This window comes from Endozoicomonas sp. ALC013 (assembly GCF_049310205.1).
Lineage (GTDB): Bacteria > Pseudomonadota > Gammaproteobacteria > Pseudomonadales > Endozoicomonadaceae > Endozoicomonas.
The window spans coordinates 1-47,938 of sequence record NZ_JBLYNS010000019.1; the positions used below are offsets into that span (position 1 = coordinate 1).

The 47,938-nt window shown below is 48.3% G+C and carries 42 protein-coding genes; 17 read left to right on the forward strand and 25 right to left on the reverse strand.

Translation table 11 applies throughout. The features are described from left to right. Positions 1-171: 171 nt before the first annotated feature. The gene (locus ACO6V1_RS05915) at positions 172-1,380 is read right to left on the reverse strand and encodes a transposase (protein WP_422444021.1); all 1,209 of its coding nucleotides are present in this window, start codon (positions 1,378-1,380) and stop codon (positions 172-174) included. 802 nt (positions 1,381-2,182) lie between these two features. On the opposite strand from ACO6V1_RS05915, the gene ACO6V1_RS05920 reads away from it, so the two are divergent. Beyond that, complete coding sequence (locus tag ACO6V1_RS05920; protein WP_422444023.1) at positions 2,183-3,103, forward strand: transposase; 921 nt, start codon at positions 2,183-2,185, stop codon at positions 3,101-3,103. 3 nt (positions 3,104-3,106) lie between these two features. On the opposite strand, the gene ACO6V1_RS05925 is transcribed toward ACO6V1_RS05920, so the two are convergent. Continuing rightward, positions 3,107-3,913, reverse strand: a complete 807-nt coding sequence (locus ACO6V1_RS05925; protein WP_422444025.1) for a DUF3050 domain-containing protein — start codon at positions 3,911-3,913, stop codon at positions 3,107-3,109. Positions 3,914-4,070: 157 nt separating this feature from the next. Here ACO6V1_RS05925 and ubiA point away from each other — a divergent pair, with 157 nt between their 5' ends. The 3 genes from ubiA (at position 4,071) to phoR (ending at position 7,343) form a co-directional block, all read left to right on the forward strand. Beyond that, the gene (gene ubiA, locus ACO6V1_RS05930) at positions 4,071-4,976 is read left to right on the forward strand and encodes a 4-hydroxybenzoate octaprenyltransferase (RefSeq protein ID WP_422444027.1); all 906 of its coding nucleotides are present in this window, start codon (positions 4,071-4,073) and stop codon (positions 4,974-4,976) included. Between the two features lie 233 nt (positions 4,977-5,209). Then, positions 5,210-5,899, forward strand: a complete 690-nt coding sequence (phoB, locus tag ACO6V1_RS05935; RefSeq protein ID WP_101748266.1) for a phosphate regulon transcriptional regulator PhoB — start codon at positions 5,210-5,212, stop codon at positions 5,897-5,899. A gap of 115 nt (positions 5,900-6,014) precedes the next feature. Continuing rightward, entirely contained in the window at positions 6,015-7,343 is a 1,329-nt protein-coding gene (gene phoR, locus ACO6V1_RS05940; RefSeq protein ID WP_422466168.1) for a phosphate regulon sensor histidine kinase PhoR, read from the forward strand. A 113-nt stretch (positions 7,344-7,456) separates the two neighbouring features. Here the strand turns inward: phoR and ACO6V1_RS05945 are convergent, their stop codons facing one another. From ACO6V1_RS05945 to ACO6V1_RS05980, 8 genes are all read right to left on the reverse strand, one after another. Beyond that, positions 7,457-7,897, reverse strand: a complete 441-nt coding sequence (locus tag ACO6V1_RS05945) for an H-NS family nucleoid-associated regulatory protein (RefSeq protein ID WP_209277133.1) — start codon at positions 7,895-7,897, stop codon at positions 7,457-7,459. A gap of 369 nt (positions 7,898-8,266) precedes the next feature. Next, complete coding sequence (locus ACO6V1_RS05950; protein ID WP_422444032.1) at positions 8,267-9,769, reverse strand: SpoVR family protein; 1,503 nt, start codon at positions 9,767-9,769, stop codon at positions 8,267-8,269. Beyond that, positions 9,766-11,043 (reverse strand): YeaH/YhbH family protein, encoded by a 1,278-nt coding sequence (locus ACO6V1_RS05955; protein WP_101748263.1) that lies wholly within the window; start codon positions 11,041-11,043, stop codon positions 9,766-9,768. The genes ACO6V1_RS05950 and ACO6V1_RS05955 overlap by 4 nt, the downstream gene beginning before the upstream one ends. 76 nt (positions 11,044-11,119) lie before the next feature. Further along, positions 11,120-13,042 (reverse strand): PrkA family serine protein kinase, encoded by a 1,923-nt coding sequence (locus tag ACO6V1_RS05960; protein WP_101748262.1) that lies wholly within the window; start codon positions 13,040-13,042, stop codon positions 11,120-11,122. 510 nt (positions 13,043-13,552) lie between these two features. Further along, positions 13,553-14,644, reverse strand: a complete 1,092-nt coding sequence (locus ACO6V1_RS05965) for a dihydrolipoamide acetyltransferase family protein (RefSeq protein ID WP_422466170.1) — start codon at positions 14,642-14,644, stop codon at positions 13,553-13,555. A gap of 247 nt (positions 14,645-14,891) precedes the next feature. Next, positions 14,892-15,875 (reverse strand): alpha-ketoacid dehydrogenase subunit beta, encoded by a 984-nt coding sequence (locus tag ACO6V1_RS05970; RefSeq protein WP_209203214.1) that lies wholly within the window; start codon positions 15,873-15,875, stop codon positions 14,892-14,894. Then, positions 15,868-16,992 carry a pyruvate dehydrogenase (acetyl-transferring) E1 component subunit alpha gene (pdhA, locus tag ACO6V1_RS05975; protein WP_422466172.1) on the reverse strand — a complete coding sequence of 375 codons (1,125 nt, stop codon included), beginning with the start codon at positions 16,990-16,992 and terminating at the stop codon, positions 15,868-15,870. Before pdhA ends, ACO6V1_RS05970 begins: the two co-directional genes overlap by 8 nt. 11 nt (positions 16,993-17,003) lie before the next feature. Next, the gene (locus ACO6V1_RS05980) at positions 17,004-18,050 is read right to left on the reverse strand and encodes a Leu/Phe/Val dehydrogenase (RefSeq protein ID WP_422466174.1); all 1,047 of its coding nucleotides are present in this window, start codon (positions 18,048-18,050) and stop codon (positions 17,004-17,006) included. 411 nt (positions 18,051-18,461) lie between these two features. Between ACO6V1_RS05980 and ACO6V1_RS05985 the strand changes: the two genes are divergently transcribed. Further along, positions 18,462-18,833: a PilZ domain-containing protein gene (locus ACO6V1_RS05985; RefSeq protein WP_163371993.1), complete on the forward strand. Its 372-nt coding sequence runs from the start codon at positions 18,462-18,464 to the stop codon at positions 18,831-18,833. 69 nt (positions 18,834-18,902) lie between these two features. Here the strand turns inward: ACO6V1_RS05985 and lrp are convergent, their stop codons facing one another. After that, positions 18,903-19,391, reverse strand: coding sequence for a leucine-responsive transcriptional regulator Lrp (lrp, locus tag ACO6V1_RS05990; RefSeq protein ID WP_020582577.1), 489 nt, complete (start codon positions 19,389-19,391; stop codon positions 18,903-18,905). A gap of 445 nt (positions 19,392-19,836) precedes the next feature. Here lrp and potA point away from each other — a divergent pair, with 445 nt between their 5' ends. The 3 genes from potA (at position 19,837) to ACO6V1_RS06005 (ending at position 22,994) form a co-directional block, all read left to right on the forward strand. Continuing rightward, positions 19,837-21,006, forward strand: coding sequence for a polyamine ABC transporter ATP-binding protein (potA, locus tag ACO6V1_RS05995; protein ID WP_422444042.1), 1,170 nt, complete (start codon positions 19,837-19,839; stop codon positions 21,004-21,006). A 156-nt stretch (positions 21,007-21,162) separates the two neighbouring features. Then, positions 21,163-22,113 (forward strand): ABC transporter permease subunit, encoded by a 951-nt coding sequence (locus ACO6V1_RS06000; protein ID WP_422444044.1) that lies wholly within the window; start codon positions 21,163-21,165, stop codon positions 22,111-22,113. A gap of 77 nt (positions 22,114-22,190) precedes the next feature. Continuing rightward, the gene (locus ACO6V1_RS06005; protein ID WP_422444730.1) at positions 22,191-22,994 is read left to right on the forward strand and encodes an ABC transporter permease subunit; all 804 of its coding nucleotides are present in this window, start codon (positions 22,191-22,193) and stop codon (positions 22,992-22,994) included. Positions 22,995-23,222: 228 nt separating this feature from the next. On the opposite strand, the gene ACO6V1_RS06010 is transcribed toward ACO6V1_RS06005, so the two are convergent. The 8 genes from ACO6V1_RS06010 to ACO6V1_RS06045 form a co-directional block, all read right to left on the reverse strand. Continuing rightward, a complete protein-coding gene (locus tag ACO6V1_RS06010) occupies positions 23,223-25,550 on the reverse strand; it encodes a macro domain-containing protein (RefSeq protein ID WP_422444046.1) in 2,328 nt (775 codons plus the stop codon). Between the two features lie 186 nt (positions 25,551-25,736). Next, positions 25,737-26,147 (reverse strand): hypothetical protein, encoded by a 411-nt coding sequence (locus ACO6V1_RS06015; RefSeq protein ID WP_422444048.1) that lies wholly within the window; start codon positions 26,145-26,147, stop codon positions 25,737-25,739. Positions 26,148-26,256: 109 nt separating this feature from the next. Then, positions 26,257-27,285, reverse strand: coding sequence for a hypothetical protein (locus tag ACO6V1_RS06020; RefSeq protein ID WP_422466176.1), 1,029 nt, complete (start codon positions 27,283-27,285; stop codon positions 26,257-26,259). 154 nt (positions 27,286-27,439) lie between these two features. Further along, a complete protein-coding gene (locus ACO6V1_RS06025; protein ID WP_422466178.1) occupies positions 27,440-28,306 on the reverse strand; it encodes a hypothetical protein in 867 nt (288 codons plus the stop codon). A gap of 84 nt (positions 28,307-28,390) precedes the next feature. Further along, on the reverse strand, positions 28,391-29,521 hold the full coding sequence (gene alr / locus ACO6V1_RS06030; protein ID WP_422466180.1) for an alanine racemase: 1,131 nt from the start codon (positions 29,519-29,521) through the stop codon (positions 28,391-28,393). Between the two features lie 276 nt (positions 29,522-29,797). Then, a complete protein-coding gene (locus tag ACO6V1_RS06035) occupies positions 29,798-30,802 on the reverse strand; it encodes a TIGR01620 family protein (RefSeq protein WP_422466182.1) in 1,005 nt (334 codons plus the stop codon). Further along, positions 30,799-32,247 (reverse strand): YcjX family protein, encoded by a 1,449-nt coding sequence (locus tag ACO6V1_RS06040; protein ID WP_422466184.1) that lies wholly within the window; start codon positions 32,245-32,247, stop codon positions 30,799-30,801. Before ACO6V1_RS06040 ends, ACO6V1_RS06035 begins: the two co-directional genes overlap by 4 nt. Positions 32,248-32,459: 212 nt before the next feature. Continuing rightward, the gene (locus tag ACO6V1_RS06045; RefSeq protein WP_422466186.1) at positions 32,460-34,604 is read right to left on the reverse strand and encodes a hypothetical protein; all 2,145 of its coding nucleotides are present in this window, start codon (positions 34,602-34,604) and stop codon (positions 32,460-32,462) included. A gap of 299 nt (positions 34,605-34,903) precedes the next feature. On the opposite strand from ACO6V1_RS06045, the gene ACO6V1_RS06050 reads away from it, so the two are divergent. Together ACO6V1_RS06050 and ACO6V1_RS06055 are read left to right on the forward strand one after the other, a co-directional pair. Continuing rightward, entirely contained in the window at positions 34,904-35,338 is a 435-nt protein-coding gene (locus ACO6V1_RS06050) for a hypothetical protein (protein ID WP_422466188.1), read from the forward strand. Positions 35,339-35,580: 242 nt separating this feature from the next. Further along, positions 35,581-35,973 carry a hypothetical protein gene (locus ACO6V1_RS06055; RefSeq protein ID WP_422444062.1) on the forward strand — a complete coding sequence of 131 codons (393 nt, stop codon included), beginning with the start codon at positions 35,581-35,583 and terminating at the stop codon, positions 35,971-35,973. A 41-nt stretch (positions 35,974-36,014) separates the two neighbouring features. On the opposite strand, the gene ACO6V1_RS06060 is transcribed toward ACO6V1_RS06055, so the two are convergent. Both ACO6V1_RS06060 and ACO6V1_RS06065 read right to left on the reverse strand, forming a co-directional pair. Further along, a complete protein-coding gene (locus tag ACO6V1_RS06060) occupies positions 36,015-36,212 on the reverse strand; it encodes an AsnC family protein (RefSeq protein ID WP_422444064.1) in 198 nt (65 codons plus the stop codon). 6 nt (positions 36,213-36,218) lie between these two features. Further along, positions 36,219-36,827 (reverse strand): SIS domain-containing protein, encoded by a 609-nt coding sequence (locus ACO6V1_RS06065; RefSeq protein WP_422466190.1) that lies wholly within the window; start codon positions 36,825-36,827, stop codon positions 36,219-36,221. 72 nt (positions 36,828-36,899) lie between these two features. On the opposite strand from ACO6V1_RS06065, the gene ACO6V1_RS06070 reads away from it, so the two are divergent. After that, complete coding sequence (locus ACO6V1_RS06070; protein WP_422444068.1) at positions 36,900-37,373, forward strand: hypothetical protein; 474 nt, start codon at positions 36,900-36,902, stop codon at positions 37,371-37,373. 273 nt (positions 37,374-37,646) lie between these two features. Next, entirely contained in the window at positions 37,647-38,102 is a 456-nt protein-coding gene (locus ACO6V1_RS06075; protein ID WP_422466191.1) for a hypothetical protein, read from the forward strand. 128 nt (positions 38,103-38,230) lie between these two features. Here ACO6V1_RS06075 and ACO6V1_RS06080 read toward each other — a convergent pair whose 3' ends face one another. Together ACO6V1_RS06080 and ACO6V1_RS06085 are read right to left on the reverse strand one after the other, a co-directional pair. Then, on the reverse strand, positions 38,231-38,545 hold the full coding sequence (locus ACO6V1_RS06080; RefSeq protein WP_422444072.1) for a Rieske (2Fe-2S) protein: 315 nt from the start codon (positions 38,543-38,545) through the stop codon (positions 38,231-38,233). Further along, positions 38,545-38,727 (reverse strand): type II toxin-antitoxin system RelB/DinJ family antitoxin, encoded by a 183-nt coding sequence (locus tag ACO6V1_RS06085; RefSeq protein WP_101748239.1) that lies wholly within the window; start codon positions 38,725-38,727, stop codon positions 38,545-38,547. Before ACO6V1_RS06085 ends, ACO6V1_RS06080 begins: the two co-directional genes overlap by 1 nt. Before the next feature lie 408 nt (positions 38,728-39,135). Here ACO6V1_RS06085 and ACO6V1_RS06090 point away from each other — a divergent pair, with 408 nt between their 5' ends. Together ACO6V1_RS06090 and ispG are read left to right on the forward strand one after the other, a co-directional pair. Next, complete coding sequence (locus ACO6V1_RS06090) at positions 39,136-41,061, forward strand: transglycosylase SLT domain-containing protein (RefSeq protein WP_422466193.1); 1,926 nt, start codon at positions 39,136-39,138, stop codon at positions 41,059-41,061. A gap of 89 nt (positions 41,062-41,150) precedes the next feature. Then, positions 41,151-42,386: a flavodoxin-dependent (E)-4-hydroxy-3-methylbut-2-enyl-diphosphate synthase gene (gene ispG / locus ACO6V1_RS06095; RefSeq protein WP_101748237.1), complete on the forward strand. Its 1,236-nt coding sequence runs from the start codon at positions 41,151-41,153 to the stop codon at positions 42,384-42,386. A gap of 160 nt (positions 42,387-42,546) precedes the next feature. Here ispG and ACO6V1_RS06100 read toward each other — a convergent pair whose 3' ends face one another. Next, positions 42,547-44,934: a penicillin acylase family protein gene (locus ACO6V1_RS06100; RefSeq protein ID WP_422466195.1), complete on the reverse strand. Its 2,388-nt coding sequence runs from the start codon at positions 44,932-44,934 to the stop codon at positions 42,547-42,549. A 279-nt stretch (positions 44,935-45,213) separates the two neighbouring features. Between ACO6V1_RS06100 and ACO6V1_RS06105 the strand changes: the two genes are divergently transcribed. Next, on the forward strand, positions 45,214-45,873 hold the full coding sequence (locus tag ACO6V1_RS06105) for a 7-cyano-7-deazaguanine/7-aminomethyl-7-deazaguanine transporter (protein WP_422444079.1): 660 nt from the start codon (positions 45,214-45,216) through the stop codon (positions 45,871-45,873). A 95-nt stretch (positions 45,874-45,968) separates the two neighbouring features. Further along, the gene (locus ACO6V1_RS06110) at positions 45,969-46,370 is read left to right on the forward strand and encodes a PPC domain-containing DNA-binding protein (RefSeq protein ID WP_422462530.1); all 402 of its coding nucleotides are present in this window, start codon (positions 45,969-45,971) and stop codon (positions 46,368-46,370) included. Here the strand turns inward: ACO6V1_RS06110 and ACO6V1_RS06115 are convergent. After that, positions 46,367-46,906, reverse strand: a complete 540-nt coding sequence (locus ACO6V1_RS06115; RefSeq protein ID WP_422462532.1) for a chorismate mutase — start codon at positions 46,904-46,906, stop codon at positions 46,367-46,369. The two genes, ACO6V1_RS06110 and ACO6V1_RS06115, sit on opposite strands and share 4 nt — an antisense overlap. Positions 46,907-47,254: 348 nt before the next feature. Here ACO6V1_RS06115 and ACO6V1_RS06120 point away from each other — a divergent pair, with 348 nt between their 5' ends. Beyond that, the gene (locus ACO6V1_RS06120) at positions 47,255-47,854 is read left to right on the forward strand and encodes a hypothetical protein (RefSeq protein ID WP_422444084.1); all 600 of its coding nucleotides are present in this window, start codon (positions 47,255-47,257) and stop codon (positions 47,852-47,854) included. Positions 47,855-47,938: the final 84 nt, after the last annotated feature.

Genomic DNA, 47,938 nt, shown 5'->3' on the forward strand with positions numbered 1-47,938 from the left:
CAAAAGCAAAAGCCAAGCAAGTTAAACAGTGGCTCCCGACGAATACACGTCAGAAGGCCGAACCTGAAAACCGGTGTATTCATAATTTCTGAAAACGCAAAGAGACTACAGCTCGTGCTGCTATGGAAAATAACTATCACTACCCTGAAAAGTTCTGGCTATCTTGCCAAATCATGACGTGTCAAAAGCTATCTTTTGTGCTTTAGCACCATGGGCAATCGCTTTAAACAAACTGTCCCAGCTATCAATCATCAACGTGAGAAAGAAACTGGTGATCTTCCTCCATAATCGCTTGCGTGTAGGCTTCTTTGGCTTATTTAAAGCCTGTTGAAATTTTGGACAAGCCAGTTCCTGTATCTGATCAACCAGGAATGCCAGAAAAGTAAGGTAGGCGAAATTAGTAGCCAGATGTTTTTCGCCATGACCGTAATTGTGCTCAAGTTGATAGCCTTGATTTTTCAGGGTATTAAACGTTTCATTTTCAATGCGCCATCTACAACGACCTCCTCGCATTACGGATTCAACGGTATCATCGGTTAATTCAATATCGGTTATCCAGCACCAGACATGCTGAATTCTTTTTTTGTCGATTTCAATGTAATCCAGAACATTAACCCGCTCAGTTTCATCCTGAAGATTGAGTGGTACGTTATTGGCGTAGCGAAATTTATCAGTCGTGTTATTTTCCTCATCAACGATTTTGTGATGATGAACCTGACCCTCATCATAAAGGGTGTTCATGGCCTCAATAAGCGACACATGGTTACCATCCTTGGCCACGATGATAAAGTTCCACCCATACTCCCTGATCATGGCAATGGTAGGGTTGTCCGCATATAGACCATCTAGCAGAATCACCAGTTTCAGACGTGGATGGTCGTGTTTTGTCTGGGCCAGAAAACGTCTTATTGCCGCTTTTTCACAATCATTCTTTGTGGAACCATCTTGTCGACAAATCGCTTCGGGCGCTAATGGAATGACGGTTTTTCTGGATGGGTGGACAATACAGCCCCCCATAATGTTGTGGTAAAAGGATTCATTTTTTTTGCCCTCATTTTTAATGCAGCAGTCATCACAGCGGCAGGTTCCCGAATAAAAGAGACCAGTGCCATCAATAGGAAGCAGATAACAATTTTTCAACTTGGCGAAGTTGAATGCATAAGCCTGCAGAGCGCCATTGCGCTGAACGACAGAAAACAGTTCTTTAAACGGTGTCTTCAACCCAATGGGGTTAACCGGATCAATAACCTCTCTCATTCGAGTATCGGAAGGAACTTTGCCGTCTTTTACATGATAGAGTTTTTCAAGATTATGACAGCAAATATCATCCAGCCGCTCTTCATCAAATCCTAATAGCGAATCGAACTTCTGGTGCATCATAGCAAAGGCAGATTTCAGGAAGTTAGGAAAGGGAATAACGCATTTATTTGGACGATGATCTGGGATGTTTTCGAAGCATTCTGACACCGTTTTTATCAAGTAAGAGGCGCTGAAATGCCTGATATTTTTCTTAATAGCGGTACCCATGATTGACCCGACGACAACGATTGATTATTAGGCAATTTTAGTTGAAGAATTGTGCGGACATGATTTTTTTACCTTGCCTGCAGCCCTTATGGCTGTAGTGCTTCAGAGTTCATCGGGAATTGCTGCAAGTTAAACCTGGTGAACAGACAAAACGAAAAATGATCAGCATCCGGAGTTTATTTCCTGATACGGCATAGTTACCAATAAAAAACCATTTTCTTCAGTGTATTTAAATTAACCTATTGATCAGTTTTTTTTCTGATGGTTCTGGTTGTGTCTAAAAAATCAATAAAACAATTAAGGGAAAATCGTAGCTTCTCAAAAAGTGCTGGGAACCGATAAAAATATACAAAACAATAGTACTGTATCGGTGATTACCAAGGGCTTTAGATACTTGGTAGTTTGGTTACCCAGCAGTTTTTGAGAAGCTACGGAAAATCTTCATTTTTCTATTTTTTGCGGGAATTGCTGGCCTGGTTACGGTTATGATTCTCCGAAATGTCGTGACTATATTCAATGAACCGAGAAACCTATGTACGGGACAAAAAATCTGGAGGCCAGAGCTGGCAAGAGTTTAGATGGGATGAGCTGACTTCCCATGTAAGGTAATCTATGCGGTCTCTAACCTCCGAACAGATTATCGTAGTAGAAGTACATGGAAGAAGTCAGCTCATTAGCCAAGGAACTTAAAGCTCATCTGCCCTGGCATCAAGCCCGGATTATATTTCTTGCACAATTCATTCTCGGCTTGATACGTGGGCGCTCATGCAATCTTTATCGTGTGGCAGAAGAGTTCCAAGGTCAGTCTCAGGCAGAATCAAGCTATCGCCGCATAAAGCGCTTTTTTGCCGGTTACACCTACTGTTATGAGCAGCTGGGTAAACTGATACTTCACTGGCTGAATCTCGACAGATACACACTCTGCATGGAGCGAACCCTGAAATTGATTCCAGCGGATAAGATAGATGAGCTACTTGCTGATCGTGAATTCATTGGCCGTGACTGGTTCAAATGGCTGGACAATCAGGGCATCGTCTGTCGACTGCGAATCAAGGAAAGCACTACTGTACTGGGTAACTGTGGCAAGAATATCAAAGCCGCACAATTATTTTGGAACATAAAGCTTGACCAGACAGTGACCTGGCACAGCAAACGCAAAGTCTCAGGTATTTATCTGTATATTGCTGCAAGGCGCACAATCAAGGGGCTTTTAATTGTCGTGGCAACCCAGAAACCAGACACCATGATTGAGGACTACTTTAAGCGTTGGTCGATAGAAACGCTGTTTGGTTGCCTGAAAAGTCGAGGCTTTGATCTTAAGTCTACCCACATGACGGATCTAGACCGCATGGAAAAGCTAATGGGCATGCTTGCATTGACATTTGCCTGGTGTTTGATTGCTGGTCACTGGCATTATGGTGAAGCGAAAGAACTCCCTCTGAATAAGCATATGCGGCCAGCCAAAGCTCTGTTCAGACTGGGAATAGACATGCTCCGCAGGGTTTTGAAAAACGAAGGTTCAAAAAATGATCAGATTGGATTTCAGACCCTGCTTCAGGTTTTGTCCCGTACATAGGTCTCAGATAAAACCGGGTAGTATAGGCTCTGCTTTGTCAACAGCCCCCTGTCCAGCGGTAACTTTGTCCAATTGCTTCTCAAGACCATCCCAAAATCTTATTCGTGCTGAAATAGCCTCTTTCGCCTTGGCAACGGCCGATGCTTCGGCAGTTTTGTCCCCATTTATAGACTGTTTCAGCAGGTTCTCTGCTGCCGGGCCATGCTCATTCCCATCAAGGTCAATATGTCTCTCAAGGTAGTAGGTCATGGCAGGAACGGACGCCGGGGGGATTTCCCAATGATTCAACAGGGAAGAAAACATCTGCGGAATGGCATCTTCACGGCCGAAAAGAAAATAACTGGCCACTTCCGGTAACGAACCATACTGGGCGATCTTCAGCGTATCCGAAACAAATGCCTGAATGTATTCCGGTACCTCAGCAACCACCAGGGCCTGCTGCCAGGGAACCCCTGTCTTGATGCTATAAATTACCTGTTCGATTTTGCTGGTATCCGCGGATACTTCATTCATGGCAGCGAGATACATTTCCAGATGACTCATGGGCGTGCCATGAAGATCCTTATCCGTCTCTTCATAGAGAATAATTTCATTAATGAAGCGGGCAGACGGGGCATCCGTAACTGGCACCCAGGGTAGCTGCATGGAAGTAAACTCAAGCTGCAATCTTTTCGCCAGCGACATAAAATCCCATACAGCAAATACATGAGCTTCCATAAAGGCCGACAACGTCTCCACACTGTTAATTTTCTGGTAGATGGAGTGATTGAAAAGTTGTTCTTGAAGAGGGCGTAAGTCTTCTGTAAACATGATAGTCTCCCGCTATAAGCAATTTGCTCTGGTAGGCCGACAAGACTACATAGATATTGGACACATGGCAGCCTGTGCTCATTTTTTTATCGGCAAAACATGTGTCGGCTGGAAGGCCCTGACTATATTTCCAAAACACAGAACTCCAAGGGCGCAGATGAAATTTATACAATCGATAACAGGCGCTGATAAATGTGCAGAGCTGCTGGATCAGCACGTACCACGCTGGAAAGACTTTATTCAACTGGCTCGCCTTGATCGCCCCATTGGCATTTATCTACTGCTATGGCCAACACTCTGGGCGCTCTGGCTCGCGGCCGAAGGCATACCCTCTGTTGGTAATCTGGTGGTTTTCATTCTTGGGGTGGTGCTGACCCGCAGCGCTGGCTGTGTTGTTAATGACTATGCTGACCGACATTTTGATGGTCATGTAAAACGAACCCGGCAACGTCCGTTGGTGACCGGAAAGATAACCCCGAAAGAAGCCCTGATATACGCCGCCAGCCTGTTTTTCGTGGCCTTTCTCCTGGTGTTGACCACCAATGCCCTGACCATCTATCTCTCCTTTGCCGCCCTGCTACTCGCCTCAGCCTACCCTTTTGCCAAACGACACACGTATCTGCCGCAAGTGGTATTGGGTGCCGCATTTGGCTGGTCCATCCCCATGGCATTTGCCGCCGAGGCCGACACACTGACCACTCAGACATGGCTGTTGTTTATCGCCAATCTGTTATGGACTGTCGCCTACGATACCCAGTATGCCATGGTGGACCGAGATGATGATCTGCAGATCGGCATTAAGTCCACCGCCATTTTATTTGGCGAAATGGATAATCTGATTATTGCCTGTTTTCAGACGTTTACCCTGATAGCCCTGCTGATGCTGGGTTTACAGCTGGAATTAGCCTGGCCATTCTATGTCAGCCTTGTTGCCGCCGCCGCAGGTTTTACCCACCAGCAATGGTTAACCCGCAACCGTGAAAGGGATCCTTGTTTCAAAGCCTTTCTTTCTAATCATTGGGTTGGTGCCGCCATATTTCTCGGTCTGGTCTGTTCTCTGTGATGACTGACTGAAACACCTGAATTTGAAGGTTGAGCCGAAAGCGCTCAACCTTCACCTCCCCTTTATCACTTCAACGACGGGAAAACAGTAACTCATGGGTTGGACAACCCGCAAAAAGTCCATCAAATTTTCCTCAACGTCATTTTTCTGTAACATTCCCTCGCTGTAATACCTGTCATAAAGATAAACGGTTACCAAAGCAATCTTCTCTCATTCAACCCCGGGGTATTCTCATGTCTGGCAAAACAATTCTAATTGTGGATGATGAAGCACCCATCAGGGAAATGGTCGCTATGGCGCTGGAAATGGCTGGTTATCAGTGCCTGGAAGCAGCTGATGCAAAGCAGGCGCACTCACTGGTGGTGGATAACCGACCCGATTTGATCCTTCTGGACTGGATGCTACCGGATATCTCGGGTATCGAACTGGCCAGACGACTTAAGCGTGACCAGCTGACAGCAGAAATTCCGATCATTATGTTGACCGCCAAAGGGGAAGAAGACCATAAAATCCAGGGGCTGGAAACCGGTGCGGATGATTACATCACCAAGCCTTTCTCCCCCCGCGAGCTCGCTGCCCGACTTAAGGCCGTACTGCGCAGAACTCATGGAATGGACGAACAGTCGGCTATCGTCGTCAAAGGACTGGAACTGGACCCTGTCAGCCACCGGGTCAGTATTGATGGCAACCCGGCCGAAATGGGGCCAACGGAATACCGGCTGCTGCAGTTCTTCCTGACTCATCAGGAGCGAGCCTATTCCCGTGGGCAGTTGCTTGACCAGGTCTGGGGTGGCAATGTGTATGTTGAAGAGAGAACGGTGGATGTCCATATTCGCCGCCTGAGAAAAGCGCTGGGCAGTGGCTATGAGAATTACATTCAAACCGTCAGAGGTACTGGCTACCGTTTTTCCACTAAAGCGTAGAATGCTGGAATTCAATGAAAATGGCTTCAGTGACGTTTTCCTCATCACCACCTGATGACATAAGAATGATGGTCAGGATCAATCACCATAAGCTCAACAAACTGCGGAACTGCCTGTGACCACCTCTGCCCGATCCTGGTTTACTGGTCGAATAGTGTCAATGCTTGCCATCGGGCTGCTGGTCGGCTGGCTGGCGGACCGGATTTTTCTGGGGCTTTTTCTTGCCACATTATTCTACCTTCTCTGGAGCCACCAGCAACTGCACCGATTGCTGATATGGCTTGATAAGGCTGCCCACAAAGAGCTGGATCCCCCGGAAAGCACAGGCGTATGGGGTGAGATCTTTGACGGTATTTATAGAATTCAGCGCAAACACAACCGCTCAAAACAGCGACTTGCCAGCGTGATAGAACGCATACAGGATTCAACGGCAGCATTAAACGACGGAATCGTCATGGCCGACCAGAATGGTTCCCTTGAGTGGTGGAACCGTGCCGCCGGAGAGTTACTGGGCCTGCAAATGCCCGATGACCAGGGACAGCTCCTGACAAACCTGGTCAGAAATCCAAAATTTGCCCGCTATATGAACAATAGCCACGGCAAAGAGCCCATTAAGATCGATTCACCGGTGCATGAGAGCCGACAGCTTCAAATAGCCATTACCGTTTATGGGCAGGGCAATCGACTTCTATTGGTCAGGGATGTCAGCCGGTTGCATCAGCTTGAAATCATGAGAACCGATTTTGTTGCCAATGTTTCCCATGAATTGAGAACACCGCTAACCGTGATTTCCGGTTATCTGGAGACCATGAGTGACGGTATGGCAATGAATCAGGATACACCGCCCATCTTTAATCGTGCTCTTGGTCAAATGCAGGAGCAGGCAACCAGAATGCAGCGACTGATTGAGGATCTTTTGTTACTTTCACGGCTTGAAGCGACGGAACCGGAAAGAATAAGTCAGTCAGTGACGCTTAAGTCTCTGCTTGCCGGTATCGTTAACGACGCCAAAGCATTGAGCGGTGAAAATCAGCACCAGTTACAACTTGAATGCGACGATGATGCCTTATTAACGGGGGATGCCGTGGAGCTGCGCAGTGCCTTTTCTAACCTGGTTTATAACGCTATCCGCTATACCCCGTCTGGAGGAAAGGTGCAGGTGAAGTGGTGGCAGGATCAGGAAGGTGGACACCTGATGGTTCAGGACAATGGTGTTGGCATTGACCCCGTTCATATTCCAAGACTGACTGAGCGTTTTTACCGGGTGGATAAGAGCCGCAGTCATGCGACAGGGGGGACCGGTCTTGGACTGGCGATTGTAAAACATGTGTTATTAAGGCATGAAGGTCGTATCAGTATCAGTAGCCATCCGGGAAAAGGCAGTCGTTTTATATGTCACTTTCCCCTGTCGAGAATCAAGCATGCCAACGTCGTCAACGTATAGCAGGCCGGTTGAACACGATCTTTCCGGTAAATGATGATATTAACGCCGTATTTGCCAAAATAGAAAATAAAAAAGGGTCTGCAAGACCCTTTTTTATTCAGAGCGAATAAAACTTACTCTTCGATCTGTTCCAGAGCGCAGTCCAGACGCTTCTTGCCAGTACGCTCCAGGTACGCCTGGAAATCACGTGGCAGACGGCCAGTAGTGGCACCTTCCCACTTAATGCGCTCACCCGCTTCGTTCTCGTATTCAAAAGTGTACTTTTGAATGTTTCTGCGACGCTTCTGTACTGTCTCTTCCGGTTCCAGATTACCCACACCCAGATCATTCATGGAAACACCACGGTCGGCCATAATCTGCTTGATGGCTTCAATGCTTTCCTGCTTCTTCTTACGCTTCTCTTCGTCTTTGGCACGCGCTTCCTGCTTCTCAGTCAGCACATCGTTCAGACGGGAAATGATGCGCTCCAGATCTTCCGCGTGTACATCTTTAAACAGTGAGCGAATACGGGTTTTGCTGCTGAGGCGATGCAGAACTTCTTCAAAAATATTCATTTACTCTACGACTCCTTGGTCTTGATAGAACTTCCTACTTAGGAATAAAGATGTTCAATTCGATGAACTTTATACAGCAAGATTTTTTTAGATGGAAGTACCATTATATAAATTTTAAAAATAATGTGAATCACTGATAGTAAAAACTGTCAGTTTATTAATCCAAAATCAGGCAGGTTGTTTTTTTGATCAAAAGGAATAAGTTGTATAACTCCGATATGGATCATGTTGAATGGGAACCACAAAGGACACAAAGAGCACGAAGAAGAGCTTTTCTTTTCCTTTGTGCTCTTTGTGTCCTTTGTGGTTCAAAAATTAATGGATAGTTGCTTAATATTTACCGTAAGCGTACCAGCATTCAATCGACGTTTATTTGCGTTTCTTATTCTCACTGCACTGCCAGCTTTGAGTGACTGCGCCATTTTCAAACGACTCAATCTCCACATCAAACTGCCAGATCCGGTGTATATGCTTCAACAGCTCATCGGTCTCTTTTCCCAATGGCCGACCTTCATGCTGGTAATGACGGAGGGTCAGCATGCGGTCACCCCGGATATTGACATTATAAACCTGAATGTTTGGTTCCCGATTGCCGAGGTTATACTGAGCGGCCAGTGACTCACGGATGGCTTTATAGCCTGTTTCATCGTGAATACTGTCCACCTCAAGATAAGTGCGGGACTCATCATCCAGAATTGAAAACAGTCTTAAATCTCGCATCACTTTGGGTGACAGAAACTGCAGGATAAAGCTTTCATCCTTAAAGTTTTTCATGGCAAAGTGCACAGTATCCAGCCAGTCGCTGCCGGCAATATCCGGAAACCACTCCTGGTCTTCATCGGTAGGGTTTTCACAAATACGACGAATATCCATAAACATATTGAAGCCGAGGGTGTATGGATTGATACCACTGTATTGCGGGCTATCAAAAGGCGGCTGATAGATAACACTGGAATGGGAGTGAAGAAACTCCAGCATAAAACCATCGGACACCTTGCCCTCATTGTATAGCTCATGCAGAAGGTGGTAATGCCAGAAACAGGCCCACCCCTCATTCATCACCTGAGTCTGTTTCTGAGGGTAGTAGTATTGGGCAATTTTTCTGGCTATTCGCAACAGCTCCCGCTGCCAGGTTTCCAATAACGGTGCATTCTTTTCCAGGAAGTAGAGCAGGTTTTCTTCCGGGTCTTTAGGAAAGCGCTCTTCCTGTTCCTGCTCATCTTTCTCAACCTTTGGAATGGTGGTCCAAATGTCGTTCAGAGTCCTCTGGATATACTCCGCCCTCTCTTCCTGCCGGGCCTGTTCCTGCTCAGCGGATAAGGGCCGGGGCCGTTTATATCGATTCACCCCCTGATTCATTAATGCATGGCAGGCGTCGAGTATTTCCTCGACCGCCTCAATGCCATACTTCTCTTCACATTGTGCAATATAATGTTTAGCAAATAACAGGTAGTCGATAATGGACTCGGCATCAGTCCAGGTTTGAAACAGATAGTTCCCTTTAAAGAATGAATTATGACCATAGCTGGCATGGGCTAATACCAGTGCCTGCATGGTCATGGTATTTTCTTCCATTAAATAGGCAATGCAGGGATTTGAGTTGATCACAATTTCATAGGCCAGCCCCATTCTGCCCCGTTGGTAGTTTTGCTGGGTATGAAGAAAGTGTTTACCAAAACTCCAGTGGTTATACATTAATGGCATACCCGTTGAGGCATAGGCATCCATCATCTGTTCAGAGCTGATAATCTCAATTTGATTCGGGTAGGTTTCAAGGCGGAAGCGATCAGCAAGACGGGCCAGTTCCCTGTCGTATTCCTGAATTAGCTCAAACGTCCACTCCGGTTCACTGGAAATCAACTGGCTGCTCATGCATTTTCCTTTTTTTCAAACAGTTTACGGAAAACCGGGTAAATATCACTGGGCGATTTAATCTGCTGCATGGCAAAGTGATCTTTAAACTTCTCCGCTACACTCTGGTACTCACGCCATAAATTCTGGTGGGCACGGTCGGTGATTTCCACATAACAGTAATACTGAACCTTCTGCATAATCTGCTCGGTGAGAATCTTGGTGCAGACACTGGAATCTCCTTCCCAGTTATCACCGTCCGATGCCTGGGCAACATAGATATTCCAGTCCACCGGGCTGTAACGCTTGTTGATCACATCACGGGTCATTTCCAGGGCACTGGAAACAATGGTTCCCCCGGTTTCCCTGGAATAGAAAAAGTCATCCTCATCCACTTCTTTAGCGGCTGTATGATGACGGATAAAGACCACTTCAATCTCTTTATAATTACGCTGCAAAAACAGATAGAGCAGAATAAAGAAGCGCTTGGCCATGTCTTTGATGTCCTGAGTCATGGATCCGGACACATCCATCACACAAAACATCACGGCCTTATTACTGGGCGAAGGCACTTTGACCATGTTGTTGTATTTCAGGTCAAAGTCATCAATAAATGGTAGTCTTTTCAGCTTGGCATTGAGCTCTTTTATCCGTTCTCTTAATTCAACAACTCGTTGCTGGTCCGTTTCATCCGGGCTGACTTCCATTTCCCGGAGCTCTTTTTTAAGTGCCCGTATCTCCCGGCGATCACCACCGGATAAGGCAATACGCCGGGCATGGGCTGAACGCAGGGAGCGCACCACATTCAGGCGGTCCGGAGAGCCTGCTGTCGTATACCCGGCCTGTCGAATCTTGAATTCCGTCATATCCTCCAGCTGTTTCCGAACCAGGTTTGGCAGCTCAAGGTTATCAAACATATGCTCCAGGAACTCATCATGATTTATCTGGAAGCTGAATTCATCCATCCCTTCGCCGCTGTTGCCAGCCTTGCCCTTACCGCTTCCGGAGCCACTGCCGCCTGATGGCCGCTTGATACGATCACCACTGACAAACTCCTTGTTGCCCGGATGAACCTGCTTATATCGCCCACCCTGACCGTGGCGGAATACCGGCTCAGAAAGATCTTTTCGGGGAATGGTGACTTCGCTGCCAGAAACCACATCAGTAATGGAGCGTTTATTCACAGCATCAGACACTGCTTTCTTGATGTGCTTCTTATATCTCTCAAGAAACCGCTGGCGATTGACGGTACTTTTGTTTTTTCCATTCAACCGTCGATCGATAATAATACTCATGAACACGCTCCTTGTGTGCCCTTTATGACAAACAGGGCGAGAATCCATTCGCCCTGCCTCTCTACCCGGACGGCAGTTACTGCGACTTGCGCACCCGGATATACCATTCAGCCAGTAACCTGACCTGCTTCTCGGTATACCCTCTCTCTACCATGCGCTTAACAAACTCATTGTGCTTGCGCTGATCTTCCTGGCTGCCTTTGGCATTGAATGAAATCACCGGAAGCAGGTCTTCTGTATTGGAGAACATTTTTTTCTCAATCACGGTGCGCATTTTTTCGTAGCTGAGCCAGCTCGGGTTTTGCCCATTATGATTGGCCCTGGCCCTGAGCACGAAATTAACGACTTCGTTACGGAAATCTTTTGGATTGGCGATACTGGCCGCTTTCTCGATTTTCTCCAGCTCATCATTGATGGCCGAGCGGTCGAGAATATCGCCGGTTTCAGGGTCACGGTACTCCTGATCCTGAATCCAGAAGTCAGCATAGGTGATGTATCGGTCAAAAATGTTCTGTCCATACTCGGAGTAAGACTCAAGATAGGCGGTCTGAATCTCTTTGCCCAGGGACTCAATGTATTTGGGTGCCAGGAACTCTTTCACATAGCGCAGATAACGCTCATGCACCTCTTTCGGATACTGCTGCTGCTCAATCTGCTGTTCCAGTACGTAGAGCATGTGCACGGGGTTAGCGGCAATTTCCGTAGGGTCAAAGTTGAATACCTTGGAAAGAATCTTGAAAGCAAAACGGGTAGACAAACCTTCCATGCCCTCATCAACACCCGCTGAATCCTTGTACTCCTGCAGCGGCTTGGCATTGGGGTCGGTATCTTTCAGGTTTTCACCATCATAGATCCGCATCTTGGAATACACATTGGAATTTTCCGGCTCCTTGATGCGCGACAGGACGGTAAACTTGGCCAGCATTTTCAAGGTATCCGGTGCACAGGGGGATTCCTTGAGTGAGCTATTAGCCAGCAGCTTTTCATATATATGAATCTCTTCCGTCACCCGGGTGCAGTAAGGCACCTTGACGATGTTCACCCGGTCAATAAAGGCTTCATTGGTCTTATTATTCCGGAATGATTGCCACTCGGATTCATTGGAGTGGGCAAGAATAATACCGTTATAAGGAATGGCACCCATGCCTTCGGTACTGTTGTAGTTACCTTCCTGGGTCGCGGTCAGCAGCGGGTGGAGTACCTTGATGGGTGCCTTGAACATTTCCACAAACTCCATCATGCCCTGATTGGCACGGCAGAGTGCGCCAGAGAAGCTGTAGGCATCCGGGTCATCCTGAGAGTATTCTTCCAACTGTCGTATATCCACTTTGCCCACAAGGCTGGATATATCCTGGTTGTTCTCATCGCCGGGTTCGGTCTTGGCAATACCCACTTGATTCAGAATACTGGGATGCAGCTTCACCACTCTGAACTTGGTGATATCACCGCCAAACTCATTTAACCGCTTAACCGCCCAGGGTGACATGATACCGCCCAGGTAACGGTTGGGAATGCCATATTCTTTTTCCAGAATGTCGGCATCTTCATCAGGATTAAACAGATTCAGAGGTGACTCAAAAACCGGTGAACCTTTGATTGCATAGAATGGGACTTTCTCCATCAATGCCTTCAGCTTTTCTGCCAGAGAAGACTTACCACCACCCACTGGCCCTAAAAGGTAAAGTATCTGTTTCTTCTCTTCCAGCCCCTGGGCAGCGTGCATAAAGTAGGAAACGATCTGCTCAATGGCCTCTTCCATACCATAAAATTCACGGAATGCCGGATAACGCTTAATCAGTTTATTGGAAAATATACGACTGAGCCTTGGGTCCCTTGAGGTATCCACCATCTCCGGCTCACCAATGGCCATAAGCATACGCTCAGCCGCATTGGCATAGGCAGAAGAATCCTGCCTGCACAGTGCCAGATACTCTTCGATGGTCAGCTCTTCCTGCTGGGTTGATTGAAATCTCTGCTGATATGTATTGAAGATGTCCATGCCTTCACCCGCCTTTGTCTGCTTGAATTCCTGAACAACGACCAGGAACGTTTGACCGATAGCTCATCTGGAAGCTTATCCTTCTCAATTACGCTATCGGCAGAGTCAGAACTTTGACCACATTTTTTTATAACTTTTATTGAGCCGCTATGAATGCCAGAAAAGCAGTTCATGCTGATCAACAATGCTATAGAAAAAGGTGGCATATAATGCCCGTCCGACAAACCAGAGAACTCGGTGTCATGACCGGCAAAAGCGGGATACGAACATTCAGTCGAAAAAATCCGGCCTACATTGATGCACTTTTCATAACAACTTATAACAACGGACTTCCTTGCAGCATGCTGGCAGAGATATTATTCTTCATCGCTCACAACTTCTGGTGGTCTCGCACTTAGCCTTGGAAAAGCTGCCCGACAAGCGTGGCACTATCAAAACAACCCTGCGTTTTTAACCGCAAAGTGATAGCGCATTTTTTCTTGCCCCAGAATTTATAATGTGGATTTTTGACTACTTCTGCAACTGTTGAATCATTGCATGGAGGAAACGTGTTGCTTCACCACCCGTTGCTGCGCGGTGATCAAACGACAGTGACAAAGGCAGGATACGGTGGCTCTCAGGCTTGCCAGCAACGCTGACGATTTCTTCCCTTAACCGGCCAACACCGATAATACCAACGGTTGGCGGCACAACAACCGGTGTCGCGTATTTTCCGGCAAAGACACCAAAATTACTTAACGTGATGGTTGCACCCTGAAGCTCTGAGTTTGGCAGACTTCTGTCTTTCACCCCTTCCCTGAGCTTATTGATACTCTCTCGTACTTCTGCTTTCTTCATTTTTGCCACATCACGCATCACCGGAACAAATAGTCCCTCGTCACTATCAACCGCCAGACCCAGGTCAACAGCATCATGAAGCTGACGGCTCATGGAAGCGCCATCAAACCAGGCATTAAGCGCAGGCTCCACGGCAATGGCTTTGGCAATCGCCTGAATCAGACGAACAGTGATGTCTTCTTTATCATCCCAATGATCAATATCCACATCATCAAACAGCGTTACCTGGACGACGGAAGCATGAGATTCTGCCATGGTGCGGGCCATATGCTTGCGGACACCTTTCAATGGCTCTGGATTGGCCAGGGGATAGGCCATGGCAGGTTGTGCAGCGGTTCTACGATTTGTGATAGCACCCAGATCCACCTGGAATTGCTCAGCCAGTGATTGAAGTCCACTTTGAACCATGTGCGATGAAGACGACGGTGGCATCTGGCCATCCGCTGGTGAGCCAATAATAAAAGCGTCATCGCTATTGGTGCTGGCATCATCACTGGCCAGTTTGCCGACTACCGTACCGCTATCTTCCCCATCGGTGACAAACTCCACCAGCGGGGCTCCGGTAAGAATAGTGTCACCGGGTTGACCACAAAGACGGGCAATCACTCCGGTGCAGGGTGCAGGCACTTCCACAACGGCTTTGGCTGTTTCGACTGAGACCATCGGCTGATCTTCCCTGATGCTATCCCCTTCTCCCACATGCCATTCGACAATATCGGCTTCAGGAATACCTTCCCCTAAATCGGGTAAATTGAAAAAGCGCATGAATGTACCTTTTTATTATAAAAATACTGACTGCTTCTGGTTTTGCAGTCCTACAGGTTCCTAGTACATCGTTTCAATGAGTTTGACGTTTACAATCTCCGTTCACCCTGAGCGGAGTCGAAGGGTGCTTGGCACGATCTATCAGAGTCCGGAGTTTCCGCCTTTAGGCCCTATGGGTCCTTCGACAGGCTCAGAACGAACGGAGTATGGAGGCACGACAACCCGTCAAACTCATTGAAACTATGTACTAGTGCCTGGCAAGACTCTTGATCGATGCCCTGACAATATCATCGACCTGGGGCAGATAATGGTCTTCCATCCTGTAGTAGGGCATTGTCGTATCAAAACCGGTCACCCGTTCAACGGGGGCCTTCAGATCATCAAACGCCCTTTCCATAAGACCGGCAGCAATCTCGGCCCCCACACCAAAACTCCGACAAGCTTCATGAACAATGACACAGCGTCCGGTCTTTCTGACTGACGTCAGAATAGTCTCCATATCAAGAGGCTTGATGGTAGCCACATCAATCACTTCTGCAAAAATGCCATGCCCCTCCAGAATGTCGGCTGCCTCCATGGTTTCACGAACCGATGCCCCCCAACTGACCAATGTGACATCCTGCCCGACTTTTAACGTGAAACAGGTGTCCAATGGCAGCGGGTCACTGGCAGCATCAATTATCTGCTTACTTGCCCGGTAGATGCGCTTTGGCTCCAGGAAGATAACCGGATCCGGCTCATTAATGGCAGCACGAAGCAATCCATAGGCTCTGACCGGTGACGATGGGATGACCACTCTTAGCCCGGGAATATGGGCAAACAGTGCTTCGGTGCTTTCCGAATGATGCTCCGGGGCATGGATACCTCCACCGAAAGGAGCCCGCAGCACCAGGGGACACGCCAACCGTCCCCGGGTTCGGTTTCTCATGCGGGCTGCGTGGCAGATTAATTGTTCCATTGCCGGAAAGATGAACCCCATAAACTGTATTTCCGCCACCGGTTTCATCCCCTGGGCAGCCATACCCACACTGATACCGGCAATCAGGGTTTCCGCCAGTGGTGTATCCATCACCCGCTTGAGGCCATATTTATCCCGCAGCCCCTGGGTTGCCCGAAAGACACCACCATTGACCCCAATGTCTTCGCCAAGCAACACAACATCCGGATCATTGTCCATAGCATGATCAAGCGCCAGGTTGACGGCCTCAACCATGGTCAGTTTGTTATCCATTGAGACGGCCTCCGGCTGATTTCATGTTTTCCTGCCGCATCTGTTCTCTGGCAAGCGCCTCGTTTTTCTGCTGCTCCAGTTGGGCTGGCATATTCGCGTAGTGATAATCAAACAGGTCTTCAATAGCAGGCAGCGGCGTGTTCAGGTAGGTGGCCACGGCCTGCTCAATGATACGGTCAGCCTCATCTTTTAAAGCCTGTTCTTTATGCTCGTCCCACAACCCCCGATGGTGCAGAAAGTTACGGAGCCGCTTGATGGGCTCTTGTTGCCAGGCCTCCTTGAGCTCTTCACTGGCTCGGTAACGGCTGGCGTCATCGGCCGTGGTGTGATCGCAAAGCCGATAGCTGACCGCTTCTATCACGGTAGCGCCTTTACCCTGGCGTGCACGGTCAATAGCGGCGCTGACCACTTCATGGAGGGCAATAACATCATTACCATCCACCTGGTAAGACGGCAGGCCAGCGGCCAGCCCTTTCTGGGCCAGCGTCGGTGCACCGGACTGAATTTTTCTGGGAACCGAAATCGCCCATTGGTTGTTGTTAATGATATAAACCACGGGCAACTGCCAGGCACCGGCCAGATTCAGGGCTTCGCCAAAATCCCCTTTCGATGTAGCACCATCACCCAGGGCACATAAGGCCACTTGCAACGGGTCACCGGCCTCGTGGCGGATTTTAATGGCGGTGGCGATACCGGCCGCGTGGCCAGCCTGAGTCGCAATGGGAACACAATTCGGCAGATCCTGCCCCCAGGCCGGACTGGCACTCCCACGCTCATCACCACCCCAGTAGAGCATGACATCACTCAGAGCGATGCCTCGTCGCATCAACCCGGGAAGATCCCGGTAATAAGGAATCAGAACATCTTCTTTTTCCAGCAGGGCAGCACACACGGTGCTGATGGCTTCCTGTCCAAGACAGGAAGGGTAAGTGCCCATCTTACCGGTCCGCTGCAATGCCACCGCTTTTTGATCGGCCTGCCGGGCAATCACCATGGATCGGTAGTAATCAATGAGAATGTCGTGATTGCTGACCCAGGCTGGCAGTCGTTTGATGACTTCGCCTTCAGCATCCAGAAACTGCTCCATGGCGAGGGCAGGGTTTGCTGTTAAATCCATTTCTGTTCTCCCTATGCCGTCAACTGTGAAGGGTTATCACCATGCACAATGGCTTCTGCCATCTGGTCAGCAATAACACTGGCGGGTAACCCGGCCTGATTCTGTCGGCTGAAAATCTCTAACAGGGTGTCATGAATGCCACGCAGGCGATGGTGCATATCACGCTGACTGCTTTGCAGGTAAGTCATGGCGACAAAAATCAATCCACCGGAATTAATCAGGTAGTCCGGGGCAAAGAGAATGTCGCGGTCGAAGAGGGCAATACCGTCTTCCTCCGTCAGTAGTTGGTTATTGGCTGAGCCGGCAACAGCAGCACACTGTAATTTGCCAATGGTGTCGCTATTGAGGACGCCGCCAAGGCCACAGGGGCTGAACAGATCGCAGGGCACCGAATATATGTCATCCGGTGCGACTACTTTGGCACCGAACTCCCGGACACACTGATCAACACGATCCTGATTGATATCGGCAACAATCAATTGTGCCCCATCGTTAAACAGTCGCTGACAAAGGGCATAGCCAACATTACCCAGCCCTTGCACAGCAACCCTTAAACCTTTCAGATTATCTGGCAGCGAGGGATGGGCTTTCAGGCAGGCAAGCACGCCATAATAAACCCCTTCAGCGGTAAAGGGTGCCGGGCTGCCACCGGATGAAGTACAAGTCACATGAGCTGACTGAGTAGCAATGGTGTCCATATCCGCCACCGTTGTGCCACTGTCCATAGCCGTTGCATAACGACCGCCAAGCTCATTGAGAAAACGCCCGAACGCTTTGAAAAGAGCGGTTCGGTCATAGTCACCTTCCGGTTCCATAATGACCGCTTTGCCACCCCCGAGATCCAGGCCAGCCAGTGCTGATTTGTAGCTCATACCACGGGCAAGGCGAATGGCATCCGTGATGGCTTCGTCAGAGGAAGAATAAGGAATGATTCGACACCCACCGAGGGCTGGCCCTCTGCGGGTACTGTGAATAGCGATGACGGATTTGAGGCCGGACTCTTCATCAAATTTGCAATGAAGATCGTTGATTCGTGCCTCGGCAATCTGTCTGAACATGACGGGATCCCTCCGTATGTTGCAGAGCAGCAGGCTCTGGTTTAGTGCCCTGTCTATCGGCATCCCGGGGTTAGGGCAAGCTGACAGACGTGGCTATTTATTGTTGTTTTACAGGGTAGAACTTTCATCACATTCAGCGGTTTAAGCTCTATCAACAACCAGGCTTTCTGATAACGCCTTATTCGATTACAGAGGAAGTTAAGCCCTATTGTCAACAGTCAATAAGTTTTAGGAAACGTCATGCTCTGCCGCCATTGGCCGCTATTTAAATCAACTAATTGACTGAAAATCTCACCATCCATAAAGCACGTTTTCATAAAAACCTGTTTTGGCAAAACAGGTAAAAGATGCATTTTGAAAACAAAAGGTGATAACTTAGTTCTTCCTTCCCTCTAATCCATGGAGGCCAAAATGTCGCAAATACAACAAGAAAAGCGTCGATTTCCCAGAAAAACACTGGAAAAAACCGCAGAAGTACTGGATAACGACACCGGTCTGTCTATCGGCATTCTTGAAGATGTCTCAAAAGGAGGATTCAGCATCCTGACCGATCGGGGTGTCAGGCCATCAGAAACCCGGAATGTCACATTGATCCTGCCCGGGCCGCAGGAAGGTGCTTATCGAGTGTCCATGAGTGCCGAGTGCGTCTGGTGTCAAACCGTCAGTGAACAGGCTGATTTCGCCGCAGGTTTTGTTTTACGCAGTATCGAGGACCAGGACGAAGTCGCATTGAACTATTACATAAGGGATTATCAGGTAGCGGGCGAGCTTCAGGAAGGTTAAATACCTTTCTGAAGCCGATAAGAGCAGAAGCAAACACTCACAAACAACCTTTAACAAGCCAGGTAACGGTTAATCTGCAATTGGCAGGCTGAGCGTTTCCTTGAGTTCTTCCATCACGATATAGCTCTTGGACTCCCTGACCCCTGGCAACTTCAGAAGAATATCCCCTAACAACTCGCGGTAAGAGGCCATCTCTGAAATCCTGGCTTTGACCAGATAGTCGAAGTGACCAGAGACCAGATGGCACTCCAGCACGTTTGGCAGCTTGATGACCGCTTTGCGGAAGTCATCAAAGATATCAGCGGATTTGGTATAGAGGCTGATTTCCACAAACACAAGAAGCCCTGCCTGAAGATACTTCGGGTTCAGGCGTGCAGAATAGCCCTGAATAATACCTTCCCTTTCCAGGCGCTTGACCCGTTCCATACACGGCGTCGTACTCAGCCCGACCTTATCCGCCAGCTCTACATACGATATACGCCCTTGCTCCTGCAGGGTACGGAGAATATTACGATCGATACGATCCAACTGGCGAACAACTTCTTTTCGGCTTCTCATGATTTCAGTCGTTTATTGACAATGCGTGTTCAGGCACCAAGAAAAGTGGAACACAATAGCATAAGGGATTAGTGAGCTTTGTATTCATCTTTTTTAGGACAGATCCTGATTAAGACAACCGTTATTCTAATATCTAATGGGTAAATCACCTCCCCTCCTAGCAGAGGGAGGTTAGGGTACCAATGATGAATCTGCAAGTGAGGATTACTAATATCCTCCATCAGGGTTTATCGCAAAATCATTTTCAATCCCTGCATTTTTATGGACAATGCGCGGGCTTTTCACTTCCTTGAGGGTTTGAAGGCTCTTTTCATAAGCAAAGAACCCATGGTCACCACAAGCGAACCTGAGTTTCTAACGATAAACTTGTGTCAACAGAGCCTATTAAAGCACACTCACCGGGTTCTACCCTGTTCTTTATACTCCGGGCTGGAGAAAATTTTAGATGAGTACAGCATCTGCCTCCCCGAAACATTCCCCAACGCCGTCGACGCTTTCGACAGCTGCGACAAAAAGTCGCTCAGGCAATGAGATCCTGGTCAAAATCGACCAGGTCACCAAAAAGTTCGATGACGTTATCGCTGTTGATAATGTCAGTCTGAATATTAAAAAGGGTGAGATTTTCGCACTGCTGGGTGGCTCCGGATCTGGAAAATCCACATTACTACGGATGCTGGCGGGCTTTGAAACACCGTCTGAGGGCAAAATTTACCTGGATGGGCAGAATATTACTCACCTGCCACCGTATCTGCGCCCCATCAATATGATGTTTCAGTCCTATGCCCTGTTCCCTCATATGACGGTGGAGCAAAACGTGGCATTTGGATTAAAGCAGGACCGCCTGCCCAAAGACATCATTGCCCAGCGTGTAGAGGAGATGCTGACACTGGTGCATATGCAAAAGTATGCCCGCCGTAAGCCCCATCAGCTTTCCGGTGGCCAGCGCCAGCGTGTGGCCCTGGCGAGAAGCCTGGCAAAGCGACCAAAATTGCTGTTGCTGGATGAGCCCATGGGTGCGCTGGATAAGAAGCTGCGCAGCCGCATGCAGCTTGAGGTTGTGGATATCATCGAAGAGGTGGGTGTTACCTGCATTATGGTGACCCATGATCAGGAAGAGGCGATGACCATGGCCGAGCGCATTGGCATTATGGATGCCGGCTGGATTGTCCAGGTGGGTACCCCTATCGATATCTACGAAAACCCCAACAGCCGCATGACCGCCGAATTCATTGGCTCCGTCAATATGTTTGAAGGAGAAATCACCGAAGAAGAAGCGGGTTACGTCATCATTCAATCGCAACAGGTGCAACAGCCGATCTACATTGGCCACGGTATCATGGCACCACTGGAAGACCGCAAAGTCTGGATTGCCGTGCGTCCTGAAAAAACCATGGTGACCCGGGAGCAGCCGGAAGGGAACTACAACTGGAGCAAGGGTGTGGTGCACGACATTGCCTATCTTGGTGGACATTCGGTTTATCATATCCGGCTTCCGTCGGGCATGACGGTACAGTCCAACATGGCGAATGTGATCCGGACCGCCGACAACCCGACCTGGGGTGATGAAGTCTATATCAGCTGGGATGATGACAGTGGTGTCGTCCTGAATAGCTGATCAATCACCGCTAACCTTATTCAGTATTTTTCGTGTTTAAGAACAGTCTGAAGGCTTTCCATTGGCTAAAAGCCGAAGGCTTTCTATTTCGTAAACTATTCAGGCTTACCGCCGTACATGTAAGCCACTGGTAACGGATATTTTGTGGAATCTGTCATGTCCAACCTGTTAACAAAAGGTGCCTCCGCAGCCGCGTGGGGACCAGAGAGGCTAAACGCCTTAAGGGAGCTGTGGGGACGTCGCCTCGTTCTTGGCGTCCCCTATCTCTGGCTACTGCTATTCTTTCTTGTCCCCTTCCTGATTGTGGTCAAGATCAGCTTTTCATCGGCAGAAATTGCCATTCCGCCCTATTCGGCCATCTTTGAGTACTTTGATGAAGTACTGACACTGAATTTAAATCTGGGCAACTACCTGTTCCTGGCCGAGGACGAGATGTACCTGCAGGCCTATCTGACCTCGATACGGCTGGCTCTGGTCGCTACCTTTTTCTGCCTTCTGCTGGGCTATCCCATGGCCTACGCCATGGCTCAGGCATCGGGAAGAAAGCAAAGTTTCCTGCTCATGCTGGTACTTCTGCCATCATGGACCTCATTCCTGATCCGCATATACGCCTGGATGGGAATACTGAAAAATAACGGGTTATTGAACAACCTGCTGATGTGGTGTGGCCTGATTGACCAGCCCCTGCAGATCCTGAACACTAACATCGCCGTTTATATAGGCATCGTTTATGCCTATCTGCCCTTTATGGTGCTCCCTATTTACGCCAACCTGACCCAGCTGGACAAATCACTGCTGGAGGCGGCCAACGATCTGGGCTGTCGGCCATGGGAAACCTTTTTCAGAGTTACACTGCCACTGTCCATGGGTGGCATTGTCGCGGGCTGTATGCTGGTCTTTATCCCTGCCGTGGGTGAATACGTGATTCCTGAGCTGCTGGGTGGGCCTGAGAGCCTGATGATCGGTAAAGTGCTCTGGCAGGAGTTTTTCAACAACCGTGACTGGCCGCTGGCCAGTGCCCTGGCCATGATCATGCTGTTGATCCTGTGTCTGCCCATCGCCTTCTTCAATCGCCAGCAGGCGAAGCAATTGGAGGCCAGCCTGTAATGACGCTTTCTACAGAAACAGCAACTGAACGCACAAGCACCCTGGGAAGAGTCAAAACACCGGGTTTTTCCACCATCATGCTGATACTTGGGCTGATCTTCCTCTATCTGCCCATGTTTATCCTTGTGTTTTACTCCTTTAACGCTTCACGACTGGTGACCGTCTGGGCCGGCTTCTCAACCAAATGGTATGTGGAGCTGTTTCAGGATGAACAACTGATGGGCGCGGTATGGATCAGCTTGAGAATTGCTTTCTATAACGCGTCCATGGCGGTCATTCTGGGTACGGTGTCGGCTTTTGCCCTTGACCGCTTTGGCAAATTCCGTGGCAGAACCGCCTTCAACAGCATGTTGACGGCACCCCTGGTGATGCCCGATGTGATTACCGGCCTGTCGCTGCTGCTGCTGTTTGTCACCATGGCCGACCTGATCGGCTGGCCCATGGAACGGGGCATGCTGACCATCTGGATCGCCCACGTCACCTTCTCCACCGCTTATGTGGCTGTTGTCGTTGGCGCCAGGTTGCGGGAGGTGGATCGCTCTATTGAAGAGGCGGCGATGGATCTTGGTGCAACACCACTGCGGACGTTCTTTCTGGTCACGATTCCAACCATTGCCCCATCGTTAGCCGCTGGCTGGTTACTGGCGTTCACCCTGTCTCTGGATGATCTGGTGATTGCCAGCTTTGTCTCCGGCCCGGGCTCGACCACTCTGCCAATGGTGGTATTCTCTTCGGTGCGCCTGGGGATCTCACCAAAAATTAACGCCATGGCGACGCTGATTATTCTGGTGGTCTCTCTGGCAGCCCTGTTTGGCTGGTGGTTTATGCGTCGCTCAGAAAGGGAAAGGAGGGCCAGCCTGGAAAGGTTTGGCACCAGTTAGCATGATAATCAGATGCCGGATCTCATCCGGCTTTTTAATTCGTTCCTCGACTTTTACCAGACCCGTATGCTCCGGGATTGTCACGACGTGCATTTCTGCTTGACGTCCTCACTCCAAAAGCCTGCGACCTCAGTCTGGATCAAGCTCGTGCGGCGAGGAGCGTCCGTCCCCTGAATGGCTTATGTCCGAACCCGTTGTCGTTTGTGCAAAAGCATCACCGGGCATCGACTATGCCCCGTCTTTACGGACAAAATAGAGTTTTGGCAGCTCCCCTTGCCTGGCCATCGTTAATACCTGAGGATCTAAATAAACCTGCTTCAGTACAGCTTTGAGTTCACTATCTGTAGCCCCTCCAAGCTCATGCAGTGGGAACACCAGCCTTTCTTCCCGAGCAGCGTTGGTGATTAACGTTACCAGCTGCTGCGAAAACCCACTTATATCCGTTATTTTTGGAAAGAACACCGAATGAATTTTCTCGCAGCCTTTAAAGCCGTCAGTCTCTTTATATCGCCATGCCTGACATTGATAGTATCCCTCGCGCATGAAGGTAGCCTGACCGCCGCCCTTGGTCATGTGCTCGATATACCCCCCTCTATCACCCCCATGAAGCGCCACATCAGTATTCAGCACATTACCAAACCTCCGCACGGCATTTACCAGTGAGAATGGATCACTATCGCCATAGTGTTTCCGGGCAAAGCCAAGTACCCCACCTGGATTACTAAACAGCCTGGCAAAGTTTTTTGGTATGGGCGAATCGGCTGGCGTTGAAACCCGGGATTGAGGCCTTGACCTGGAGGGCACTGCTGATTCAGATCTGGCAGTTCCCGATTGGGCTGTCTGGAAATAAGAGGCAGTTTTCTTAGGGATTGCACCATGTCCTACAGCAAGCATAGTGCCTGAAACACCTGCCGGGTGGATACCGACAGGTGTTATCCCCGAGGGTAAATGTACCGGATTAGCCGCGTTCAGGCTCTTGAAAACTCGAATAAACTCGTCGTGTACTTCCTTATCCTTATTACTTTTATTATCCCAACCCACGAGTATTAACTTGGGTACTTTGGATAACTTCTGTATACGAGGATTCTTATAAGCCGCATAGAGCGCCTGGGCCATATCCTCACCACTGCCACCAAAAATTGCACAGCCTATAAAACAACTGACAATGGTATTGCTGCCTTTTTGGCTGGCTCCAAGGAGCAGTGAAACAAAAGCATTGGTGAAATCCTGCTGATACTTTATTACCCCTGCACCAGAACGGTTAACACTCAAATCATAATCTTTCCTATTTGGGGCAACCACGTTATGAATATGCTGGCAATGGCGCAAACCACGGGTGGAATCAGTGGCATATCCATAGGGCCCGGTGGTATAACACTCGCCAGTTCCAACCTTATGAATACTGGTATCGTGGTTAAATTGAGCGCCAAGATCACTGGCAAATTGTCCTGCGATACCCCCACGATGTTGCATTTGACTATTTGCAGCATTGACCAGATCGAATGGTTTTCCTTGTTTTGAGAGCTCTCTGGCACAACCAAACATGCCATAATCAGGGTGCATTGCTATTTCCAGCTGTCTGGGAAGCAGCTCTGTCGATGCCTTGTCAGCACGGCCTGTGCTTGCTGTCGTGTTAATTGCCGTGGCCACAGCCCCGGGGCTGCTCATTGCAGGGGGCGTTGTTACACGGCGAACCGGTGAACGTGTTGCGGAATTAAGTTGAGCCAGCATATTCCAGTGACTTGCAAAGTCTTGGCATGCTGTCCGGTCACTGTCTTCAGAAGACCTGCCCACCAGAACCAGTTGTGGTGCTTGCCTGCCTGTTGATTCAAATTGTTTCTTGGCTTTCGAAATCGCTTCTGCCAAATCTTCTCCTGTGCCACCCGCAAGACCACAACTGAGCAGAGGGCAGTAAATCCGACGTAGTTGATTGGTTTCAGCCGCTTTAAATAACTCAAAAAACGTTTTTTCAAGCTTTTCTGCAAACTTCTCATCATTTGCTAAAAGAACCAACACATTGTGAACTGCCCGACAATTATTGATATCAGATGGTTTGTCACCACGAATACAGTCATAAGTAAAACATTCACCGTGAGTGATACGATTCCCGGGCTGCTGAGACACCTGAACATAGTTACTATTGTTGCCACCAAACTTTTCTTTGATAACCTTTGCAATACCTGTATGAAATTGCATGTTCACGTCCACAGAGTTCACTATCCCATAGGGCATAAGTTCATCTTTACGCTTTACCCATGTCAATAATCCATCATTACAAGTAACCAGTGTTACCCTGCCAGGCAATGCTTGTTCAGTCCCATTAACCAGATTGGTACAATGTTGTGACACATCCTTATGTGTGACAAAGTTTTTGCCAACTATATGCCTAAGGGATGGATACTTTTCCAGTTGTTTAAGCAGGCAATCATTATCAGTTTTACGAACCGCTCGCCCAAAGACCGCTTGTTTCAATTCTTCATTGATTCCACATTTCTTCAGCTCAAGAGAACCGTACATCACTACCTGACCACAGAATTTTCCAATGGCATCATCCATTTCAGTCTCCTTAAATTATCGTGTAATTGATATTTATTTGTGCAATCAAATAAAAGCAACTGTAGATCCAATAATCGAATTAGACTGAAAATCGGTAATATAGTTCCAAAATTAGCAGGCATTTTCTCTCACGCGACTCCAGGATGGTGTCTTCATATCTCAACTATGTTTTTGAAATATCCGGGTTTAGCGGCTGTGTGAGCCATTTTGATCCGTCATCGGTAAAGGTTCCTGAACCAACTCAACAGCCCTTGCACCGATAGCCTTTTTACAGGCAAATGCACAACACACCCCTGCGGCATATACCATTAAACCGGTCAGGGCACCGTAGGTGACATTAACTTGTGTATCAACCTCATTCACCTTCAGCCCCCGGGAGTGGGAATAGAGAAAACCACCGCCCACACCACCGCCAACCAGCAGAACATACCCACCCAATAACCCGACAGTAGAATTCAGACAACAACGCCGTCCAAATGCAGACACTCTCACAGCCAGGGTAGCCGCAGCTTCATTGGCCCCGTTGGGTTGAGCAGCCTGTGGATATACGATACCTCCGGAAACACCGTTCACTGACCGGTCACCTCGTGATTTCACCAGTAAGTTCCCGTGACAGGCATAGCCAGTCTTGAGAATTGGTCATCTGACTTTTTGCAAAAAGCAGAGCGTGGACAGCCTTTAGATCGAAAAGTTCCGAATTGGTTCACTATTTAGTCAGACCATTAATAAATGTGTCCCAATCGAACTCATCTTTAATTAATGCTTTATTAAAATGTGCCTTTCTCATTCTGCCCAGGTGAATTCTATTATTTTCAATCATATTGGCTAATGAATCCACCTTTTCAGTTTTATCTTCAGTTTTTATTACTTGCTTAACCTGTAATGCAATGTTTAAAAAAGACAAAGCAAATGTTGTGGCATATTTCTCACCTTTTAAACTCATTCTGTTATTAATATCTATCGTTAATGAACAAATATGTGCTGTAAACAAGACATCCGCTGGATCTAACTGCACATTTTTGACTGGTAAAACCTCAGTTTCTGTCATCACTTCAGCAATTTCACCGGGCTGTAGAGGATTGCATGTAGAATCTAACTGCTCATTGTTGACTGACAAAACCTCAATTTCTGTCGTCATTTCAGCAATTCTATCAGGCTGCAGAGGATCATCTGTAGAATCTTCCGGTCGTTTGTGCTCAGTTACCGATGAATCACCCTTGGCGAGCATGCATAGTTGTTGAAATAATTTAACAAAATCGTATGGTTGATAGTCATTAATGCCAAAAATATCATTCATGATAAGTCTTGCCGGACCGGGAGATAGGGCAATAGACGGTATAATTACATTCAGAGACTGATCCGTTTTAATTTCTTCATCAATATCAAAAGGGTATTTTTCTGCTCTTTTTTTTAAATCCTCAAGCCTTTCAAGCATTCTTACTTTTGGTTTATTTTTAAAAGCCATTTTTACTAAAAGATCGTCTGATCTAAGAGAAAGGTAATTATCCACATTAATTGAGCTAAAGGCGAGAAAGTCCTTCAAATTAAGGTGTTGGGTAATTTTAAATCTTAATTCCTGGAATAATGGAAAATAATTATTTTCTGCAGGCTCTGAAGTCACCTTTCGTAACGGGGTGAATATATTGGCTGTTGGATTTTTTACAAATTCACTTGACCTATGATAATCAGAAATATTAGCAAAACTATTAACAATGGCATTTTCAGAATTCATCATTATGCCTACATTTCTGCAATTCCATATTCATTTGATCATCAGATTGGGAAAAAGTTCCGCTTAGGATTGATCAATGAAAATCCTGAGTCAAACCCCCACTTCATCACCGGTTTTATTTTTTGCTGGATACCATGAAAAGTAGATCGTGGACAGCCTAAAGATCGAAAAATTCCAGTTTTTTATTCTTCTTTAGTCGCAGAGAATCAATAAACTTGTCCCAATCGAACTCGTTTTTATTTTTTAATACTGATTTAAAATAATAAACTTTACTTAGCTTCCATCTTATAAGTTCATTGCTTTCAATCATATTGGCTAATGTATGTAGCTTCTTATCTTTTTCTTCAATACTTATCAGTTGGTTTACTTGTGATGCAATCCCTATAAAATATAACGCAAGAAGTGAAGTACCTTCAGTATTTTTACCGCATTTTAAACTCATTCTGTTATTAATATCTATCGTTAACGAACAAATATGTGCTCTAAAAAAGACATCCGTTGAATCATCATTGGCAAGCGTACATAGACATTGAAATAATTTAACAAAATTAGCTGATTGATATTTATAGTTTACAGGATCCTTCTTTAAGAGAAGTCGTGCAGGCCCGGGAGATATGGCCACAGGCGGTATTATTGCGTCATAATTCTCATTCAATTCAATTGGCCCATTAATTTCGAAGGGATATTGTCGTGCTTTTTGTTTCAAATCATTGAGCCTTTCAAACAATACTACCAGCGGTTCATTTTCAAGAACTCTTCTTACCAGAAGGTCGTCCGATCTAAGCGAAAAATAATTATCAACATTGATTGAGCTAAAGGCGATAAAGTCCTTCAAATTAAGATATCTGGCAATTTCAAATTTTAAGTCGTGACTCAATGGTAAATAATTATTTCTTGCAGGCTCTGAACTTACCTTTCGTAACGGACTGAATATATTGGCTGTTGGATTTTTTACAAATTCACTTGACCTTTGATAATCGGAAAAACTGACAAAACGATCAACAATAGCATTTGCAGCGTTCATGATTGTGCCTTTACTTTTTCCCCTCCTTTAGAGCATAGGTTTGGGAAAAAGTTCCGCTTCAGAGATTTGCAAATAGCATTGGTATCAGATCTCCATTTGATCAAAATCCAGTTGCTCAGGGATGAGAATGCCGTGATATTGCACAGGAACACGGTTCAAATTGCAAAGCAGCTGATAAGGAATAGTACCTGCACCTTTTGCCACCTCATTAATGGGCAAGTCATCTCCCCACAGGATGGCACGGTCCCCTATCTGCACATCGGGCAAATCGGTTAAGTCCACCGTCAGCATGTCCATGGATATTCTGCCCACCAGCGGTACACGGCAGCCATTAATATACAGCGGTGTGCCATTGGCGGCATGGCGGGGGTAACCATCTGCATAGCCGATAGCCACCACACCGATCCGGGTGGTTCTCCGGGCAATCCACTGACTGCCATAACCCACAGAACTCCCGGCAGGAATGGTTTTGATGCTGATGATGGCTGAACTCAGTTCCATCACCGGTTTTATTGTTTGCTGGATATCATGAATTTGTGCAAATGGAGAGACCCCATACAACAGCAGGCCAGGACGATTCCATTCGCTCTGCACTTCTTTCAGGGCAACCAGCCCGGCAGAGTTACAGAAACTGCGCTCACCAGGCAGGCCATGGGTATAAGTATTGAACGTTGTCAGCTGCTGTTGGGCATGATCACTGTCCGGCTCGTCGGCACAGGCAAAGTGACTCATCAACACAATGTCTTTGACATAAGGGAGATCATTGAGTTGCTCCCAGACTGTGCGGTACTCATCAGGGGCAAAACCGACCCGCCCCATACCGGAATCCATCTTCAGCCACAGCCTTACCGGATGTTTGGGACGGTGGGCGACTAATGCATCAATCTGATACTGATGATGGATCACCGTATCCAGACGATACTGGTCAATCATTTCCAGTTCTGAAGGTTCAAAGAAGCCTTCCAACAGCAGTATGGGTTGTTTGATGCCAGCAGCACGAAGTTCCAGGGCTTCCTCAATAAAGGCAACGGCAAACCCGCTGGCAATATCCGCCAGCGCGGTTGCACAGGCTGTTGCACCATGGCCATAGGCGTCCGCCTTGACCACCGCCATCACCTGACCATTACCAGTGCCCCTGGCAGACAGTTGTTGGATAATACGATAATTATGACGCAGTGCATCAAGGTTTATCTTAGCTGTTGCTGGTCGGCCCATGCCTTTTGAAACTCCCCCGGGAATGCCAGTTAAGGGCAGCATCCTATCAATTAATAACTAACAGCTCTTTATGTGTTTATCGAAATCATTATATTGAATAAATAATACCCTTTGATCGTATTTATCCATAGCTTTGATTGCTTTTTATTCTTTATTAGACGGTAAGAGTCCACTAATCAGAGTCAGTTTCTCAGTGAAAATGCCAACGTCAATGGGAATAGCGATTAAGGAGCAACCTGTCGCAGCAGGTGCTCCTTCAATGAGGCGGGAATAAGACTATTCTGCTTTTTTTCCGGGATCTGCCATAGTCCGAAACCGGGCGTCCATGGCAGTGAGAATACTGCTGGCTAAACGACCAATGCCGGGTTTCTGACCATCAGCATAAGGAATTGGACGACAGAGCGCCATGGCCCTGAGCCCCATGCGGGCGGAATAGATACCGACACCAACCCCGCTGGCGGCCTGAGAGCTGACCACGCCCAGCAACCGGTTGGAAGTAAAGTCTGATAGCTGATCAGACAGCAGTTCTGTCGCACCAGCCAGCGCCATCTGTTCCAGAACCATGGTTAACAGGTGGCTACGGGCAGGCAATGAAGGCCTGACACCGTATACCTGACAGATCTCATCGAGCATCCGGATACTGCGCCAGACCGACAGCAGCATATCAACGGCGGCAAATGGGCTGAGAGCCACCATCAAAGCAACTTGCTGGCTATGTTGTGAAATACAGGCAAGTGCCCGCTGGTCCAGGGTCTGGAAAAAATGGCTATCCAGGTAAGCCAGCAGCTCGCTGTCATCACTGTAATCCGGCATCTCAGACCACACTTGTTCCAGCAGCATTTGCTGGGGCTTACCCTGATAGAGCTTACTCAACTGCCCGGCCCATTGGCTGGTTAATACGGTCGTTCTCTGGTCTCGAAACTGTGCAGCCTGCGCCTGTAGTTCGGTGATCTGTCGAAAGTCCCGTTGATACAGGAAAAACTCCACCACGGCTTTAACGACAGTGACCGCCAGGGCCAGAAAAAGCAAGGCAAACACTAAGGCCAAAGACCAATGCAGTTGATAGAGAAAAAGGCCCAGTTCCACCGTTTGCCAAAGCACCAATATCAACAGCAGGGTCAGCAGCCCGTAACATGCCGACCGGATAAAGCGCAGTGGTTTGGCCGCCAGTTCAGGTCCCTGCAACACCGGATCCCGGAAACCATCACTGATGGACTCCGGAGTCTCCAGGGGTTGCTCTGGTTCCAGAGGGATAAAGTATGGATCGTAATGTCGGGTCATGAAAACCGGTCTCCCAGCAGATCATTAAGAATGCTATCCAGACGGATATGGGGTAATCGGCCACCTGCGACCAGCTGCAGCCCACCGGGCGGGAGCAACCGGCGCAATTGCCACTGGCCCAGAGCCTGCCAGTCATCCAGTGCCGGAATCTGTTCCGGAATATCCGGGTGCAGCAGCACTCCCGGCCCCTGCTCCGTCATCCCCTGCAGAGCCTGGTGCCCCTGATAATCGACATATGTCGTTGAGCGCACGGCGGCAACCGCTTCACAACGGACATCCGTCGCATTAAACGCCGCTCTGCGCCTGGCCTCCTGAACCAGGTTTGCCATCAACCCTCTCACGGCTTCATGCTGGTCAGGCAGCACCTGATCAATTTTACTGGCGGCAAAAACGACCCGGTCAATGCGTGGCTGAATTAATCGTCTGAGCAGGCTGTTGCGCCCATAATCAAAACTTTGCAGTACCTGAGTCAACGAGAAGCGAAGATCATCAAACGCTTCCTGGCCACGGTTCAACGACTTGAGCACATCCACCAGCACCAGCTGTCGATCCACCTTCTGAAAAGTATTTTGATAGAAGGGTTTGACCCGGGTTTCCAGGTAACGCTGATAATGCCTTTCACACACTTTGAATAAAGAGTCCTCCACCGCTTCCTCCAACTGATCTTCTGAACAGCCAGTGATGGCAAGCAGGGGGATAAACGGCAGTTTACTCTCATCACCTGAAGGTGCGGCATGCAGCCAGCGCCCGGGTTGAATCATGGTCAAGCCCGCCTGCTGACAAGCCTTGAGAAAGGTCAGTTGTTCCTGCCACAGTACTTGCAGTTCCAGCTCGGAAATGGTCTCCAGAGGATTAATGGACTTCAGCTTTTCGATAAAACTCCGGCCAATAGACCGGCGCATGGCACTGTCAAAAAGGGCGTGACATTGCCCACACCAGGCACGGTAATCCATGGCCAGTAGCGGCAGATCCAGCAGCCACTCCCCCGGATAGTCACGAATCTCCAGATAAAGACGACTGATCCCCGGTTTTCCCCGGCGCAATAACCCGGGTGGCTGACGGAACTTGATCTCCAGCAGGCAGCCAGACTCATCCCTTGTAGCTTCCGGCCACCGCCCTCTTGATAAAGCGTCAATGCCCCGCTGATAAGGAAACAGTATGACACCATTCAGAGCGGACAGTTTTACCCCCAATAAGCGATCCTGCAGAACCGGGGGGAAGGCAGCCAGAAGGGCATCAGGATAGTGCTGTAACTGATGAATAAGACTGGTGATCAGGGTGGTTTTGCCACTGCCACTGAAGCCGGTCACCCCCAGTGTCATGCGCCGGTTAAGCAGCCGGTCGACGCCATTTTCCAGGGAACTGGCTGCTGACCTGGCAAGATCCATCGCTTTATCCTGCCCAATCAGCAAAGACTGCTTGACCTTGGTCTTTATTGGTTTCATTGAACCATTCTCGATTTTAAGAGTCTAATTCTCTAGATAATTATTAAATCAGATTAAAAATCATAAGGAATACAAAAATTTGTTTCTGGAACTTCCCGCTGCGGTTAAAGTTCAGGAGCCCGATGATGAAGTATCCGCTGATGCATAAGCAGTTAAAAGAGAACATAAAAAAATTACAAAAAGCAATCAGTGGTTCTTTATTAAATCAACATCTAAAGTTGATCAGAACTGACTGAATTTGTAGAAATACCTTCGGATAATATCAGATCCCAGTCTTTTCCGGTCAACTTGGCCAGGCCGCAATAAATTGCATTATTTTTGGATTCCATCATCAGTTCACGCACCTGTTGGAAGAAAGTCCCTCCAAACTCACCGCGCAAAAACAACGCCAGGTCATCATCAGGACTGCCTGCCTTTGGCTCAAGAAGCGATCTTATCTCTGCATCATAAGTCATGTTTCCATAAAACAATTGCCCAATAATTTTATCCAGCAGACTTTGCTGGCCGTCCCCATCCCTGAACAATGACGCCAGTAGGGCATCATCGGAAAAATCCGCCCTGAGGATATGAAATAAAGTGGGAATCAAGAGTGAAAAATTATCACAAATATCACCAACCAATTCATTCACGTCTATATCGCGTCCAGCATCTTCCGTACTCACAGGACACTCCACAGTCATTGCCCTGAAAACGTCAAAACGTCTGAAAGACAGGGGGGCAAGCTGTGATCTGAGGTCGGGCATATTTAAACCTGAAGTACGATAAGCTATCAGCTTTTCTAAATTCACGTGGTTTCTTCGTAGCGCTTTGCCACGCTCTATGAGTTTTACCTTAAGGGTTTCAGGAATCGCCCCGGGTAACAGGCTATTGGCCAGAGAGAGGCATGACAGCCATTCCTGCTGGTCTTCGCTCAATAACCCACTGCTATAGGTGATCGCTTCCAGGAGACATGGACGAAAGTGTGATTCAGCAAAGTGATTGGCACCAACCATTCCTGCAAACCCGGACACCAAATCCTGAGTTGCTATCGGGGATAACAATGGCTTTAGCTTTTTACACAGGTCCAACGCCACAGAATAGTAGTTGTATGCCTGCAAATCGTGGGTGAGGCCTCTGCCAAGCTGCTCAATTCTTGCTCGCTCAACACTGGCAACAGGATGCTGCATGGCAGAGGCGTACTGCTGTTTGACTGGAGGTGAGCCAGGCAGCTCAGGCAGCGGGGTATCGCCATCTGGCCGCAAAGGCAGATAAGCCTTGCCCAGCAGATTCATAAACGTAGCGCTGTTAGCCCCTTCCTGAATCAGGGGGCGATCAACACAGCTGATCCATTCAAATAATGGTTTGGGTACCGGGCCACAATACAGAAGCTCGACAGGTTCATGAACAGAGTTCTCCCATTCCCTGTTCTGCAAATCATAAAATGGCACCTGCAACGATTTTTGTAATACCCGGAGCCGTTCAAGGCTTGCCAGTGGACTCAATACCAAAACCACCGTTTTCTCCAACTCTGATGTATGACTTTTCACGACCCCTGACAGCAATCTTCTGATAATCACGTCATGGGCAGGCTCCAGGGCATGATGGTGAATACCATAAAGTGGCAGCAAATGAATTCTACCGGCTTCCGTCTCTCTCAGGATTTTTATCAGGCTGGCGGCTCTTGAGTCGTTCTTCATTAGCGCCGGGATATCCGGTTTTTGCAGTAAATAAGCGGTCTGATAGTTTGCCAGCGCCGGAAGGTCCAGGTTCTGATGCATGCCATTGCACCGCTCAATTCTGGGCGTCGTGTTGCTCCATTTGAAGGGCGGAATAACAATCGCCACTTTTGACACCAACCATGAGCGGTTACCGTTCATGGCCCAGAAACCGAGGGGTTGCTCCAAAGGTCTGTGGTTAATAGTGCAATGATCCACCAACTGTTTAAAAGGAATACACTCACACACCAGGCCAGAATAATGCAAAGTCTGTACGCCATCATTCCCGGGGTTAAATTCTGGCATGAATAACCGGAGCTTATCCTTCATCCGCTGCCATTCATCCTCCCCATTAAACTTCAGAACCAGCTCAACCCTGCCTTTAAAGCCAAGATGAGCCAGCCCTTCGATGATACTGAATGCAGCCGTATGGTCTCCCTGGCCGGGACTCTCCGCAAGCCCCACCCGGATAACAGGAATGGCACCCAGCTTCTCAGACAGGCTGATCTCTGCAGTATCAACCTTCCTCTTACCCAACAGGGTTAGATCAATGTCTTTTTTGGGCGACTCATTAGCACAACCGGATAAATGCTTGCGAACTGCGATAGCCCGAATGGATGAATAAACTGGAGAATCAGGAGGTCGCTTGCCACCTCCATTCATCGATCGCCTGGTCAGAGCATTTACAGACAGTGACGAATTCACGGCTATATCCGATTAACAAAATTCCTTAATATAGCTCGTCCCTCGTCCCGCTGCCCTTACAAGGCAGCAAGTCATACTGACAATCAACCTGGGAAACCTATCAACCGAAACAAATAAACAAATCCTCCCCAGATGGTCTACTTTTCTAACGGCGTTCCTGCTGCAGCATAAAAATTCAATTGAACTGTGATACGGGATTCTATTCCCGGCTGTGGTGGCCGCTGATTCAATCTCATTTAATAAATGGTCTGCTACCCATGAAACGTTTACTGACATTTATAGTGACGCTATCACTGTGTTCAATTGCACAGCTCTCAATCGCCGCCCAGTATCTGGATATGCCGCCAAGCTATGAAGATGCCACTACCTATACGATTCACCTGAAACCGGGTGATGACAGGGAAATCAATATGAGTGAAATCTTTCGTCTTTCCAGTGAGGGCTATACGTCGATAAGAATCAAAGTGGCTACTACTAACAGGGTTAATAGAACCAGGCCAACCATGCGGTATCCTTTTTACCATAACGACATAGCTGAACGAATCCCTCATTGCCGCCTGTTAAGGCAGCATGACTACGCTGATAATTATCGGGTATTACTGGACAACACCATTTATCAGTCCAATCTCAGTTACGATGATGCCATTTTACTGATTGGCAAACTCGTATCGGTGAACTCCTGTACATTTTGATGTCCATGGGCACAGCTTAAAAAGTCCTGACCCGGCCCTTCATCACAGGGCCAGGGTGTAGGATGCTATAACCTATTGATTAAATTACTGATATTAAGAACCTGAATGGCTCGGAAAACCATTTCGGTTTTGCATACATTCTCTTTATGTCTCAATGAGGAACTATTTTCCAATTTATCAGTCTGAAGTTAGAGAAAACCCTTTAATTCTTACTATTTGAATAATTTACAAGGACTGATTCCATGAAACTCATCCACTTACTGTTCAGGCTATCTTCCCTGATACTTTGTACTACTGTACTGTCAGCCGGGGCTTTTGAACTTGCTGCACCTGCTTACCATAATGATTTACCGCCCAGCTATGAAGATTCCGTGGCCCATTCCACCTATACCATCCAGCTCAAGCCCGGGGACAACAGATTCATTAGCTTCGTTGAACTTTTTGGTCGGGGCTATTACAACCTGAGGGTCAATGTAGCCAGTGATTTGAAACAGCCACATTGCCGTCTCTTTAAGCAGAGCAACGGCTATTACCGTGTACAACTGGATAACATGATTTATGATTCAAACCTGCATTATGACGATGCTGTATTAGAGATTGGTAAACTCGTCTCTGTGAACGCCTGCCGGTTCTGATCTCTGCGAAGATTGTAATGGTGGGGGCCTTACTGCTCCCTTCACAGAGGAAGCGCAGTGGTGAACTTCATCTGTTCCATGGCAAAACTGGAGGTTACATCGGTCAATCCCTCCACGGTGTTGACCAGCGCCTTATAGAAGCAATCAAATGACTGAATATCTTTTTCAGCCAGCTCAGCCAACGAGGGAGTCGTATCCTCCTGCAACTCCCGTAATATGTTGCGGTCAATTTTATCCATAATGTTTTAAATGCTGTCACTGGTTAGCAGGCCCACCACATTCTGGTCACTTTGCTGCGCTTCGGGGGAACTGAACAGATGTCGACGAATCAGGGTTTCAGCCAACAGGTCACCAATAGCCAGCAGAACCGTAGTATAGGTCGTGGGGGCCGGCTCCCGGTCTTCACGACTCTCAACCACACTGGCATCCAGCACGATATCCGCCTGCTCCGCAACCGGCCCCGCCGGATCACCGGTAATGGCAATCACTTTGTTACCCATTTGCCGGATTGCCGGATAAAGCCGTAGCAGCTCCCCAGTCCTGCCACTGTACGACAACATGATAATCACGTCACCGGGGCCAATCATACTCAGATTGTCTTCCCAGGTTTCAGCGGCATTCAGTATGTGCGTAGACAAGCCTGTGGCATCAAGCGTTGCAGCGATTTTCTGTCCCACCAGGCCAGACTGCTTCATACCAAACAGGATGGCGCGTCCACGACACTCGGCCAACAGCTCCAGGGCAGCTGTAAAGCTACCATTGATTCTGTCTTCCAGTGATTTGAGCGCTTCGATCTGTCCGGCAACACTGTTGCGCATGACATCAGAAACCAGCAGGTTATGGTCTAAATTCATGGTCCATCTCTTCTAATCATTTTCCATCAGTGTGACACAGAGAGGGTGATAGATAATTGATCAGGAGCATTGATGCATAAAACATTTGGGCTAAGGAACTTTCAATATGTTTGTGTGTCCGATCAGATGTCGTTAACCGAAATTGGAGAGATCATGAATATTGGCAATATGGCAACAGGTTTGGCAGGGGTTGGTCTGACGGCTGCCGCCAGCCTGAATACTGATACAGGGTATCTGGCCAGATGGCAAGCCCGGGCCATCATGACTTTAGCCAGTACCGTAGGAACCACCTTAAGTCTGGTGAAATGCTGCCAGGAAGGTAGAAACATATCCCCCAGAACAGTGGCAACACTGGCAACAAACGCTGGCGTTCTTGCTTACAGTTGCCTGCAACCTTGTGCTGGCTCCTATGAAGTATCGTCCGAAACAGAGTGCGTTCGTGAATTCTTTGCTGATGGCACAATGAGCATGCCAAAATGCCGACGCATTCACCATAGTACTAAACCGACAGAGATGGGTGACATGTTTCGTTTTTGGCGGAATTAGTGCAACCTGCCTCTGTTATACATACACAGCCCCTTGGTTCCCACGGTCCATCATGGAAACCAAGGGTGTGGTTTTATGGGTATTCGTACTTTTCTGCACTGGATGTGTAAGTTATTTCAGGACAGTTCCATATCACCAGCATCAGCGAATCAGGGCTTCAGCCAGCAGTTCGCCCATCGCCAACAGGATTGATGCATGAAACATTTGGGTCAGGGAACTTTTTACTATGTTTGAATGTTCGACCAGGCATTATTAACCAAAATTGGAGAAATCATGAATATTGGTAATATGGCAACTGGTTTGGCTGGGATTGGTCTGACAGCTGCCGTCAGTCTCAATACTGGTGTAGCTGACTCCTCCAATCTGACCAAGTGGCGAACCCGGGCTGTTATGGCTCTTTCTGGTACCGTGGGTACCGGCTTAAGTCTGTTGCAATGCATCCGGGAAGGCAGAAACATATCGACCAGAACACTGGCGACACTGGCAACGAACGCTGGCGTTCTTGCATACAGTTATTTACAACCCTGGGCTGATCTTCCAAAAGAGTTAATGATTTATAAGTCCGAAGCAGAATGTCATGCGGAATTCTTGAAGAATCAGGGTGCAATGAGCATGCCGCAGTGTAAACCCTATCTTCATAAGGCTGAAGTTATTGAAAAGATGGTAGAGCAAGTGGGTCCCCGTAGGTATAAGATGTCGCGGATAACCAAATACAATTGGAAAGAGTAGCTGCCGATCTTCAACTCAGGTGGCGTGGGATTATCCAGCAGTTTGTACCGCCTGCTGCCCACAAAAGGATAAGCAGTTCCTGCTTGACGGGTAGTGGGAGGCGGGAAGAAACTGTAGAAATACAGGTATTATTTCAGGTAGACAACACCCTCAATAACCTCACACTCCAGGACAGTCAGCATATCCCCCGGACAAGGCCCGGCAATACACTCCCCCGTTTCAATCAGAAACTGGGCACCGTGGGTAGCGCACTGAATCAGCCGTTTCTCTGAATCCAGAAACTGGTCCGGCTGCCATTCAAGATTAATCCCAAAATGCGGGCAACTGTTTTCGTAGACGTATACCTGATCACCTTTGCGTACGGCAAAGATATGGCCACGCTCATTACGGAAGCCTTTGCTACCAGGATCCTGAAGCTCATCGATAGAACACAAACGAATCATTATTTGCTTTCGGCCTCTTCTGGCAGACGAACGTCAAAAGGCATACCTCGCTGCAACACAATCTGACTGAAATAGAGATTAATGGCCTGGGAAGTGGTCAGCCCGAGTTGGCGCAGAATGTCTTCGGCCTCCTGCTTTAATGACTCATCAATTCGTGCCCGTACAGTCGTCTCTTTTGCCATAATCACTGCACCTCATGCATCTTTTTAGAATATTTCTGTCAATAGTAAAGATGATAAAAAACATCCCATGCGGCGGGAAAGCTCTACTTTACGCGCAAGCGCTACACCCTGTTATCAATCTGCCGATTGACTGTTACAGGCTGACAAAATATAACAATGTATGATGAGTTGCCATGAGAGCTTCACCAAACTTTCGTCAATGCTTTCGCAGGGTGAGCGACTCACGGCCAGCGCTTTTATCACACCAAAAGTAAAACAGGACGTTTTACGCAGTCACTAACAGGGATCATAGAGATTGAAGCTTTTGTTATGTTGAACAAGTTATCTCATTGCTTACTCTTTTTTTCATTGGCCACATCACTTCTGCTCCCCACATACAGCCTGGCTAACGAGTCAGAACGGCAGCAGATGCTGTTCACGCGCGTTGAAAAAGCACTGAAGACAGGGGACCATAAACTTTACGAGAGCTATCGATCAGAACTCAGTAATTACCCTCTGGCTCCCTACCTTGAGTACCTCAGCCTCACCAACGATCTTGATCGCATCAACCAGAGCGATATTGACCAGTTTGCCAGCCAATACCCCGATTTACCGCAAACCAGCCAGCTCCAGTACAAATGGCTGCGGCATCTGGCCAGTAACCAGCGCTGGCAATCCTATCTTGCTGCCTATCAGCAGGATGATGGCGGGCGCTATCAGTGCCTGAAAGGCGTAGCCCTGCACACACTGGGGCAGACCGAACAGGCCTGGCTGGAGGCAAAAAGTCTCTGGCTGAAAGGCCAGTCACAACACAAGGCCTGCGATCCGTTATTCGACAGCTGGAAAGCCTCTGGCGAACTCACTCAAAGCCTGATTATTGCCCGCTTCTGGATGGCTGCCGAGCAAAACAACCTGTCCCTTGCCCGCTACCTGAATAAGTCAATTAAAGATACGTCTTTCAAGGTATCGACAGAGCTGTTCTGGGAAGTCAACAAACACCCCGAACTGCTTCATACCGCCCGCTTTAATGGTGACCTGGAACATCAGCGGATCATTATGCTTCATGGCATCAAAAAACTGATTACCAAAGATCTGGACCTTGCCGTCAGCACCTGGCTGGCAATGCGCAACCGCTATCCTTTTTCCCCGAAGCAGCGATCCGCTGTTGACCAGCGGATCGCCATGAAAGCGGCCAAGAACTTTGTGGACAACGCCGAAGAAATTATTGCCAGCATTGATCCCGATTTTCATTATCAAAAGGTCACCGAGTGGCGAATCAGACTGGCGCTGGCTGACCAGGACTGGGAAAGAGTCCTGATACTGTTAGAGCATCTGCCAGCGGCTATCAGAAACAGCAGCCGCTGGCGCTATTGGAACGAAGTCGCCCTGCTCAAGTTTCAGGAGGCAAGCTATCAGCTGGTCGGGATGCCTCTGCCGAGCAAACCCACGCTGCTGCAAACACCGACACTGAGCGCACTGGGCCAGGAACGGAACTTTTACGCTTTTCTGGTGGCAGATCTTAAAGGTCAACCCTTTCAACTGAACCACCAGCAAAAAGCCATTCACCAGCAGGACCTGCACAGACTCAAGCAATATTATCCGGGCTTTAAACGTATTCGTGAGTGGCTGCACCATAAGCGCTTTTATAACGCCCAGATGGAACTGAACCGGATAACCCCGAGTCTGGATAAAACCCAGCAACAGTTAATTCCCTATCTCGCCCATCAATGGGAATGGCACCATCAGGCGATTATGGCCGCTGCCCGGGCAACGCTCTGGGACGACCTTAGCCTCCGCTTCCCGACACCGGACGCTGATATTTTCAGTGCGCAGGCAGAAAAACGTAAACTGGATTATCCCTGGGTTCTGGCCATTGCCCGTCAGGAAAGTGCTTTCCATCCCATGGCGCGCTCCAGCGCTGGTGCCATGGGGTTAATGCAGTTGATGCCGACAACCGCGAAACAGGCGGCTAAACAGGCCGGAATACCCTATAGAAAGAAGTCAGAACTGTTTAAACCAGAAATTAACATCGCCCTTGGAACTACTCACCTTGCCTGGTTGTCCAAACGATTTGAAGACAGCCGAATTCTGGCAACAGCAGCTTACAATGCAGGGAGTACTCCGGTAAAACGCTGGCTGAAGCAGAGAGGGCATCTGCCACTGGACATCTGGATTGAGACCATTCCCTACGATGAAACTCGTAAGTACGTCCAGAATGTCATGGCTTATCGCGTGATTTACAGTCTGCTGGAAGACCAGCCTGCACGTATGCTCTCATCTCAGGAGATGGCCTCCCTCAGTCTTAACCTGCAGGAGTCCAAGATTATTGCCCAGAGAGAGCAAGGGCAACCATGACAGGATGCTTCGGTTTTCCGCTCAGGAAAAGTCTTCAGGTTCTGATACACTGATTAGTTCTAATTTTTATTATTTGGAGAACAACGTTTATGGACAGGCGTCATAAAACCCATGCTGTTCAGGTTGGACACGTCACCATTGGCGGTGATGCTCCCATTGTGGTTCAGTCAATGACGGACACCGATACTGCGGATGTCCAGAAAACCATCGACCAGATTCGCCTGCTGGCGGATGCAGGCTCTGAAATCGTTCGCGTAACGGTGAATTCAGAGGAAGCAGCGGCCGCTATTCCGGCAATCTATGAAGGGCTGGCCAAACACAACTGCAATGTACCCATTGTCGGGGACTTCCATTACAACGGTCACCTCCTGCTGACCAAGTACGATGAAACCGCCAGGCTGCTGCACAAATACAGAATTAACCCCGGTAATGTCGGCTTTGGCGATAAGAAAGATGACCGCTTTAATGCCATGATTGATGTTGCCATCAAATACGATAAACCGGTGCGTATCGGCGTTAACTGGGGCAGCCTCGACAAAGAACTCTCTACCCAGCTGATGGATGAAAATGCTCGATCCGCCAACCCAAAGTCTTCCCAGGAAATCCTCCATGAAGCATTGGTCCTTTCTTCCCTGACCAGTGCCGATGCTGCGGTTAAGCGTGGTCTCGGTGCCAACAAAATCGTTATCTCCTGTAAAGTCTCCCGGGTACAGGATCTGATCAGCGTCTACCAGATGCTGGCTGATCGTTGTGAATACGCCCTGCACCTTGGGTTGACCGAAGCCGGGATGGGCAGCAAGGGCATTGTGGCATCCAGTGTCGCCATGGGCATTCTTCTGCAGCATGGTATTGGCAACACTATCCGCACTTCCCTGACGCCAGAGCCCGGAGCCTCCCGCGATAAAGAAGTGATTGTCTCCCAGCAGATCCTTCAGGCCCTGGACGTTCGCAGTTTTGCTCCGGAAGTGACTGCCTGTCCTGGCTGTGGTCGTACCACCAGTACGTTCTTCCGGGTTCTGACCGATGAAGTGGACGGTTTCCTGCGCAGTAAAATGGTGAACTGGCGCCACCAGTATGTCGGTGTGGAGAATATGAAAGTTGCCGTGATGGGCTGTGTGGTTAATGGTCCGGGGGAAAGCAAGCATGCCAACATTGGTATCAGTCTGCCCGGTACCGGTGAGGCACCTTCAGCCCCGGTATTTGTTGATGGCGAGAAATTCACCACATTGAAAGGTGAGAACATCGCTGAAGACTATAAGAAACTGATCGAAGAGTATGTTCAGAAAACCTATGCTCCCCGGGAGCAGGTGATCGCCAGCAACTGATGATAACAGACTGATACATCAGCACCGCCACGCTGTGGCGGTGCTACCCTCTCTTCATTTTTCCCTCAGCAAAATTGACATCCATCTAATTTGCCAGCTTTGCCCTGATGGGTCTTTCACTTCATCGGGAAGACCGTTATCAGGACAAACTTAAGGTTATTTAAGGCGTCAGGGTCAGGGTATATTTTGCATCACCCGGTAAGAACGGACTGGCCTTCCCTTCCACCCAGTCCATATAACCTGCGCTAAAGAAAGGAGAGAGCGGGTGACCACTCTGACCACCCGGCATGTGAAATATTGCTTCATCTTCACGCCCGGGAGACACCACCAGCCGCTCAGATACCCCTTGATCGGCACGCTGGGCCCTGGGCATCCAGACATCGCCAGAGAGAGGTACGGCGGGCATCTCCAGCAGTCTGCCAAAGACAGGAATGGCACCACTCAAAGGGTGGCGGATATCAGCGGTATTTCTCTGTCCCCAGGTGGCATTGCCCAGCTGATCTACGCCTCCCAGATCACTCACCACCTGATCCACGGTTTCGATCAGCAACTCATCCCAATTTTCGTACTGAGGACTCAGCCAATGCAGCGGACGCTCTTCCAGAAGACGCCATATCATCTCGCTTTCATGATTTAACTTCTGCATAAAGCCATCTTCTACATCCTCTTTGGCTTCTGGATAGAGGGACAGAAAGTAGCGCCCCAGTGATGACATGATCTTCAGTTTAAGCGCATCTTTATACTCACGGACTAAACGGTAACCAACATCGTCAGTGGCAGCCTTGCCAGACCAGTTGTTCACATAACGATAAAACGTCTGCCGGGAAAGGTTCCCTGCCATCACGTCATCCGTGAGTGTATCCAGCACCAGCCGCCGCCAGTTATCCATATAGAGAGCACGATGATCCAGGGCAATCTCCAGCAACGCCTGTTCATCAGCACGCTCAAGTGCCATCAGCGCATCACGAATCTGTATCTGCCGGGGTCCGAGGGCATAACCCCCGTTGCCCATCTTGTCGTAGTCTGCTCCGCTTACGATACGGGCATTGGCAGTCCAGACTCGTTGATCCGCAGGGTTATATACGCGGGGATAATGCACATCCGGAAGCCAGCTATCCCAGTTATCATCAGCCTGCTGCCAGGGCAGTGGGTAAGTGGAATCGATACCTGAACGGTTTGGAATCTGTCCGGCAACGGTCCAGCCAATATTGCCTTCACGGTCACCCACCGTAAAGTTCTGGGGTGGAATTCCGCCGCGGTTGGCAATGGCCATTCCCTGTTCTGCATTGCGGGCAACTTCCAGGCTTACCAGATTAACATTGGTCGCCTGCGGACGGTGGGCAGTCCAGCGCAGGGCATATTGCGTATCGTCGTAGGCCGAATCAACCACCGGCCCCCAATGGGTGCCTGAATAGTCAACGACAACCGGTTCCTGGTCTTTGATATGGATGGTTTCAGTCCAGCGTTCAAGGGGTTTCGGGCCATCATTGGTCATGTACTGGCCATCATCAATATCCAGCTCCACCAGATCAACCCAGTCACCAGCGGTATTGGTAAAGCCCCAGGCGATATGGGTATTGCTGCCAACCACAATAAACGGTGTGCCCGGTAATGTGACTCCGGTAATACTGACCCTGTCCTCTGGCTGGTCCGGGTGTGGATAACTCAAGGAAGCCCGATACCAGATGGTGGGTACCCGATGGCTCAAGTGCATATCATCCTGAATGATGGCTCCACCATGGTCCGTTAACTCTCCGGATACCGCCCAGTTGTTACTGCCAATAAGACTGTCTTCCAGCGTCGTTCCACCCAGATTGGCATACAGCTCTGCCTCTTTGCTGCGCAGGTCAACCAGCTCTGCCCCCGGGGTTAGCACATCCGGCAACTCACCGGGCTGCATTGGTGAATCCCAGCGGGTTTTCAGTGGCGAAAGAAAATCGATAACAGCAGGTACGGTTACACGACTGAGAAAGCCTTTCAGGTTATCCAGTTTTACTTCATCATCATTGAGATCCATGTACATGCTGAAGATCGATAGAAAAGAGTCTTCGCTTTTCCAGGGCTCAGGCTCCACACCCAGCAACAGATATTCAAAAGGCTTCTGCCCAAGATCTTTCAGGCCATGATTGACACCATCGGTATAGGCATTCAAAAGAGCCTGATGCTCAGCGCTCATAATCTCAACCGCCTGCTGAGCAACCTTGCGGAAACGATGTTTTCTCTGACGTTTATCGTGATCCAGCGCCAGCTCACCCACCAGTTCAGACAGTTCACCCGCAGAGTTACGCCGGTTCAAATCCATCTGAAAAAATCGTTCCTGGGCATGGAGATAACCGGTAGCAAAGGCAACATCCATACGATCACTGCCGGATATCAGGGGAACACCCTGGGCATCCCGCTCAATCGTAACCGCAGCATTCAGGAAGGGAGCCTCCACTTCACCCTCAAGCATGGGGAGACTTTGGCGAAGAAGAACAAACGCCGTAAGAATGATCAGCAGGGATATTGATACAAGGAGAAAAAAGCCTCTCCTTAACCAGATCAGCATTGATACTACTCCATTGTTGTTATTATGTGGTTGGAAAAAATAGCACAGTTTTATCAGGCTGCCCATGGATTCATAAAACCCATACCAAAGAGACTGGTCGCATACAAATGCTCCAGATACATCGTCAGCCCTGATCAAAACAGCATCATACGCTTGCAAAAATTATCACTTGGTCCAACGTTGTAAATCCCGATAGAATACCGCTCATTTTTAATGGTGCTAACGTACTAAATTGGTACTGCGCCTGAGTTCCCTCACCTCAACTAAAAAGGACTTGCTATGCAAACCAGCAATCGCGGCCTGAACATTCTGCTTTTATTATCGATATTTCATATCGTGACCATCACTGCCAGTAACTATCTGGTACAAATACCGTTTCAATTCTTTGGTATGCACACCACCTGGGGAGCATTCACCTTTCCGTTTATTTTCCTGGCCACAGACCTGACCGTAAGAATCTACGGGTCTGAGCAGGCCCGGAAGATCATATTTACCGCCATGTTCCCGGCCCTGCTGATCTCCTACCTGGTGTCAGTCATGTTCGTGGATGGAACCTTTCAGGGATTGGCAAGCCTGGCCAGCTTTAATGCCTTTGTCGCCAGAATTGCCGTTGCCAGCTTTGCGGCATACCTGATTGGCCAGATTCTGGATATCACCGTTTTCAACCGTTTGCGCCAAAATGCCATGTGGTGGGTAGCTCCGGCCTGTTCAACCATTGCTGGCAACCTGATTGATACCCTCAGCTTCTTCAGTCTGGCCTTTGCCGGTTCATCAGACCCTTTCATGGCGGCACACTGGATGGAAATTGCCCTGGTGGACTACGGCTACAAGCTGGCCATCAGCATGCTGTTCTTCCTGCCTATGTATGGCGTGTTGCTGAACTTCCTGGTGAACAGGTTGAATGTACCCATGCAAGTGAACTCTCAACAGGCTGCATAAAAGCCTGCGTATAAAGCAAAGCCCCGTTTAACGGGGCTTTACATAAATCCTGAGAAAGATAAGCTGATTGGGAGATCGGGGGATATAATAAAGCAATGAGTATTTCCGTAATAGCCAATCGCCTTACCCAGGGCGCTGACCTGAAAATAGCCGTGCAGGAACTGGTTAACAAGCACCGGATTTCTGCAGGTTCACTGGTATCCTGTGTTGGCAGTCTGTCCAGAATAAACCTTCGTTTTGCTGGCGCAGAAACGACGTTAGTTACTGAGGGCCCTTTTGAAATCGTCTCTGTCATGGGAACGTTGACACCGGACCATCAGCATATCCACATGGCTGTGGCTGATGCCAAAGGGCATGTTTTTGGAGGGCACCTGCTAGAAGGAAATATCGTTGATAGTACTGCTGAGGTGATTATTCACAGTTATACACAGCTGAGCTTCTCAAGAGCTTTTGATCCATCCACAGGCTACACGGAACTTGTTATTGATAAGCACTAGTTTTTAATTAGACGTATCATCTGAAGGCTGTCAAACATTTTCTTTTTATCGTTTTCCGATAGATGCCTGGTATTCACTGTTCTGACAAAGTCTTTCTGCTGTTTATTGTCAAAAGCCCCTCCATCTTTCAGGTATTCGCTGATTCTCACCACAATTTCATCACCAAGCGCCAAAATCTTTGGCCTGACCTCAGAAGCTAAATCCCGATATTCACTACGTTCAGGATGTGTAGATAACCAGTCAGCCATATAGCGATATTGAATCGCCTTGGCAGCATCCATCTGTGCCTGGAAGAAATCAGCAATAGAGTCCGGTTGCAAACCTGCCTGCTGCGCATTGACCAATGCCTTCTCAAGCACCTGCTGTTCTCTGGTCAGATCTTCGACCACACGATGGTTCCTGGCTTTGAATAAGGCGACATCCTGCATATAGCTCAACCGCTGGTTGATTAACTGAAAGATTCCATTCGACATTGTATCTGCAACCGCCAAGGTGGAGAGCGTCAAACAGAGCAACCCGGTTACGAAAAGCTTCATACTTCCCCAATAATCCTCAGAGCTTTGAACCAGTTTCATTCCATTGATTCAGCCAGTGACACCCAGCTCATATTTTACCCAATACCTATAAATATCTGCCAGGACCACAAGTGCTTGAGACAAAGCCTGACCTGATGAATTGGAAACGTTGTTAGTGTGGGATGTTCAGAAGTCACAGGATTAACTTCAAAAGTAACCGTACCTGTTCAAAACACAGGTGTTGTAGATATGGGCGCAATCGTCTGGTTTGGCTTTTCTTATCATCAATGCGCTGCCTGTCCATAAGAAAATTATGTGTATGCTGCGTATTTTCAATAACTATGCAATTCACTCCAAACCGAAATGATTATGTTAGCACCACTGACCGATCTGTTATCACCATTGCAGGGAACAAAAGGTACTGTCCTCGCATCAAACTCTCTGAAGAACCTACTGAGGATCACACCCATGCCAATAAAAACGCACCTGCAAGTATTCATTGCAACACTACTCTGCATTAGTTTTTTCAGCTTTGCTGAGACGGTTCAACCATGGAAAACGGGCAAAACAAGACGAATTGGTAGTGGCAGGATGCCAGTCATCCAGGTATACGAAGATGACGTCAATGGTTTTATTGCCTGTTATTCACATGACGATATTCCACCTGACCTTGTAACAGGAGATAAACACCTCCAAGGTTTTGTGGCTATGAAGGGAATATACAAAGGACGCATTTTTCATCCCGAGGGGTATTTAGATACAGATATCACCCCTTTTCATACAACGCCCAGCACCATGTGCCAGAACTACATTCCATCCTGCCGGGATGAGGGCAAAGAATGCTGGGCAGATGGTAATACTGGTGGATACTTCAGTCGCCTTATTAGAGCACTTGAAGCCGTCGATCGAATGCTGGACAGGCTGGAACCATACCGGTGGCAACTTCGGCAGCCTTGTTCAGGCACGTGAAGCTGTTGATCCAACCGTAACAATCTTTCTCCACAAAGCAAAAACCCCGATAGATTGCTCTATCGGGGTTTGCAGCCTTGAGCC

Excerpts from the sequence above, each read along its gene's own strand:
- ACO6V1_RS05915 (WP_422444021.1), bottom strand. The coding sequence starts at position 1,380 with ATGATGCACCAGAAGTTCGATTCGCTATTAGGATTTGATGAAGAGCGG.
- ACO6V1_RS05920 (WP_422444023.1), top strand. The coding sequence starts at position 2,183 with ATGGAAGAAGTCAGCTCATTAGCCAAGGAACTTAAAGCTCATCTGCCC.
- ACO6V1_RS05925 (WP_422444025.1), bottom strand. The coding sequence starts at position 3,913 with ATGTTTACAGAAGACTTACGCCCTCTTCAAGAACAACTTTTCAATCAC.
- ubiA (WP_422444027.1), top strand. The coding sequence starts at position 4,071 with ATGAAATTTATACAATCGATAACAGGCGCTGATAAATGTGCAGAGCTG.
- phoB (WP_101748266.1), top strand. The coding sequence starts at position 5,210 with ATGTCTGGCAAAACAATTCTAATTGTGGATGATGAAGCACCCATCAGG.
- ACO6V1_RS05945 (WP_209277133.1), bottom strand. The coding sequence starts at position 7,897 with ATGAATATTTTTGAAGAAGTTCTGCATCGCCTCAGCAGCAAAACCCGT.
- ACO6V1_RS05950 (WP_422444032.1), bottom strand. The coding sequence starts at position 9,769 with ATGAGCAGCCAGTTGATTTCCAGTGAACCGGAGTGGACGTTTGAGCTA.
- ACO6V1_RS05955 (WP_101748263.1), bottom strand. The coding sequence starts at position 11,043 with ATGAGTATTATTATCGATCGACGGTTGAATGGAAAAAACAAAAGTACC.
- ACO6V1_RS05960 (WP_101748262.1), bottom strand. The coding sequence starts at position 13,042 with ATGGACATCTTCAATACATATCAGCAGAGATTTCAATCAACCCAGCAG.
- ACO6V1_RS05965 (WP_422466170.1), bottom strand. The coding sequence starts at position 14,644 with ATGCGCTTTTTCAATTTACCCGATTTAGGGGAAGGTATTCCTGAAGCC.
- ACO6V1_RS05970 (WP_209203214.1), bottom strand. The coding sequence starts at position 15,875 with ATGGATAACAAACTGACCATGGTTGAGGCCGTCAACCTGGCGCTTGAT.
- pdhA (WP_422466172.1), bottom strand. The coding sequence starts at position 16,992 with ATGGATTTAACAGCAAACCCTGCCCTCGCCATGGAGCAGTTTCTGGAT.
- ACO6V1_RS05980 (WP_422466174.1), bottom strand. The coding sequence starts at position 18,050 with ATGTTCAGACAGATTGCCGAGGCACGAATCAACGATCTTCATTGCAAA.
- ACO6V1_RS05985 (WP_163371993.1), top strand. The coding sequence starts at position 18,462 with ATGTCGCAAATACAACAAGAAAAGCGTCGATTTCCCAGAAAAACACTG.
- lrp (WP_020582577.1), bottom strand. The coding sequence starts at position 19,391 with ATGAGAAGCCGAAAAGAAGTTGTTCGCCAGTTGGATCGTATCGATCGT.
- potA (WP_422444042.1), top strand. The coding sequence starts at position 19,837 with ATGAGTACAGCATCTGCCTCCCCGAAACATTCCCCAACGCCGTCGACG.
- ACO6V1_RS06000 (WP_422444044.1), top strand. The coding sequence starts at position 21,163 with ATGTCCAACCTGTTAACAAAAGGTGCCTCCGCAGCCGCGTGGGGACCA.
- ACO6V1_RS06005 (WP_422444730.1), top strand. The coding sequence starts at position 22,191 with ATGCTGATACTTGGGCTGATCTTCCTCTATCTGCCCATGTTTATCCTT.
- ACO6V1_RS06010 (WP_422444046.1), bottom strand. The coding sequence starts at position 25,550 with ATGGATGATGCCATTGGAAAATTCTGTGGTCAGGTAGTGATGTACGGT.
- ACO6V1_RS06020 (WP_422466176.1), bottom strand. The coding sequence starts at position 27,285 with ATGATGAATTCTGAAAATGCCATTGTTAATAGTTTTGCTAATATTTCT.
- ACO6V1_RS06025 (WP_422466178.1), bottom strand. The coding sequence starts at position 28,306 with ATGAACGCTGCAAATGCTATTGTTGATCGTTTTGTCAGTTTTTCCGAT.
- alr (WP_422466180.1), bottom strand. The coding sequence starts at position 29,521 with ATGGGCCGACCAGCAACAGCTAAGATAAACCTTGATGCACTGCGTCAT.
- ACO6V1_RS06035 (WP_422466182.1), bottom strand. The coding sequence starts at position 30,802 with ATGACCCGACATTACGATCCATACTTTATCCCTCTGGAACCAGAGCAA.
- ACO6V1_RS06040 (WP_422466184.1), bottom strand. The coding sequence starts at position 32,247 with ATGAAACCAATAAAGACCAAGGTCAAGCAGTCTTTGCTGATTGGGCAG.
- ACO6V1_RS06045 (WP_422466186.1), bottom strand. The coding sequence starts at position 34,604 with ATGAATGGAGGTGGCAAGCGACCTCCTGATTCTCCAGTTTATTCATCC.
- ACO6V1_RS06050 (WP_422466188.1), top strand. The coding sequence starts at position 34,904 with ATGAAACGTTTACTGACATTTATAGTGACGCTATCACTGTGTTCAATT.
- ACO6V1_RS06055 (WP_422444062.1), top strand. The coding sequence starts at position 35,581 with ATGAAACTCATCCACTTACTGTTCAGGCTATCTTCCCTGATACTTTGT.
- ACO6V1_RS06060 (WP_422444064.1), bottom strand. The coding sequence starts at position 36,212 with ATGGATAAAATTGACCGCAACATATTACGGGAGTTGCAGGAGGATACG.
- ACO6V1_RS06065 (WP_422466190.1), bottom strand. The coding sequence starts at position 36,827 with ATGAATTTAGACCATAACCTGCTGGTTTCTGATGTCATGCGCAACAGT.
- ACO6V1_RS06070 (WP_422444068.1), top strand. The coding sequence starts at position 36,900 with ATGCATAAAACATTTGGGCTAAGGAACTTTCAATATGTTTGTGTGTCC.
- ACO6V1_RS06075 (WP_422466191.1), top strand. The coding sequence starts at position 37,647 with ATGAATATTGGTAATATGGCAACTGGTTTGGCTGGGATTGGTCTGACA.
- ACO6V1_RS06080 (WP_422444072.1), bottom strand. The coding sequence starts at position 38,545 with ATGATTCGTTTGTGTTCTATCGATGAGCTTCAGGATCCTGGTAGCAAA.
- ACO6V1_RS06085 (WP_101748239.1), bottom strand. The coding sequence starts at position 38,727 with ATGGCAAAAGAGACGACTGTACGGGCACGAATTGATGAGTCATTAAAG.
- ACO6V1_RS06090 (WP_422466193.1), top strand. The coding sequence starts at position 39,136 with ATGCTGTTCACGCGCGTTGAAAAAGCACTGAAGACAGGGGACCATAAA.
- ispG (WP_101748237.1), top strand. The coding sequence starts at position 41,151 with ATGGACAGGCGTCATAAAACCCATGCTGTTCAGGTTGGACACGTCACC.
- ACO6V1_RS06100 (WP_422466195.1), bottom strand. The coding sequence starts at position 44,934 with ATGCTGATCTGGTTAAGGAGAGGCTTTTTTCTCCTTGTATCAATATCC.
- ACO6V1_RS06105 (WP_422444079.1), top strand. The coding sequence starts at position 45,214 with ATGCAAACCAGCAATCGCGGCCTGAACATTCTGCTTTTATTATCGATA.
- ACO6V1_RS06110 (WP_422462530.1), top strand. The coding sequence starts at position 45,969 with ATGAGTATTTCCGTAATAGCCAATCGCCTTACCCAGGGCGCTGACCTG.
- ACO6V1_RS06115 (WP_422462532.1), bottom strand. The coding sequence starts at position 46,906 with ATGAAGCTTTTCGTAACCGGGTTGCTCTGTTTGACGCTCTCCACCTTG.
- ACO6V1_RS06120 (WP_422444084.1), top strand. The coding sequence starts at position 47,255 with ATGTTAGCACCACTGACCGATCTGTTATCACCATTGCAGGGAACAAAA.